This is a genomic window from Corynebacterium hansenii (assembly GCF_030408795.1).
GTDB lineage: Bacteria > Actinomycetota > Actinomycetes > Mycobacteriales > Mycobacteriaceae > Corynebacterium > Corynebacterium hansenii.
This window is the reverse complement of the sequence record NZ_CP047211.1, coordinates 1,434,895-1,491,542: the sequence shown is the minus strand read 5'-3', so window position 1 is coordinate 1,491,542 and position 56,648 is coordinate 1,434,895. Positions and strand designations below refer to the sequence as shown.

General features: G+C 70.2%; 54 protein-coding genes and 1 pseudogene (2 of these 55 only partly in view). 10 read left to right on the top strand and 45 right to left on the bottom strand.

The features are described 5' to 3' along the window. From carB to aspS, 22 genes and pseudogenes are all read right to left on the bottom strand, one after another. On the bottom strand, positions 1-1,298 hold the 5' portion of the coding sequence (carB, locus tag CHAN_RS06620) for a carbamoyl-phosphate synthase large subunit (RefSeq protein ID WP_290293103.1). It extends 2,044 nt beyond the left edge of the window; only the first 1,298 of its 3,342 coding nucleotides appear in the window; it begins with the start codon at positions 1,296-1,298; the stop codon falls past the left edge of the window. Between the two features lie 3 nt (positions 1,299-1,301). Further along, positions 1,302-2,531 (bottom strand): glutamine-hydrolyzing carbamoyl-phosphate synthase small subunit, encoded by a 1,230-nt coding sequence (carA, locus tag CHAN_RS06615; protein ID WP_290293100.1) that lies wholly within the window; start codon positions 2,529-2,531, stop codon positions 1,302-1,304. After that, entirely contained in the window at positions 2,531-3,904 is a 1,374-nt protein-coding gene (locus tag CHAN_RS06610) for a dihydroorotase (RefSeq protein WP_377748509.1), read from the bottom strand. Before CHAN_RS06610 ends, carA begins: the two co-directional genes overlap by 1 nt. Next, a complete protein-coding gene (locus CHAN_RS06605) occupies positions 3,901-4,857 on the bottom strand; it encodes an aspartate carbamoyltransferase catalytic subunit (protein WP_048743723.1) in 957 nt (318 codons plus the stop codon). The genes CHAN_RS06610 and CHAN_RS06605 overlap by 4 nt, the downstream gene beginning before the upstream one ends. Then, positions 4,854-5,453, bottom strand: coding sequence for a bifunctional pyr operon transcriptional regulator/uracil phosphoribosyltransferase PyrR (pyrR, locus tag CHAN_RS06600; protein WP_048743725.1), 600 nt, complete (start codon positions 5,451-5,453; stop codon positions 4,854-4,856). Before pyrR ends, CHAN_RS06605 begins: the two co-directional genes overlap by 4 nt. A 330-nt stretch (positions 5,454-5,783) precedes the next feature. Further along, positions 5,784-6,047: a hypothetical protein gene (locus tag CHAN_RS06595; protein ID WP_290293094.1), complete on the bottom strand. Its 264-nt coding sequence runs from the start codon at positions 6,045-6,047 to the stop codon at positions 5,784-5,786. Positions 6,048-6,055: 8 nt separating this feature from the next. Then, complete coding sequence (locus tag CHAN_RS06590; RefSeq protein WP_290293091.1) at positions 6,056-6,937, bottom strand: PPK2 family polyphosphate kinase; 882 nt, start codon at positions 6,935-6,937, stop codon at positions 6,056-6,058. A 37-nt stretch (positions 6,938-6,974) separates the two neighbouring features. Then, positions 6,975-7,646 (bottom strand): transcription antitermination factor NusB, encoded by a 672-nt coding sequence (nusB, locus tag CHAN_RS06585; RefSeq protein ID WP_290293088.1) that lies wholly within the window; start codon positions 7,644-7,646, stop codon positions 6,975-6,977. 11 nt (positions 7,647-7,657) lie between these two features. Continuing rightward, complete coding sequence (gene efp / locus CHAN_RS06580) at positions 7,658-8,221, bottom strand: elongation factor P (protein WP_048743730.1); 564 nt, start codon at positions 8,219-8,221, stop codon at positions 7,658-7,660. Between the two features lie 114 nt (positions 8,222-8,335). Continuing rightward, positions 8,336-9,460 carry a M24 family metallopeptidase gene (locus CHAN_RS06575; protein WP_290293084.1) on the bottom strand — a complete coding sequence of 375 codons (1,125 nt, stop codon included), beginning with the start codon at positions 9,458-9,460 and terminating at the stop codon, positions 8,336-8,338. Between the two features lie 101 nt (positions 9,461-9,561). After that, positions 9,562-10,011 (bottom strand): annotated as a pseudogene (aroQ, locus tag CHAN_RS06570) (type II 3-dehydroquinate dehydratase); the annotation flags it as partial. Next, a complete protein-coding gene (gene aroB, locus CHAN_RS06565) occupies positions 10,008-11,105 on the bottom strand; it encodes a 3-dehydroquinate synthase (RefSeq protein WP_290293081.1) in 1,098 nt (365 codons plus the stop codon). The gene aroB and the pseudogene aroQ, both read right to left, overlap by 4 nt. A gap of 96 nt (positions 11,106-11,201) precedes the next feature. After that, on the bottom strand, positions 11,202-11,732 hold the full coding sequence (locus CHAN_RS06560) for a shikimate kinase (protein ID WP_290293079.1): 531 nt from the start codon (positions 11,730-11,732) through the stop codon (positions 11,202-11,204). A 12-nt stretch (positions 11,733-11,744) separates the two neighbouring features. Next, on the bottom strand, positions 11,745-12,938 hold the full coding sequence (gene aroC, locus CHAN_RS06555; protein ID WP_290293077.1) for a chorismate synthase: 1,194 nt from the start codon (positions 12,936-12,938) through the stop codon (positions 11,745-11,747). Between the two features lie 30 nt (positions 12,939-12,968). Continuing rightward, on the bottom strand, positions 12,969-13,409 hold the full coding sequence (locus tag CHAN_RS06550; RefSeq protein WP_290293075.1) for a prepilin peptidase: 441 nt from the start codon (positions 13,407-13,409) through the stop codon (positions 12,969-12,971). Positions 13,410-13,418: 9 nt separating this feature from the next. Continuing rightward, positions 13,419-14,246 (bottom strand): shikimate dehydrogenase, encoded by an 828-nt coding sequence (locus CHAN_RS06545; RefSeq protein ID WP_290293073.1) that lies wholly within the window; start codon positions 14,244-14,246, stop codon positions 13,419-13,421. After that, complete coding sequence (gene mltG, locus CHAN_RS06540; RefSeq protein WP_290293388.1) at positions 14,243-15,355, bottom strand: endolytic transglycosylase MltG; 1,113 nt, start codon at positions 15,353-15,355, stop codon at positions 14,243-14,245. Before mltG ends, CHAN_RS06545 begins: the two co-directional genes overlap by 4 nt. Before the next feature lie 210 nt (positions 15,356-15,565). Next, entirely contained in the window at positions 15,566-16,066 is a 501-nt protein-coding gene (gene ruvX, locus CHAN_RS06535; RefSeq protein WP_290293071.1) for a Holliday junction resolvase RuvX, read from the bottom strand. A 23-nt stretch (positions 16,067-16,089) separates the two neighbouring features. After that, positions 16,090-18,759 (bottom strand): alanine--tRNA ligase, encoded by a 2,670-nt coding sequence (gene alaS, locus CHAN_RS06530; RefSeq protein WP_290293068.1) that lies wholly within the window; start codon positions 18,757-18,759, stop codon positions 16,090-16,092. 86 nt (positions 18,760-18,845) lie between these two features. Beyond that, complete coding sequence (locus CHAN_RS06525; protein WP_290293065.1) at positions 18,846-20,234, bottom strand: replication-associated recombination protein A; 1,389 nt, start codon at positions 20,232-20,234, stop codon at positions 18,846-18,848. Positions 20,235-20,247: 13 nt separating this feature from the next. Beyond that, entirely contained in the window at positions 20,248-21,441 is a 1,194-nt protein-coding gene (locus CHAN_RS06520; protein WP_048743745.1) for a phosphotransferase, read from the bottom strand. A 70-nt stretch (positions 21,442-21,511) separates the two neighbouring features. Continuing rightward, entirely contained in the window at positions 21,512-23,362 is a 1,851-nt protein-coding gene (gene aspS / locus CHAN_RS06515) for an aspartate--tRNA ligase (protein WP_290293061.1), read from the bottom strand. A gap of 260 nt (positions 23,363-23,622) precedes the next feature. Between aspS and ypfJ the strand changes: the two genes are divergently transcribed. After that, complete coding sequence (gene ypfJ, locus CHAN_RS06510; RefSeq protein WP_048743749.1) at positions 23,623-24,504, top strand: KPN_02809 family neutral zinc metallopeptidase; 882 nt, start codon at positions 23,623-23,625, stop codon at positions 24,502-24,504. Positions 24,505-24,612: 108 nt separating this feature from the next. On the opposite strand, the gene CHAN_RS06505 is transcribed toward ypfJ, so the two are convergent. Then, on the bottom strand, positions 24,613-25,191 hold the full coding sequence (locus tag CHAN_RS06505; RefSeq protein WP_290293057.1) for a DUF4112 domain-containing protein: 579 nt from the start codon (positions 25,189-25,191) through the stop codon (positions 24,613-24,615). A gap of 34 nt (positions 25,192-25,225) precedes the next feature. On the opposite strand from CHAN_RS06505, the gene CHAN_RS06500 reads away from it, so the two are divergent. The 6 genes from CHAN_RS06500 to CHAN_RS06475 all read left to right on the top strand — a co-directional run bounded on the left by CHAN_RS06500 (position 25,226) and on the right by CHAN_RS06475 (position 31,291). Continuing rightward, a complete protein-coding gene (locus CHAN_RS06500; RefSeq protein WP_290293055.1) occupies positions 25,226-25,990 on the top strand; it encodes a hypothetical protein in 765 nt (254 codons plus the stop codon). A gap of 672 nt (positions 25,991-26,662) precedes the next feature. Beyond that, a complete protein-coding gene (locus CHAN_RS06495) occupies positions 26,663-27,781 on the top strand; it encodes an LLM class flavin-dependent oxidoreductase (protein ID WP_048743754.1) in 1,119 nt (372 codons plus the stop codon). Positions 27,782-27,821: 40 nt separating this feature from the next. Next, complete coding sequence (locus tag CHAN_RS06490; RefSeq protein ID WP_290293053.1) at positions 27,822-28,520, top strand: CE1759 family FMN reductase; 699 nt, start codon at positions 27,822-27,824, stop codon at positions 28,518-28,520. A 73-nt stretch (positions 28,521-28,593) separates the two neighbouring features. After that, positions 28,594-29,175 (top strand): transglutaminase domain-containing protein, encoded by a 582-nt coding sequence (locus tag CHAN_RS06485; protein WP_290293049.1) that lies wholly within the window; start codon positions 28,594-28,596, stop codon positions 29,173-29,175. A gap of 168 nt (positions 29,176-29,343) precedes the next feature. After that, a complete protein-coding gene (locus CHAN_RS06480; protein ID WP_290293047.1) occupies positions 29,344-30,897 on the top strand; it encodes an L-serine ammonia-lyase in 1,554 nt (517 codons plus the stop codon). Positions 30,898-30,901: 4 nt separating this feature from the next. Then, positions 30,902-31,291 carry a hypothetical protein gene (locus tag CHAN_RS06475; protein WP_290293044.1) on the top strand — a complete coding sequence of 130 codons (390 nt, stop codon included), beginning with the start codon at positions 30,902-30,904 and terminating at the stop codon, positions 31,289-31,291. On the opposite strand, the gene hisS is transcribed toward CHAN_RS06475, so the two are convergent. Further along, the gene (gene hisS / locus CHAN_RS06470; RefSeq protein ID WP_290293042.1) at positions 31,285-32,574 is read right to left on the bottom strand and encodes a histidine--tRNA ligase; all 1,290 of its coding nucleotides are present in this window, start codon (positions 32,572-32,574) and stop codon (positions 31,285-31,287) included. The two genes, CHAN_RS06475 and hisS, sit on opposite strands and share 7 nt — an antisense overlap. Positions 32,575-32,584: 10 nt before the next feature. Continuing rightward, positions 32,585-33,268 (bottom strand): MBL fold metallo-hydrolase, encoded by a 684-nt coding sequence (locus tag CHAN_RS06465; RefSeq protein WP_290293040.1) that lies wholly within the window; start codon positions 33,266-33,268, stop codon positions 32,585-32,587. 177 nt (positions 33,269-33,445) lie between these two features. On the opposite strand from CHAN_RS06465, the gene CHAN_RS06460 reads away from it, so the two are divergent. Then, complete coding sequence (locus CHAN_RS06460) at positions 33,446-34,300, top strand: peptidylprolyl isomerase (RefSeq protein ID WP_290293038.1); 855 nt, start codon at positions 33,446-33,448, stop codon at positions 34,298-34,300. 105 nt (positions 34,301-34,405) lie between these two features. On the opposite strand, the gene CHAN_RS06455 is transcribed toward CHAN_RS06460, so the two are convergent. From CHAN_RS06455 to ruvC, 8 genes are all read right to left on the bottom strand, one after another. Next, a complete protein-coding gene (locus tag CHAN_RS06455; protein ID WP_290293036.1) occupies positions 34,406-36,667 on the bottom strand; it encodes a RelA/SpoT family protein in 2,262 nt (753 codons plus the stop codon). Further along, positions 36,660-37,271 (bottom strand): adenine phosphoribosyltransferase, encoded by a 612-nt coding sequence (locus tag CHAN_RS06450; protein WP_290293034.1) that lies wholly within the window; start codon positions 37,269-37,271, stop codon positions 36,660-36,662. Before CHAN_RS06450 ends, CHAN_RS06455 begins: the two co-directional genes overlap by 8 nt. 222 nt (positions 37,272-37,493) lie before the next feature. Continuing rightward, on the bottom strand, positions 37,494-38,756 hold the full coding sequence (gene secF / locus CHAN_RS06445) for a protein translocase subunit SecF (RefSeq protein WP_290293032.1): 1,263 nt from the start codon (positions 38,754-38,756) through the stop codon (positions 37,494-37,496). Between the two features lie 2 nt (positions 38,757-38,758). Continuing rightward, positions 38,759-40,642: a protein translocase subunit SecD gene (gene secD / locus CHAN_RS06440; RefSeq protein WP_290293029.1), complete on the bottom strand. Its 1,884-nt coding sequence runs from the start codon at positions 40,640-40,642 to the stop codon at positions 38,759-38,761. 77 nt (positions 40,643-40,719) lie between these two features. Continuing rightward, positions 40,720-41,064 carry a preprotein translocase subunit YajC gene (yajC, locus tag CHAN_RS06435; RefSeq protein WP_053088156.1) on the bottom strand — a complete coding sequence of 115 codons (345 nt, stop codon included), beginning with the start codon at positions 41,062-41,064 and terminating at the stop codon, positions 40,720-40,722. Between the two features lie 81 nt (positions 41,065-41,145). Next, entirely contained in the window at positions 41,146-42,195 is a 1,050-nt protein-coding gene (ruvB, locus tag CHAN_RS06430) for a Holliday junction branch migration DNA helicase RuvB (protein WP_290293025.1), read from the bottom strand. A gap of 140 nt (positions 42,196-42,335) precedes the next feature. After that, positions 42,336-42,971 (bottom strand): Holliday junction branch migration protein RuvA, encoded by a 636-nt coding sequence (ruvA, locus tag CHAN_RS06425; protein WP_290293022.1) that lies wholly within the window; start codon positions 42,969-42,971, stop codon positions 42,336-42,338. Then, positions 42,968-43,462, bottom strand: coding sequence for a crossover junction endodeoxyribonuclease RuvC (gene ruvC, locus CHAN_RS06420; protein WP_048743777.1), 495 nt, complete (start codon positions 43,460-43,462; stop codon positions 42,968-42,970). Before ruvC ends, ruvA begins: the two co-directional genes overlap by 4 nt. A gap of 227 nt (positions 43,463-43,689) precedes the next feature. On the opposite strand from ruvC, the gene CHAN_RS06415 reads away from it, so the two are divergent. Together CHAN_RS06415 and CHAN_RS06410 are read left to right on the top strand one after the other, a co-directional pair. Next, positions 43,690-44,151: a DUF3817 domain-containing protein gene (locus CHAN_RS06415; RefSeq protein WP_290293019.1), complete on the top strand. Its 462-nt coding sequence runs from the start codon at positions 43,690-43,692 to the stop codon at positions 44,149-44,151. Positions 44,152-44,156: 5 nt separating this feature from the next. Further along, a complete protein-coding gene (locus CHAN_RS06410) occupies positions 44,157-45,098 on the top strand; it encodes an aminoglycoside phosphotransferase family protein (protein WP_290293017.1) in 942 nt (313 codons plus the stop codon). A 5-nt stretch (positions 45,099-45,103) separates the two neighbouring features. Here the strand turns inward: CHAN_RS06410 and CHAN_RS06405 are convergent, their stop codons facing one another. The 12 genes from CHAN_RS06405 to CHAN_RS06350 form a co-directional block, all read right to left on the bottom strand. Further along, positions 45,104-45,865: a YebC/PmpR family DNA-binding transcriptional regulator gene (locus CHAN_RS06405; RefSeq protein ID WP_290293015.1), complete on the bottom strand. Its 762-nt coding sequence runs from the start codon at positions 45,863-45,865 to the stop codon at positions 45,104-45,106. Positions 45,866-46,055: 190 nt separating this feature from the next. Then, positions 46,056-46,688, bottom strand: a complete 633-nt coding sequence (gene pdxT / locus CHAN_RS06400) for a pyridoxal 5'-phosphate synthase glutaminase subunit PdxT (protein WP_290293013.1) — start codon at positions 46,686-46,688, stop codon at positions 46,056-46,058. Next, positions 46,681-47,562 (bottom strand): acyl-CoA thioesterase, encoded by an 882-nt coding sequence (locus tag CHAN_RS06395; protein WP_290293011.1) that lies wholly within the window; start codon positions 47,560-47,562, stop codon positions 46,681-46,683. The genes pdxT and CHAN_RS06395 overlap by 8 nt, the downstream gene beginning before the upstream one ends. 82 nt (positions 47,563-47,644) lie before the next feature. Next, positions 47,645-48,547, bottom strand: coding sequence for a pyridoxal 5'-phosphate synthase lyase subunit PdxS (gene pdxS, locus CHAN_RS06390; protein WP_048743786.1), 903 nt, complete (start codon positions 48,545-48,547; stop codon positions 47,645-47,647). A gap of 115 nt (positions 48,548-48,662) precedes the next feature. After that, positions 48,663-49,166, bottom strand: a complete 504-nt coding sequence (locus CHAN_RS06385) for a LemA family protein (RefSeq protein WP_048743789.1) — start codon at positions 49,164-49,166, stop codon at positions 48,663-48,665. Further along, entirely contained in the window at positions 49,163-50,302 is a 1,140-nt protein-coding gene (locus tag CHAN_RS06380; protein WP_290293005.1) for a glycosyltransferase family 4 protein, read from the bottom strand. Before CHAN_RS06380 ends, CHAN_RS06385 begins: the two co-directional genes overlap by 4 nt. Before the next feature lie 3 nt (positions 50,303-50,305). Then, complete coding sequence (locus CHAN_RS06375; protein ID WP_290293003.1) at positions 50,306-51,253, bottom strand: phosphatidylinositol mannoside acyltransferase; 948 nt, start codon at positions 51,251-51,253, stop codon at positions 50,306-50,308. Next, positions 51,250-51,912 (bottom strand): phosphatidylinositol phosphate synthase, encoded by a 663-nt coding sequence (gene pgsA / locus CHAN_RS06370; RefSeq protein WP_048743793.1) that lies wholly within the window; start codon positions 51,910-51,912, stop codon positions 51,250-51,252. Before pgsA ends, CHAN_RS06375 begins: the two co-directional genes overlap by 4 nt. A 39-nt stretch (positions 51,913-51,951) precedes the next feature. After that, the gene (locus CHAN_RS06365) at positions 51,952-52,509 is read right to left on the bottom strand and encodes an ATP adenylyltransferase (RefSeq protein WP_290293385.1); all 558 of its coding nucleotides are present in this window, start codon (positions 52,507-52,509) and stop codon (positions 51,952-51,954) included. A 19-nt stretch (positions 52,510-52,528) separates the two neighbouring features. Then, entirely contained in the window at positions 52,529-54,628 is a 2,100-nt protein-coding gene (thrS, locus tag CHAN_RS06360; protein WP_377748507.1) for a threonine--tRNA ligase, read from the bottom strand. 47 nt (positions 54,629-54,675) lie between these two features. After that, positions 54,676-55,905, bottom strand: coding sequence for a Dyp-type peroxidase (locus CHAN_RS06355; RefSeq protein WP_290292995.1), 1,230 nt, complete (start codon positions 55,903-55,905; stop codon positions 54,676-54,678). A gap of 255 nt (positions 55,906-56,160) precedes the next feature. Then, positions 56,161-56,648: the 3' portion of a copper chaperone PCu(A)C gene (locus tag CHAN_RS06350; RefSeq protein ID WP_065421561.1), read on the bottom strand. It continues 145 nt past the right edge of the window; only the last 488 of its 633 coding nucleotides appear in the window; its start codon lies beyond the right edge, outside the window; the stop codon is at positions 56,161-56,163.

The window sequence follows — 56,648 nt, the reverse complement described above, 5'->3', positions numbered from 1 at the left end:
AGCACCGCCTCGAGGTCGTTCGCGCGATCGCCCGCGATGTACTCGTCGGACTTGGTCCAGAAGCCGGCCGGCTTCGACTCCAGCGAGCGCATGACCTTGCCCAGCGCGCCGATGTAGTTGCGGCCGATGGCCATGGTCTCGCCCACGGACTTCATGGTCGTGGTGAGGGTGTCGTCGGCGCCCGGGAACTTCTCGAACGCGAAGCGCGGGGCCTTGACGATGACGTAGTCCTGGACCGGCTCGAACGCGGCCGGGGTCTCGCCGGTGATGTCGTTGGTGATCTCGTCGAGCGTGTAGCCGATGGCCAGCTTCGCGGCGATCTTCGCGATCGGGAAACCGGTGGCCTTCGACGCCAGCGCCGAGGAGCGGGACACGCGCGGGTTCATCTCGATGGTGATCAGGCGGCCGTCGCGCGGGTTGATGGCGAACTGGATGTTGCAGCCGCCGGTGGCCACGCCGACCTCGCGCAGGATGGCGATGCCCTGGTCGCGCATGATCTGGTACTCGCGGTCGGTCAGCGTCAGGCCCGGGGCCACGGTGACCGAGTCGCCGGTGTGGACGCCGAGGGCGTCGACGTTCTCGATCGAGCAGATGACCACGACGTTGTCGTCGCCGTCGCGCATGAGCTCGAGCTCGAACTCCTTCCAGCCGAGGATGGACTCCTCGATGAGGACGTTGGCCTCCGGCGAGGCGGCGAGGCCGCCGCCGGCGATGCGCTCCAGGTCCTCCTGGTTGTACGCCAGGCCGGAGCCCAGGCCGCCCATGGTGAACGACGGGCGGACGACGACCGGCAGGCCGAGTTCCGCGACGGTCTCGTGGACCTCGGCCATGTTGTGGCACACGCGGGAGCGGGCGGATTCGCCGCCGATCTTGGCGACGATGTCCTTGAACTTCTGGCGGTCCTCGCCACGCTGGATGGCGGGGATGTCGGCGCCGATGAGCTCGGCGCCGTACTTCTTCAGGATGCCCTCGCGGTCGAGCGCGATGGCGGCGTTGAGGGCGGTCTGGCCGCCGAGCGTAGCGAGCACGGCGTCGATCGGGTGGCCCTCCGCGGCCTCCTTGGCGAAGATCTTCTCGATGTACGAGGTCTGGATCGGCTCGATGTAGGTCGAGTCCGCGAACTCCGGGTCCGTCATGATCGTGGCCGGGTTGGAGTTGATCAGCGTGACGCGCAGGCCCTCCTCGCGGAGGACGCGGCAGGCCTGGGTGCCCGAGTAGTCGAACTCGCAGGCCTGGCCGATGACGATCGGGCCGGAACCGATGACCAGGACGTGATTGATGTCGTTGCGGCGAGGCATGTTCTAGTTCTGGCCTTCCTGGTTGTTCGAACCGGCGCGGTCCATCAGCGCCATGAAGTCGTCGAAGAGGTTGTGGGCGTCATGCGGGCCGGCCGCCGACTCCGGGTGGTACTGCACGGAGAAGGCCATGCCCGACTCGAGCGCCACGCCCTCGACGGTGTCGTCGTTGAGGCAGGTGTGGGTGATCTTCGCCGGACCCCACGGGGTGTCGAAGCTCTTGCCCGGCTCCCCCTCCAGGGCGAAGCCGTGGTTCTGGGCCGTGATGTAGAAGGTGCCCGTGACGTGGTCCTTGACCGGCACGTTGATGCCCCGGTGGCCGAAGCGCATCTTGTAGGTGCTCAGGCCAAGGGCGCGGCCGAGGATCTGGTTGCCGAAGCAGATGCCGAACAGCGGCATGCCGTCGTCCATGGCGTTCTTGGCCACCTGGACCATGGCGTCGGCGGTGGCCGGGTCGCCGGGGCCGTTGGAGATGAACACGCCGTCCGGGGCGTGCTCCTTCTTGATCTCCGGGTACGGGGTGTTCGCCGGGACGACGACGACCCGGGCGCCGCGCTTGGCCAGCTCGCGCGGGGTGTTGGCCTTGATGCCCAGGTCGTATGCCACGACGGTCGCCTTGGCCTCGCCCTCCGGCTCGATCACGTAGGTCTCCCCCGCCGTGACCTCCTCCGACAGGTTCGCGCCGGCCATCGACGGCTGGGCGCGGACGATCTCGACCAGCTCGTCGACCGGGCGCGCGGCGTCCTCGCCGGAGAAGATGCCGGCGGCGACGGCGCCGTGGTCGCGGATGTGGCGGACGATGGCGCGGGTGTCCACCTGGCGGATGCCGATGAGGCCCTGCTCGACCATTTCGTCGACGAGCGTGCGGCGGCTGCGCCAGTTCGACGGGGCGCGGGACAGGTCGCGGATGACGTAGCCCGCGGCCCAGATGCGGCCGTCGTGGGACTCCGAGTCCTCGTCGTTCCATCCGGTGTTGCCGATCTGCGGCGGCGTGGCGACGATGATCTGGCGGTGGTACGACGGGTCGGTCAGGGTTTCCTGGTAGCCGGTCATGGCGGTGGTGAAGACCGCCTCGCCGAGGGTCGTTCCGGTCGCGCCGAATCCTCGGCCGCGGAAGACCTTGCCATCGGCCAGGACCAGGACCGCGGGGGTGTTTTCGTCCGCGGGGGCGTTGCTCACGTGGCTGCCTTTCTCGTTCTCTCCGGCATGGAGGGTGTCCTTGTGGTGCTTGCCCATCAGGCGGTCGCCTTTCCGTCGTGGGCCGTGACGCGGCCGCGCAGCACTGTCGCGGCGACCGAGACGGCCATCTCCATGTCTTCGTAGGGGGTGTTCTCGGCCTTCGACGCCAGATCGGCGCCGTGGACCGTCCAGGCCCGGCCGGGGTCCACGACCGTCAGGTTCGCGGGCTCGCCGACGGCGATCGGGCGGCCGTGGCCGGGCAGGCGGACGATCTCCGCCGGCCGTTCGCTCATGACCTTCGCCAGCCAGCGCCAGTCGCAGGGGCCGTCGAGGACGAACTCCTTCGCGATGATCGGCAGCGAGGTCTCGAGCCCGAGCATGCCGGGCTTGGCGTGCTCGAATTCGCAGCACTTCTCTTCCGAGCCGTGCGGCGCGTGGTCGGTGGCCACGCAGTCGATGACGCCTTCGATGAGCGCCTGCCGCAGCGCCTTCGCGTCGCGGTCCTCGCGCAGCGGCGGGTTGACGCGGTTGACGCCGTCGAAGGTCTCCAGGCGGGCGTCGGTGAGGATCAGGTGGTGGGGGGTGACCTCCGCCGTCAGCGGGATGCCGCGCTCCTTCGCCCACTTGACCAGCTCGACGGTGCCCTCGGTGGAGGCGTGGCAGATGTGCATGCGGCCGCCGTAGTCGCGCGCCATGATGGCGTCGCGGGCGACGATGGACTCCTCGGCCACGCGCGGCCAGCCGCCGAGGCCCAGGCGGGCGGCGGTCGGGCCCTCGTGGGCGACGGCGCCCTTGGTCAGGCGCGGGTCCTCGCAGTGCTGCGCCAGCAGGACGTCCTCGCCGCGGGCGTACTCGATGGCGCGGCGCATGATCAGCGGGTCGTCGACGCACTTGCCGTCGTCGGAGAACATGCGCACCTTGGCCTGCGAGTCGGCCATCATGCCGAATTCGGTCAGGCCCTCGCCCTTGAGCCCCTTGGTGATCGAGCCGACCGGGTGCACGTCGCACAGTCCGATGGCCTGCGCCTTCAGCCACACCGACTCGGCGATGGCCGGGTCGTCGGTGACGGGCGCGGTGTTGGCCATGGTGAACACGGCGGTGAAGCCGCCGCGCGCGGCCGCGGCCGAGCCGGTCGCCAGGGTTTCCGTGTCCTCGCGGCCCGGCTCGCGCAGGTGGACGTGGATGTCCACCAGCCCGGGCAACAGGACCAGCGAATCGAAGTCGAGCACTCGGGCGTCATCGTCCGACGCCTCGACGCCGGCGCCGATCTCGGCGATGACGCCGTCGCGGATGAGCACGTTGACGTCCTCGCCCTCGCCGTACGGGCGCACGCCGGTCAGCAGCAGCTCACCGGAGGCGGCGGCCGCCAGCGGGCCGACGGGCGGGAACGCGGAGTCGTCGTGGTGGGGTCCGTTCTCGGTTCCGGTCACTGTGCCACTCCTTCCGGGGAGAACGACGTTTCCGCCGTCAGCAGCGTGAACAGCACGGCCATTCGGACGTGCACGCCGTTGGACACCTGCTGCAGCACGGCGGTGCGCGGCAGGTCGGCGACGTGGTCGTTGATTTCCATGCCTCGCAGCATCGGGCCGGGGTGCATGACCACGCAGTCGTCGCGAAGCAGCTTCTCCCGGTCCCGGGACAGGCCGTACCTGGTCGCGTACTCGCGGTGCGACGGGAAGAACCCGCCGTCCATGCGCTCGGCCTGGACGCGGAGCATCATCACCGCATCGGCGTCGGGCAGCTCCGGCTCCATGCGGTGCGCCACGCGCACCGGCCAATTCTCCACGCCGAAGGGCAGGAGCGTCGGCGGGGCGACGAAGACGACCTCGGCGCCCAGGGCCGACAGCAGGTCGGCGTTGGAGCGGGCGACGCGGGAGTGCAGGATGTCGCCGACGATGACGATCTTCCGCCCCTCGATCGCGCCCAGCCGCTGGCGCAGCGTCACCGCGTCCAGCAGCGCCTGCGTCGGGTGCTGGTGCTTGCCGTCGCCGGCGTTGATGATCGCCGGCTGCTGCCCGTGCTTCCCCGTCCACTCGGCGATGAGCTTCGCGGCCCCCGACGCCGGGTGGCGCACCACGATGGCGTCGGCGCCGATGGCGTCGAGCGTCAGCGCGGTGTCCTTGAGGCTCTCGCCCTTCTTCACCGACGACGAGGATGCCGAAATGTTGATCACGTCGGCGCTCATCCACTTGCCCGCGGTCTCGAACGACGCGCGGGTGCGGGTGGAGTTCTCGTAGAAGCAGGTGAAGATGGTGCGGCCGCGCAGCGTCGGCAGCTTCTTGATTTCGCGGCCCGCCAGGGCCTCCCTGAAGCGATCCGCCTCGTCCATGAGGCCGACGATCTCGTCCTTCGACAGATCGGCGATGCTCAGCAGGTGCTTCACGACACCTGCGCCCGGCTCAGGATCACCGCGTCGCGGCCATCGATGTCCTCCACCAGGACGCGGACGTCCTCGTGCCGCGCCGTCGGCAGGTTCTTGCCCACGTAATCGGCGCGGATGGGCAGCTGGCGGTGGCCCCGGTCGACGAGGACCGCCAGCTGGATGATGTCCGGGCGGCCGATGTCGTTCAGCGCGTCCAGCGCGGCCCGGATGGTGCGGCCCGAGAACAGCACGTCGTCGACCAGCACCACGATGGTGCCGTCGATGCCGGCGTCCGGGATCCGCGTCGGCTGCAGTGCGCGATGCGGGCGGTTCCGCAGATCGTCGCGGAACAGCGTGATGTCCAGGGAACCGGTTTCCGGCTTCACCCCGGAGTATTCCTCGATGCGCTCGGCCAGTCGCTCGGCCAGGGGCACGCCGCCCGACGGAATGCCCAGCAGCACCACCCTCGGCGCGCTCGATCCGTCCAAAGCGGTCTTCTCGATGATCTGGTGCGCGATGCGCGCGACGGTCCGGCCGACCTCGTCCGCGTTCAGCAGTTCCGTCGTATCTGCGGAAGTGCCGCCCGCCGGGGTCGCCGGGTTCGTGTTGTCGCTCATCGTGACCTCCTTCCCCGCCTCTCCGTGCGGTCCGTTAAAGGATGTCCCGTGATTGCCCACGGTTACGGCAGCGATCTTACCAGCCCGCTCCCGGCGCCCCGATCACCCCCGGTCGCCGGCCGCGGTGAACTGCGACACGCGGCAACGACCCTCTCCCACTCGCCAACTCACCCCGAAAGGCAGCTGCGGCCCCTCTCCCCGCTCGTCAACCCACCCCGAATGCGCACACCCACCCGCTGTAACGGGTGGGTGTGCGCATTCGGGGTGGGTAAGCCCGCCGCCCGTGCGGATAAGCACGCGATCAAGGCGGGAGAACGGACCGACACCGCGTCACGGAGCTCCGAAGAAAAACGCCATGAGCGGGACCATGACCACGATGGGCCACAGAATCGCGATCGCCGCGAGCACAACCAACCAGGTCTTGCGCAGCCACAGTGCGCCGGCCAGACCCGCGATGTTGAACGCCCACGCCCACGGGTTGCCGAACATGTCGGCCATGTTCCCCGCAGTCTGCACCACGATCGACGCGGCGAGCACCACGGCGACGGCGATCGTCGCAAAGCGCCCGGGTTGGCGCATTCCGCGATGGGCCACCACCGCCACTACTTCGTCGCCTCGAGCCTGGCCCGCGCGTCCTCCACGTCGAACTCCGCCCGCGGCCATTCCAGCTCCAGTCCGCGCAGCGTATCCAGCAGCAGGCCCTTGACCACGAGCCTGGAGTACCACTTGTGGTTGGCGGGCACGCAGTACCAGGGGTTGGCCTCGGTCGACGTACGGCGCAGCGCGATGTCGTAGGCGTCCTGGTAGTCGTCCCACAGCGCGCGGTCGTCGATGTCGCCGACGTCGAACTTCCAGTGCTTGTCGTCGCGGTCGAGCCGGTCCATCAGACGCTCGTACTGTTCGTCGCGGTCGATGTGCAGCATCACCTTGATCAGGTGGATGCCCTCGGCGGCGAGGCTCTCCTCGTAGGCGACGATCTGGTCGTACCTCCCCTCGATCTCATCGAGCGGGGTCAGTTCCTTGACCTTCTCCACCAGGACGGCCTCGTAGTGCGACCGGTCCCACACGCCGATGCGCCCGGGCTTCGGCATGCGGATGCGCGCCCGGTACAGGAAGTCGTGCTCGTTCTCCTCCTCGGTCGGCCGCCCGAAGGTGAACACTTCCACGCCCTGCGGGTCGATGCCCTTGAGCACGTGGCGCACCACGCCGCCTTTGCCGGCGGTGTCCATGCCCTGCAGCACGATGACGATCCTCGGCGCGGTCCCGTCCCCGCTGCGCGACGCGGCGTACATCCGCTCCTGCAGGTCGGCGATTTCCTCGTCATGGTCGTCGAAGAGGTCGGCCGCGATCTCCTTGCCATCCCCGTCGTTCGGCAGACCCGGGGTGGCGTCGGCGTCGACAAGCGAAAGCCGCCACCCCTCCCCGACTTTCAGCGCTTCGGCGTCGTCCAGGGTGAAGTGGCGGTGCTTTCTTTTCTTGCCCATGGGGCAAGGCTAGCCGCGTTCGGCCGGCCGGGTATCGCTAGTCGGCCTTCGCCTCGCCCGTTTCCGCGCTTGACGACGGCCCCGCGCCGGCATCGTCCGCCGCGTCCGTGGCATCGGCCGGGCCGGCCTCGACGACCTCGACGCCGGGTTCCGGCATCGTCGGCGTGCCGGGCACGATGGGCGCGGCATCCGCCGGGGCGGAGGACACCCGCACCGCGGCGGCGGCCATGCGGGCCTGGCCGGCGATGTCGGCCTCCGCGTCGAGCACCGCGTTGATGTACGGCGGCGCGACGTCGGTGGAGTACTCGCTGGCCAGTTCCACGCCCTCGACGACGGCCACGCGCGGCGGCACGTCGGGGTTGTGGAACAGCTCCCACGTGCCCACGCGCAGGATCGCGCGGTCGACGGCCGGCAGGCGGCGCATCGGCCACTCCGGTGAGAGGTAGGAGGCGATCGTCGAGTCGATGCCGTCGATCTCCAGCGCCACGCCGCGGACGATCTCCTCGGTGTACTCGGCGATGGGGGCGACGCCCGACTGCTCGTCGCGGGCGAGCACCAGGCGCTCGTCGATCAGCTTCTCCGGGTCGACGCCGCGCTGCTCGGCCTCGAACAGCAGGTCCACCGCGCGGCGGCGGGCACGGTAGCGCGCGCCGCGGCGCTTGTAGTTGATTTCCTTGCCGGAATCCTTGCCGGAATTCTTTTCGCTCATGGAGCGCGCGACTAGTTGTTCACGCGCGACAGGTAGGAGCCGTCGCGGGTGTCGATCTTCAGGACGTCACCGGTCTCGATGAACAGCGGGACCTGCACCTCGGCGCCCGTCTCCAGGGTGGCGGGCTTGGTGCCGCCGGTGGAGCGGTCGCCCTGCAGGCCCGGGTCGGTCTGCTGGACGGTCAGGTCGACGGAGACGGGCAGCTCGGCGAACAGCGGCTCGCCCTCGTGGAAGGACACCTGCACCGAGGTGTTCTCCAGCAGGAAGCGGGCGGCGTCGCCCATCAGGTGCGGGGCCAGGTTGATCTGGTCGTAGGTCTTCTCGTCCATGAGGACGTAGTCCTCGCCGTCGCGGTACAGGTAGGTCATGTCGCGGCGGTCGACGGTCGCGGTCTCGACCTTGACGCCGGCGTTGAACGTCTTGTCGGTGGTCTTGCCGGAGACGACGTCCTTGAGCTTCGTGCGCACGAACGCGGGGCCCTTGCCGGGCTTGACGTGCTGGAACTCGACGATCTGCTGCAGCTTGTTGTCGATCTTCAGCACGAGGCCGTTCTTGAAGTCGGAGGTGGATGCCACGAAAAGCTCCTGTGTGGTTAGGCGACGGGTCTGACCGGTACACGATACCCCCGCCGCCGCCCCAGCGCTAAAGCGGCGCGCCGCTCCCCCGGATCGGGGCCCGGGAAGGGCGGCTCAGACCGTTTTCGGCAGCGGGGTGATGATCTCCGGCTCGCCGTCGGTGACGATCACCGTGTCCTCGATGCGCACGCCACCGAAGCCGGGGACGTAGATGCCCGGTTCGATGGTCAGCGTCATGCCCGTGGCCAGGGTCTCCTGCGATCGGCTGGAGGCGAAGGGAGCCTCGTGGACGTCGAGGCCGATGCCGTGGCCGGTGGAGTGGACGAAGTACTCCCCGTGCCCGGCGGCGACGATGACCTCGCGGCACGCGCGGTCCACGTCGGCCAGCGGCGTGCCGGGCCGCGCGGCCTCGATTCCGGCGAGCTGCGCGCGCAGGACGGTCGAGTAAATCTCGCGGGCGAAGTCGTCCGCGGCCTCGGACCCGCCCACGACGAGCGTGCGCGTCTTGTCGGAGTGGTACCCGTTCTTCGATGCCCCGAAGTCGATGGTGATCAGGTCGCCGTCGCAAAGCACCCGGTCCTCCGCGCCCGCGTGGGGCTTCGCGGAGTTCGGCCCGGACGCGACGATGGTGTCGAACGCGATGCCGTCCGCCCCGCCGAGCCGCATGCGGTGCTCGAGGTCCGCGGCGATGGCGCGCTCGGTCGTACCGGCGGCGATCGCGCCGGACGCGACCAGGTCCTCGAACGCCTTCACGGCGATGGCGGCGACCTCGCGCAGCGCGTCGAGTTCGGCGTCGTCCTTGACGGCACGGAGCTTTTCGACGAGGTCGGCCGTTTCCACCAGCTCCGTGCGCCCGTCGGAATCCAGCGCCGCGCCGATGCGGCGCATGGCGGCGACGGAGACGTGCGCGGCCTCGAAGCCGAGGCGGCCGACGCCCGCCGCACTGGCCCGGCCGGCGAGTTCGACGGCGCAGGTGCGGGAGACGTGCAGCTCCAGTTCCGGCGCCTGCACCCCGATCTGGGTGGTGTAGCGGCCGTCGGTCGAAACCATCGCCGAACCGTCGGCGTTGACCAGCACCGCGCCGTTGGAGCCGGTGAAGCCGGTCAGCCAGCGCACGTGCACCGGGTGGTCGATGACGATGGCGTCGCAGCCGACGGCGTCGAGTTGCTCGGCCAGCCGCGCCCGGCGGCCGACGTAATCGATGGTGTGCGGGCCGGTGGCGTGCTCGGTGGCGCTCATCGGGTGGTCTCCTCGTCGGTGATGGCGGCGCCGGGGGTGGTGGCGTCGGCGGTGGTGGTGGCCCCGAGGTTGGCGGAGCCGTCGGATGCGGTGGCGTTGATGCGGCCCGCGACCCGGCGCAGCGCCAGGCCGTAGCCGTCCGTCCCGCAGCCAACGATGATGCCGGCGGCCAGCGGGGACAGCAGGGACGTGTGGCGGAACTCTTCGCGGGCGTGGACGTTCGAGATGTGGACCTCGTGGAAGCCGGCGCCGTCGGCGACCTCGGCGAGGGCGTCGCGCAGGGCGACGGAAGTGTGGGTCAAGCCGCCGGGGTTGATGATCACGGGCCAACCCTCGTCGGCGGCCTCGTGCACCCAGTCGATGAGCTCGCCCTCGTGATTGGACTGGCGGCAATCGACGGTGACGCCGAGCTCGTCGGCGAGCGATTCCAGTCCGGCGACGACGTCGTCGAGCGTCGTCGCGCCGTAGACGTCGGGCTGGCGCTTGCCCAGCCGGTTGAGGTTGGGGCCGTTGAGCACGAGTACCGTGGTGCCCTTCACCGCGCCGTTCATCGCGCCGACTCCTCGTCCGCGGGGGCGCCGTTCGCGACGAGCGCCGCGTAGGCCTCGCGCAGCTGCTCCTCGGGCGGGCCCTCCAGCCGCGTGGTCTCCCCCGGCGCCGTCAGCGCCACGAAGCGCAGCGTGCCGCGCCGGTTCTTCTTGTCGCGGGTCATGCCGGCGAACAACTCGTCGAAGCGGTCGCCCGCGTACGTGGTGGGCAGGCCGATCGACTCGAGGATCCGGCGGTGGCGCTCCACCAGTCCGGCGTCGATGAGCCCCGCGATGCGCGCCAGCTCGGCGACGTAGACCATGCCCACGGCGACGGCGTGGCCGTGGCGCCAGCGGTAATCCTCGTGACGTTCGACGGCGTGGCCGAAGGTGTGGCCGTAGTTCAGCGTCTCGCGCAGGCCGGCCTCCTTCAGGTCCTCGGAGACCACGTGCGCCTTGACCTTGATCGCGCGCTCGATGAGCTCCGGCAGCGCGCCGTCGACGTCGAGGCAGGCGGCGGGGTCGGACTCGTAGAGGTCCAGGATCGCCGTGTCGGAGATGAATCCGGCCTTGATGATCTCCGCCGAACCCGCGACGACTTCCGCCATCGGCAGCGTGCGCAGGAAATCGAGGTCGACGAACACTCCCGACGGCTCGTGGAACGCGCCGACCAGGTTCTTGCCCGCCGCGGTGTTGATGCCGGTCTTGCCGCCCACGGCGGCGTCGACCATGGCCAGCAGCGTCGTGGGCACCTGGTAGACCTTGATGCCGCGCATCCACGCCGCCGCGACGTACCCGCCCAGGTCGGTCGCGGCGCCGCCGCCCACGGCGACGATCGCGTCGGCTCGGCCCAGGCCCCGCTCGCCCAGCACGTCCCAGCAGCGCCCGGCGGACTCCAGCGTCTTGCCCGCTTCGGCGTCGGCGATCTCCAGGGCGAAGGCCGAGACCCCCTTGGCGGACAGCGCCTCCACGATGCGGTTGGCGGCCGGGGCGACGCTGCCCTGGTGGATCACGCAGACGTTGGCGGCCTCGCCGGCGGCGTCGGCGATCTGCGGCACGAGTCCGGAACCGATCCGCACTTCGTAGGGGGCGGGTCCGTTGACGGGGATGGTGGTCACGGTTCGCGTGGTCCTTTCGGGGGAATGTGGAAACGGCCGCGCTCGAATGCGCGGCCGGGTCGCGGATGGCGCCCGGCTGCCGCCGAGCTTATCCATTCAGTCCCGTTCGTCGTCGCCGTCCGCGGAATCGAGGTAGCCGAGGATCTCGGCGACCACGCGCTGCGGCGAACGGGAATCGGAGCGCGCCTTGAAGCTGGCCACTTCCTCGTAGAACGGGCGGCGGTACTCGTACAGCCTGCGGTAGTGCTCGGCGGGGTCGTCGGCGGAGAGGACGGGACGGCCGGTTTCGCCGGACGTGCGGCGCACGCCCTCGTCGACGCTGACCTCCAGGTAGACGACGTCATGGTCGGCCAGCAGGTTGCGCGTGGCCTCGGAGAGCACCGCGCCGCCGCCGAGCGAGACGATGCCCGGGCGCTGCAGCGCCTCGGCGATCACCTCTTCCTCGATCTCGCGGAAGCGCGGCTCGCCCAGGGACGTGAACACGTTGCCGCAGGTGTCGCCCTCCCGCTCCTCGATGAGGTGGTCGGTGTCGGTCAGCGGCGCATGCAGGGCCCGGGACAGGCGGCGGCCGATCGTCGACTTGCCGGCGCCGGGCGGGCCAACCAGAACTACGCGGGGAGTTGCCATCGTCGCCGAAACCTACTCCCAGTCCAGACGGTCCGCGACCTGGGCGAGGTAGCCGTCGACGTTGCGGCGCAGCTCCGTCAGCGAATCTCCGCCGAACTTCTCGGTCACCGCGCGTGCCAGGGTCAGCGCGACCATCGTTTCGGCGACGACGCCGCCGGCGGGCACCGCGCACACGTCGGAGCGCTGGTGGATGGCGGTGGCGGCCTTGCCGGACTCCATGTCCACGGTCTTCAGGGCGCGGGGAACGGTGGAGATCGGCTTCATCGCCGCGCGGACGACCAGCGGCTGGCCGTTGGTCATGCCGCCCTCGAGGCCGCCGGCGCGGTTGGTCAGCCGGTCGACGCCCGCGCCGCCCTCGACGCGGACCATCTCGTCGTGGGCCTGCGTGCCGCGGCGCCGGGCTTCCTCGAAACCATCGCCGATTTCGACGCCCTTCACGGACTGAATGCCCATCAGCGCCGACGCCAGCTGCGCGTCCAGGCGCTCCTCGCCGGAAATGTGGGAGCCAAGGCCGATCGGCAGGCCGTGGACGACGACCTCGACGATGCCGCCGAGGGTGTCGCCCTGCTTCTTCGCGGCCTCGATCTCGGCGACCATCGACTCCTCGGCCTCCTTGGAGAACGCGCGCACCGGCGACTCGTCGATGGCGTCCTGGTCGGCGAAGGTCGGCAGCTCGCCGACGTACGGCTCGGAGGCGCCGATCGAGATGACGTGGCTGACGATCTCCACGCCCAGCGCCTCGCGGAGGATCGACCGCGCGACGGTGCCGGCGGCGACGCGGGCGGCGGTCTCGCGGGCCGACGAGCGCTCCAGGATGTTGCGGGCGTCGGTGTGGCCGTACTTGAGCATGCCGTTGAAGTCGGCGTGGCCGGGGCGCGGGCGGGTCAGCGTGGCCCCGCGGGCGCCGTCGAGCTCGGACGGGTCGACCGGGTCGGCGCTCATGACGGTGGTCCACTTCGGCCACTCGGTGTTGCCGATCATGATGGCCACGGGCGAGCCCAGGGTGCGGCCGTGGCGCACGCCGCCGAGCAGCGTGACCTCGTCGGCCTCGAACTTCATGCGGGCGCCGCGGCCGTAGCCGAGGCGGCGCCGCGCGAGCTGTCGGGAGATGTCCTCCCGGGTGACGGGGAAATCGGCGGGAACGCCCTCGACCATGGCGACGAGCGCCTGCCCGTGCGATTCTCCTGCGGTGGTCCATCGAAGCATGCGGACATCATCTCATGTTCGTAACGGCGATCACGCCATTGGTCCCCCGAGGGCGACCCCCGCGCAGGCCACGAGCATCGACGGGCCGTGCGGCACGGCCCGTTTCCGGGCGATCGCACCGGCCGCCGCCGTGAGCAGCCCGGCAGCGATCATCGCCGCCAACGTGCCCGGGATCCCCGCCGACCACCCCGCGATGCCGCCGAGCGCCAGGGCGAGTTTCACGTCGCCGCCGCCCATGGCCCCCGGCTTTGCGACGCCCACGGCCGCGTACGCGCCCGACCACAGGGCGGCGCCCGCGAGGAAACCGGCGAACGCGGCGTCGTGAAGCGAAAAAAGCGCGGCCACCGGCACGGCCGACAGAGTCAGGTGGTCCGGAAGCCGCCGCGAACTCAGGTCATGCCACGCGAGCCACGCCGCCCACAGTGCGTATGCGCACCAGAAGACGGCCCCCGACAGATCCCCCGGCCCCATGAGGGGAAGTCAACCCGAAAACGCGGCCTCTCGCATGGCGGCCTCGGGGGCCCGCTTGCCCGTGAACTGCTCGAACTGGCCGAGGGCCTGGTGCAGCAGCATGGTCAGCCCGCCCAACGCGGCGTGGCCGTTGCGCTCGGCGGCGCGGACCAGCGGCGTCGGCCAGGGGTCGTAGATGACGTCGAGGATCTTCGGCGCCCGGGCCAGCTGGCCCGCGTAGCTCTCCAAAGCCTCCGACGGCACAGTGGAGACCAGGACGTCCGCAGAACCTGCGACGTCCGCCAGATTCGGCGCCGTGAACGGCACCCACGTGAAGCTCACGCCGAGCTGCGCCGCCAGGGGCTCCAGCGCGTACACCCGCTCGGAGCGGGCCACCGCCGAAATGCGCTTGACCCCGGCATGCGCCAGCGCCCACAGCGCAGGCCGCGCGGTGCCGCCCGCGCCGACCAGCACCGCCCGGCCGTCCGGCAGCCGGTGCGCGCCAAGTTCCCGCAGCGCGCCGGCCACGCCGTCGCAATCGGTGTTGTCGGCCCGCCACCCGCCGCCGGTGCGCACCAGCGTGTTGGCCGAACCGATGGCGCGGGCGCGGTCGGTGGCCTCGTCCGCGAAATCCAGGGCCGCGAACTTGCCCGGCATGGTCACCGAGAAACCCGCGTAGGAGTCGTCCGCCTCGCCGACGATGCGCGGCAGCTCCTCCGCCGTGCAGCGGAAACGGCCGTACTCCCAATCGTCGAGGCCCAGCGCCGCGTAGCCCGCGTTGTGGATCAGCGGCGACCGGGAATGCTCCACAGGGTCGCCGAGGACGGCGGCGCGGTGCGCGATCGCGGGGCGGCTCATCGGTTCGAATCCAGCACGCCGTTGGCGATGGACTCCTGGATCGCCGCCTGGTGCTCCTCGAACGTCGTGGTGAAGACGGTCCGGCCATTCTTGTCCACGGTGACGAAGTAGAGCCACGTGCCCTCGGCCGGATTCTCCATCGCGGTGATGGCCTCGATGGACGGCGACGAAATCGGAGTCTCCGGCAGGCCGTCCTTGGCATAGGTGTTCCACGCGGTGACCCGGGCGCGGTCCTCGTCGGTGGTCGCGATCTCCTGGTCCGGCAGGTCGTAGTTGACCGTCGAGTCGAACTGCATGCGCATGGGCTCCTGCAGGCGGTTGAGGATGACCCGGGCGACCTTGTCGAAGTCCCCGCGCGGCGCCTCCATCTGGACCAGCGACGCTGCGGTGATCATCTCGTACGGCGACAGCCCGACTCGCTGCGCCGAGGCCTCCAGGCCGGTCTGCTCGTACCGCGCCGCCGACTCCGACACCAGCGAGGACAGAACCTCGGCGGCGGACGACTGCGGGTTGAACTGGTGAACGCCCGGGGTGATCAGGCCCTCGATGCGGCGCGGGTCGTCGCCGCGGGCGGCGACCTCCTTCGCGGCCCACGCGGGCACGCCGAGCGACGCCGGATCCATGGTGCCCGCGGCGTTCTTCAGGGCGTCGACCGAAATGCAGTTGCCCTCGCCCATGCACGACGCCTCGGAGATGAGCGTGAAGATGCCCTTGCGCACGTCATCGGACGCCACGATGTGGGTGTCCATCAAACGCGTGCCCGTCGGGATGTCGACCGTGCCCGCCTGGTTCGACGGATTGAGCAGGGCCTCCACCGCCGAGTCCGCCGACATCCTCTTCTGCAGCCGGTAAAAGCCCGGCTGCAGCTCGCCCGAGCGGGCGTGGTTGTTGGCCGCGGACATGAAGGCGTCCTCCGTGGCCACGACGTCCTGCTTCTTGAGCTCCGTGGACAGGTCCGACAGCGACGCGCCCTGCGCCACCTCCACGACCACGGTCTCGCCGTTGCCGTCGCCCGTGTAGTCGCCGGACACGCCGCCGCGCAACCAGAGGAAACCGACGCCGGCGAGGATGATGACGCTCAGCAGGATCGACACGACGTTGATGGCCATCGACGTCTGGCGGCGGCGGACGCGTCCGCGGCGGGCCTTGCCCGGCTTCGCGGTTCTCTTGGTCCTTGCGGCCGACTTCGGGCCAGTGCTCATCTCGGTCTCCTCGGGGACGGGCACCCGACCGCAGACGGGTGGTCGGGACAATCTTGTTGATTCTCCCCCATGTACCGCCCGATTGTCACATTTCAGTCACGGAGTGTCGCGCTCGGGTCACGGTGCGGCGCGCAGGAAGTCGCGGCGCTGATCCAGCCACGACTGCAGGATCTCCACCGCGGCGGCCTGATCGATGACGCTCCGGCCGCTCTTGACGTCCCGCCCCGCCTGATGGAGCCGTGACTGCGCCATGACCGTCGTCATGCGCTCGTCCGCCATGCGGATGCGCACGCCCCCACCCAACCGGCGCCCGAGCCGGAAGGCCACGTCGCCCGCCTTGCGCGCGGACGTGCCCGGCGTGCCGTCGAGCATGAGGGGCAGGCCGATGACGATCTCGACGACGTCCAGTTCCTCGGCGAGCTCCACCAGCCGGTCGATGTCCGCGCCGTCGGGGCCCCGCCGCCCGGTCTCCCGGGTGATCGTCTCCACCGGCGTGGCCAGCAGGCCGTCGGGATCGGACATGGCGACTCCCACGCGGACGTCGCCGACGTCGATGCCCAGCCGCCGGCCGCGGCCCGGGTCATCGGCGCCGGGCCGGTCGATCTCGAGCTTCGCCATGTTCCGCCTCCGCCTCGCGCGGCCTAGGCCAGCGAGTCCGCGATGGCCGCGAGGCCGGCGTCGATGCCGGCGGGCTCGGAACCGGAGCCCTGGGCCAGCTGCGGCTTGCCGCCGCCGCGGCCGCCGATGCGCTCGCCGAGCAGCTTGACCAGGTCACCGGCCTTGTGGCCGGCCTCGACGCCCGCGTCGGTGACGGCCACCGCGAACGGCGCCTTGCCGTCGGCCTCGGCGGCCAGCGCGATGATCGCCGCGCGGTCGTTGAGCCGGCCGCGCAGATCGTTGGCCAGGGACCGGATGTCCTTGGCCTGCGTGCCGGCGGGCAGCTGGAGACCGAGGTAGGTCACGTCGCCGATGACGCGCGCCTTGTCCAGGTGCGACTGGGCGTCGGCGAGCAGGCGCGCGGCCTTCAGGTCGGCGACCTGCTTCTCCGCGGCCTTCAGCCGCTCGGACAGGGCGGCGATGCGGTCGGGCAGCTGCGCCGACGGGGCCTTGAACTCCGCGGCGAGACGCTCGGCGAGCAGGCGCTCGGTGGACAGGTACCGGAAGGAATCCAGGCCCGAGTAGGCCTCGATGCGGCGCACGCCGGAGCCGACGGAGGACTCGCCGAGCACGGCCACCGGGCCGATCTGCGAGGTGTGGTCGACGTGGGTGCCGCCGCACAGCTCCATCGAGAACGGGCCGCCCATCTCGACCACGCGCACGCGGTCGCCGTAGTTCTCGCTGAACAGCGCCAGGGCGCCCATCGCGCGGGCCTCCTCCAGGGAGGTCTCGATGGTGTTGACCCGGTAGTCGGCGTCGGCGGCCTCGTTGGCGATGGCCTCGATGCGCGACACCTGCTCCGGGGTCAGCTGCTCGCCGTACTTGAAGTCGAAGCGCAGGTAGCCCGGCTTGTTCATCGAACCGGCCTGCGTGGCCGCGGGGCCCAGCACCTCGCGCAGCGCGGCGTGGATCAGGTGCGTGGCCGAGTGGGCCTGCTCCGCCTTGTGGCGCCACGCCGGGTCGACGGCGACCTCGGCCAGCTCGCCCACGGCGAGCTCGCCGCCGACGACGCGGCCCTTGTGCAGCCACAGCTTCTTGCCCACGCGCTGGACGTCGTCGACCACCAGCACCGCGCCGGAGGCGGTGGTGATGCGGCCGTGGTCGGCCAGCTGGCCGCCGCCCTCGGCGTACAGCGGGGAACGGTCGAGGATCAGCTCGACGTCCGCCCCCTCCGACGCGCGCTCCAGACGGGCGCCGTCGCCGACCAGGCCGATGACGGTGGCCTCGTCGACGAGCGTGTCGAAGCCGGTGAACACGGTCGGGTGCTCGTCGATGAACTCGCGGTAGACGCCGAGGTCGCCGTGGGTGCGCTTCTTCGCCGCGTTGTCGGCCTTCGCGCGGGCGCGCTGCTCGGCCATCTCGCGGTCGAACTCGTCGCGGTCGACGACCAGGCCGGCCTCGGCGGCCATCTCCATGGTCAGGTCGATGGGGAAACCGTGCGTGTCGTGCAGCGCGAAGGCGTCGGCGCCGGACAGCGACGTCGACCCCTCGGCCTTCGCCTTCGCGGCGACGTTCTCGAACAGGTGGGTGCCGGCCTCGAGGGTCTTCAGGAAGGCCTTCTCCTCCGTCAGCGTCACGCGCAGGATGCGGTCCCAGTTCTCGGTGATCTCCGGGTAGGACGGCGTCATGGTGTCGCGGACGGACTCCATCAGCGGCTGCAGGGTCTCGCCGGTCGCGCCGAGCAGGCGGGCCGAGCGGATGATGCGGCGCAGCAGGCGGCGCAGGATGTACCCGCGGTCGGAGTTCGACGGGGTGACGCCGTCGAGCATGAGCATCAGGCCGGTGCGGCAGTGGTCGGCGATCACGCGGAAGCGGACGTCGTCGCGCTCGCCTTCGTCGCCGCCGGCGCCGTAGGTGGCGCCGGTCAGCTTCTCGGCGACGTCGATGACGGGGCGCAGCAGGTCGGTCTCGTAGACGTTCTCGACGCCCTGCAGCAGGAACGCGACGCGCTCGATGCCCATGCCGGTGTCGATGTTCTTCTTCGGCAGCGGGCCGAGGATCTCGAAGGAGTCCTTGCCGGTGCCCTCGCCGCGCTCGTTCTGCATGAACACGAGGTTCCAGATCTCGATGTACCGGTCCTCGTCGGCCTCCGGGCCGCCGTCGACGCCGTACTCGGGGCCGCGGTCGTAGAAGATCTCGGAGCACGGGCCGCAGGGGCCGGGCACGCCCATCGACCAGTAGTTGTCGGCCATGCCGCGGCGCTGGATGCGCTCCTCGGGCACGCCGACGCCGTCGCGCCAGATGTCGTGCGCTTCATCGTCGTCGAGGTAGACCGTCACCCACAGCTTCTCGGGGTCGATGCCGTAGCCGCCCTCGTCCACGGGGTTGGTCAGCAGCGCCCAGGCGTGCTTGATCGCGCCTTCCTTGAAGTAGTCGCCGAAGGAGAAGTTGCCGGCCATCTGGAAAAAGGTGTTGTGGCGGGTGGTGATGCCCACCTCCTCGATGTCGAGGGTGCGCACGCACTTCTGGATCGACGTCGCCGTGGCGAACTCCGGGGTCTGGTGGCCCAGGAAGTACGGCTTGAAGGGGACCATGCCGGCGTTGACGAACAGCAGGTTCGGGTCGTCCAGCACCAGCGACGCGCTGGGGACCTCGGTGTGCCCCGCGTTCACGAAATGGTCGATGAAACGCTTCCGGATCTCATGGGTCTGCACGGAGTCGGGTCCCTCTTTCACGACGGTCGGGTGGTTTGCCGCCCGGCGGCGGCGTCAGCCGTGCCAGCATACCCCCTCGGCCCGGGCTACTTCCGCTTCCCCCGGACGATGCCGCGCAGGGTGGCCATGTGGTCGCGCATCGCCCGTTCCCGGCCGTGGGTGCCGGGGCGGTAGTACTCCGCGTCGGCGAGCTGGTCCGGCGGGTACTGCTGCGTGACGACGCCCTTCGGATCGTCGTGGGGGTAGTCGTAGTCCACGGCGTTGCCCAGGGCCTTCGCGCCGGAGTAGTGCCCGTCGCGCAGGTGCGGGGGCACGGCGCCGTAGTTGCCGGCGCGCACGTCCTTCAGGGCGGCGTCGATGGCGGAGATGACCGAGTTGGATTTCGGGGCGGTGGCCAGGTGGATGACGGCCTGGGCCAGCGGCAGGCGCCCCTCGGGCAGGCCGATGAGCTGCACGGCCTCGGCGGCGGCGACGGCGACCTGCAGCGACGTGGGGTCCGCCATGCCGATGTCCTCGCTGGCCAGGATGATGATGCGGCGTGCGATGAACCGGGGGTCTTCCCCGCCCTCGATCATGCGGGCGAGGTAGTGCAGGGCGGCGTCGACGTCGGAGCCGCGCACCGACTTGATGAACGCGCTGGTGACGTCGTAGTGCTGGTCGCCGTCGCGGTCGTAGCGCACCACGGCGCGGTTGACCGACGCCTGCACGGTCGCCTCGTCGAGCGTGCCGCCGTCGGGGACGGCTTCGGCGGCGGCTTCCAGGTACGTCAGCGAGCGGCGGGCGTCTCCCCCGGCCAGCGCCACGAGCTGGTGCAGGGCATCGTCGGCGACGGCGATCCGGCCGTTCAATCCGCGCTCGTCCTCGACGGCGCGGCGGATGACCTCGGCGACGTCGCCGTCGGAAAGCGGTTCCAGCTGCAGCAGCAGCGAACGGCTGAGCAGCGGCGACACCACGGAGAAGCTGGGGTTCTCCGTCGTCGCCGCGACGAGCAGCACGGTGCGGTTCTCCACCGCGCCGAGCAGCGCGTCCTGCTGCGTCTTGGAGAAGCGGTGGACCTCGTCGATGAAGAGGACCGTCTGCACGCCCTCGCGGACCAGGTGCCCGCGCGCCCGCTCGATGACCGCGCGGACCTCCTTGACGCCGGCGTTGAGGGCCGACAGCGCCTCGAAGCGGCGGCCCGTCGACGTCGAAATCAAGCTGGCCAGCGTGGTTTTGCCGGTGCCGGGCGGGCCGAAGAGGATCACCGAGGTGTCTCCCCCGCCGTCGACCAGCCGGCGCAGCGGGGCGCCGTCGCCCAGCAGGTGCTTCTGGCCCACGACCTCGTCGAGCGTGCGCGGGCGCATCTTCACGGCCAACGGCGCGTGGGCGCCCGGGTGGAAGTACGCGCCGGCGTCCGCGCCCCCGTTGGCGGCACCGCCGCCGGACGCCGGACCGCCCGCGCCCGGGTCGTCGAAGAGCCCCGGCTCGCCGGCCATGTCCGCCTCCCGCCTACTCCGCCGCCAGGTCGATGATCGCGCGCGCGAAGTCGCCGACTTCGCCGGACCGCGGGTCCTCGCAACCGCCCGAGAACTCCACCAGGGCGCGCGCGGTCCACAGCAGATCGCGGCGTTCGAGCACCCCGCCGCCCAGCGACGTCGGGTCCTCCCCCTCGCGGTCCTCGGGGGCGTCGGCGCCGGCGGTCAGCGCCTCCTGCGGCGAGCCGTAATGGAGGATGGTCACCGTGATCAGCGTCCAGCCCAGCAGCGCGGTCATCAGGCGCGTGCGCAGGTGCTGATCGCCCACGGCCTCCGGCCACAGCACGCGGACCTCCTCGACCCACGAGCGGATGAACGCCTCGGACTCCTCCGCCGTCGGAGGCTCGGTGAACACGTGCAGCGGGAAGCCCGCGATGACGCTGGCGACGTCGAACGTGGCGTCGCGGAAGCCCGCCCACTCGTAGTCGAGGAAGGCGACGCGGTTGCCCATGAGGATGTTGTCGGGCGCCAGGTCGAACGGCGTGAACGCCCGGTGGTGGCCCGAGGAAATGCGTCGCGCGGCCTCGCCGGCCAGGCGCCGCACGCCGTCCGTCACGGGGACGCCCAGGCGCTCCAGCCGGCTCATCCCGGATTCGATCGCCCGGACGATGCCGCGGTCGCGCTCGCCGGAGACGTCCTCGCCCGCGCGGTGGCGGGCCCACATGCGGGACAGCAGCGTGTTGAAGCCGTCCTCGCGCTCCGCCGTGCCCGCGTGCATCCGGCCCAGTGCCGCGCCGATCGCCCGCAGCGCGCGCAGGCGCTCGGCCGAGTCGTTGGATTCCAGCACGTCGAACAGCGTCGGCGCGTCGCCGGCGTCGGAGATGACGATGATCCGCTGCTCGACGTCATGGGCCAGAAGCTCCGGCCCGGGCCGGACGTCCTCGGGCAGGGAGGTGGCGAACTGGTACGCCACGATCTCGCGCAGCAGCGCCGGGTCGGCGCCGACCGCCGACGACTCCGGCATCCGCTTGACGACGACGGAGCGCACCGGCAGGAACGGATTCGGCGACACTCGGAGCCGCACGACCATCGCCCGGCTCGAACCGCCGAGGTCTTCGGGGTCCGTCAGCTCCGGGCGCCCGCCGAAACGGGAGGCCAGGAGCTCGCCGGCCGTCGCGATGATGTCCGCGACGTCGTGCTCGTTGCTCTTGTGGTCGAGGGATTCCATGATCTCCTTGGGCCCGGGGCCCGTAAGACCGCCGGTGGCGCCCGCCTGATGCGCGGTCGCCGGCCGTCGGCTAGTTGTTGTCGTCCTTGTTCTGGTCCTGCGGGCTCTTCCGGGCCTGCCCGCCCTGCTGCCCCTGCTTCTTGTCCGCCTTCGGCTTGAAGTCGATGCCGGACTCCTTGCGCTGCTGGGCGGTCACCGGCGCGGGCGCGTCGGTCAGGGGGTCGACGCCGCCGCCGGACTTCGGGAAGGCGATGGTCTCGCGGATGGAGTCGACGCCGGCCAGCAGGGACACGATGCGGTCCCAGCCAAAGCCGATGCCGCCGTGCGGCGGGGCGCCGAACGCGAAGGCGTCGAGCAGGAAGCCGAACTTCTCGTGGGCCTCCTCGTCGGAGATGCCCATGACCTCGAACACGCGCTTCTGCACGTCCTGGCGGTGGATTCGGATGGAACCGCCGCCGATCTCGTTGCCGTTGCACACGATGTCGTAGGCGTAGGCCAGCGCCTCGCCCGGTTCCTGGTCGAAGGTGTCCAGGTGCTCCGGCTTGGGCGACGTGAACGCGTGGTGCACGGCGGTCCAGGCGGAGTGGCCGAGGGCGACGTCGCCGGAGGCCTTCGCGTCGGCGGCGGGCTCGAACATCGGGGCGTCGACGACCCAGGTGAAGGCCCAGTCGCCGTCCTTGATCAGGCCCAGCTTCTCGGCGATGGCGCCGCGGGCCGCGCCCAGCAGGGCGCGCGCCGACTTCGCGTCGCCGGCGGCGAAGAAGATGCAGTCGCCCGGCTTCGCGCCGACGTGGGCGGCGATGCCCTCGCGCTCGGCGTCGGTGATGTTCTTGGCCACCGGGCCGGACAGCTCGCCGTCCTCGCCGACCAGGATGTACGCCAGACCCTTGGCTCCGCGCTGCTTGGCCCACTCCTGCCAGGCGTCGAGCTGGCGGCGCGGCTGCGAGGCGCCGCCCTCCATGACCACGGCGCCGACGTAGTCGTTCTTGAAAACGCGGAAGGTGGTGTCGGCGAAGAACTCGGTGCAGTCGGTCAGCTGGATGTCGAAGCGCAGGTCCGGCTTGTCGGAGCCGTACTTCTCCATGGCCTCGCGGTAGGTCATGCGCGGGATCGGGGTGGTGATCTCGTAGCCGCCCTCGCGCCAGATGGCCACCAGGATCTCCTCGGCCAGCGCGATGACGTCGTCCTGCTCGACGAAGCTCATCTCGACGTCCAGCTGGGTGAACTCCGGCTGGCGGTCGGCGCGGAAATCCTCGTCGCGGTAGCAGCGGGCGATCTGGTAGTAGCGCTCCAGGCCGCCGACCATCAGCAGCTGCTTGAACAGCTGCGGCGACTGCGGGAGGGCGTAGAAGGATCCCGGCTTCAGGCGGGCCGGCACCAGGAAGTCGCGGGCGCCCTCGGGGGTGGAGCGCGTCAGCGTCGGGGTTTCGATCTCGGTGAAGTCATGGGAGTCCAGCACCCGGCGGGCGGCGCGGTTGACAGCGGCGCGCAGGCGCATGATCTTGGCCGGGCCCTCGCGGCGCAGGTCCAGGTAGCGGTACTTCAGGCGGGTTTCCTCGCCGACCTCGTTGGCGCTGGACGCATCGTCGAGCTGGAACGGCAGAGCCGCGGACTCGTTGAGGATCTCCAGCTCGGAGACGTTGAGCTCGATCTCGCCGGACGCCAGGTTCGGGTTCTCCGAACCCTCCGGGCGCTTCTCGACGACGCCGGTCACCCGCACGCAAAACTCGCTGCGCAGGTGGTGGGCGCGCTCGGCGACCTCGCTTTCGCGGAACACGACCTGGGCCAGGCCCGAACGGTCGCGCAGGTCGATGAAGATGACGCCGCCGTGGTCGCGGCGGCGGGCCACCCAACCCGTGAGGGTGACGGACTGTCCGGCCTGGTCGGCGCGGAGCTCGCCGGCGAGATGCGTACGCAGCACTATTGGGGTCCTTCCAATGTCTTGCCAGAAATGTTCAACCGAGAATCGACGCCCTCCCGGGCGTGCGTCGATGGCAGTCTACCCGTCGCGGCGGATGGGTTCGGGGGCCGGGCCGTCGTAAAGCACCGCCGGACCAGGCGACGGCGCGGCGGCGAGGCAGCCGCGGTGCCGGGGACGCGAGCCACCGCGGACGGCAGTCGTGCCGGGAGCGGCGCCGTGTCGGGCTGCCGAAACGGCATTCATGCTGGCATACTCGGTTTATGACGTTCCGTTCCGATTTCCAGAAGAGCGGCGACCGCGCGCGCCGCGGTGGCGGCGGCCGCGGCGGCGGCATCGCGGTGGGCGGCGGCCTCACCGGCCTGCTCGTCGTCGGCCTCATCCTCCTCCTCGGCGGCGACCCGTCCGAGGTCCTGCAGTCCCCGCCGCCCCAGCAGGGCGGCGACCAGCAAAACGCCCAGGGCGGCTTCGACCACTGCCAAACCGGCGACGACGGCAACAAGTACGTCGACTGCCGCATCATGTTCACCGGCGAGTCCGTCGACCGGGTGTGGGCCGAGCAGCTGCCCGCGCAGGCCGGCATCCAGTACACGAAGCCGGGGATGGTCATCTTCGAGGGTTCGACGAACTCCGGCTGCGGCCCCGCGTCGGCGTCTACCGGGCCGTTCTACTGCCCCGCCGACGAGACCTCGTACTTCGACACCTCGTTCTTCGGCCAGCTCGAGCGCATGGGCGGCGGCGACGGCCCGCTCGCGCAGCAGTACGTGGTGGCCCACGAGTTCGGCCACCACATCCAGAAGCTGGAGAACACGCTCGGCCGGTCCAACTACAACGAACCGGGCCCCGAATCGGACGCCGTGAAAATCGAGCTGCAGGCCGACTGCTACGCCGGGTTCTGGGCGCACTACGCCGACAAGGGCCCCGACGCGATCCTCGAGCCGCTGACCCAGAAGCAGGTCGCCGACGCCGTGCGCACCGCCCGCGCCATCGGCGACGACACCATCCAGAGCCACTCCGGCGGCGGCATCCGCCCCGACCTGTGGACGCACGGCTCCTCCGAACAACGCGCCGACGCCTTCCTGACCGGCTACAACAGCGGCAAGCTGGCGCAGTGCGACACCCTCGGCCGCGGGGTGTACCGCTAGAACGGGACAGCGCCGGGCCGGGGCGGGGCCGGGGTGGACGCCCGACCGGCCCCGCAAACCCGCCCGGCCCCCGGGTTTCCGGATCTACGCCCCGGTTTCCGGATGTAACTAGTACCCCGCCCGGATGAGCGCGATCACGCCCCAGATCGCGCCGATGGTCAGCGCGACGATGAGCACCGCCAGGACCGCCAGCAGCACGCCCGCGCCGATGAGGTAGCGCTTCGAGGACTTCGCCGATCCGGCGGGGTCCTCGAGCGCCTTCACCATGAGGCGTTCGTTGCGGATGTTCGCGCGGAAGAGGAAGTCGAATGCGTCGCCGACGACGGGGATGGCCCCGAGCGTCATGTCGAGCAGCAGGTTGAACGCCATGCGCAGCAGCACGATGAACGGAACGCGGTAGCGCACGCCGTCGATGAGCAACCCGGCGGTGGCCACGGCCCCGGCGGCGTCGCCGACGCCCGGGATGAGCCCGATGATCGGGTCGAGCCCGATGCGGCGGTTGGTGCCGGGGATGGCGATGAGGTCGTCCATCACGTGCGCGATGACGCGCGAGGTGCGGTTGATCGTCCGGGGCGCGGACGTGTCCGGGCCGCCGGCTGCGGCGACGTCGGTCGCGGCGGAATCGGGCGAGTTGCGGGCGCCGCGGCCCCGGCCATTGCGGCGTGCGTGCGGGTGATTCGCGTTCATGCCCTCCAGCGTAGGCGCCGGTAGCCTGGCCGACATGAGCGATGCACTTCGCGGCGACGTTTCCGGCGGCAACGCCACCGCCTTCCTCGCGTCCTTCAACGACATCGAGGCGCACCTGCGCCGCGAGCTGCGGGCGAAACAGTCGGACGGTTTCAAGTGGATGGTCAACTTGGCGCATCGCAGGCATTTGCTTTCCGACGGCCAGCGTTCCGCCCTCATGGCGTTTTCCGACCTGCGCAACGCGATCAGCCATGGCGAGTACCGAAACGGCCGGCCCATAGCGGACCCGCTGCCCGAAACCGTCGCGGACATCGAGCGGCTGGCCCGCAACCTCATCGATCCGCCGCTGGTGCTCGGGGTGCTGCCGCCGCGCAGGCCGGTGACGGTGACTCCGGAGGATTCCGTGGAGAAGGTGTTCGCGGTGCTCGCCGAGTCCACCTACTCCCAGTTCCCGGTGTACGAGGGCGGCGTCGACGGCGGCACGTGCACCGCGCTGCTGACGACGGATGCCATCGCGATTTGGGTCGCCCACGACTACGGCGACGATGGCCGGCTCGAGGCGAAGACGGTCTCCGACGTGCTCGAATGGGCGGGTTCGCGGGATGAGCCGTACTTCATGCCCCGCGCGGTGACTGTGCAGGATGCCGTGGCCGCCCTGACCATTCCCGGCGAGGACGGACTGGTGCCGCGGGCGTTGATCATCACCGAGCATGGCCGGCCGGACCAGAAACCGCTGCGAGTGGTCGGTGGCGCGGATCTTCCGGCGCTGTGGGCCGAGGTGCAGGTCGGGTCGTATTAGTCGGTGTTGGTTTGATCCGTATTGGCGCGGCTTCCCGTCGTCGGCTCCCGATGCACTCCAGACGCTTGGAATGGGCCTAACGCGCTCCGCTCCGCCGCCGACACCTCTCAATCGGGCCCCGCAGTCACACCAGCCACAACACCTCCCGATCGCGTTGATTTTGAAACACGGTTGGAGCAAAACACCTGGTGTTTTGCCGGCCCTTTGTTTCAAATTGAACGCTCAGGGCCGACGTTGGTGCTGATGTGACGAACGAGACCGAACTTGGACTGCGCGCAAACACTCCAGACGCCCCCGGCACACGCCACGCGCACCTCCGGGCCCGCTAACGGCCTTTTCATACCCCCGAACCCCGGCGACGGCCTTCCTGACGCGCACCTCCGGATCCGGTGACGGTCTTTCCGTACCCTCCGAACCCCGGTAATGGCCTGCTAGGCACACCCCGCAGACCCTCTTGCATAAATCCACTCACAGCGCTATTGTTGACACGTCACCATTAGAAGCGTCAGGCGTCAGGCGTCAGGCGTCAGGCGTCAGGCGTCAGGCGTCAGGCGTCAGGCGTCGGGCGCCGCGCATCGCGCATCAGGCGTCGAAGCGTCAGAGTGTCGGCGCATCGAAACGCCGGCGCGCCACCCACTACCGGACCACACCCCCACCCCACCAGGAGCCACCTTGCAGTTCGGCATTTTCACGATCGGCGACGTCACCACGGACCCGACGGACGGCACCACGCCCACCGAGCACGAGCGCATCAACGCCATGACCCAAATGGCGCTGAAGGCCGAGGAAGTGGGCCTGGACGTCTTCGCCACGGGCGAGCACCACAACCCGCCGTTCGTGCCCTCCTCCCCGACCACCCACCTCGGCTACATCGCGGCCAAGACCGAGAAGCTGCAGCTGTCCACGGCGACGACGCTGATCACCACCAACGACCCCGTCAAAATCGCCGAGGACTACGCCTTCCTGCAGCACCTGTCGGGCGGCCGCGTCGATCTCATGATGGGCCGCGGCAACACCGGCCCGGTGTACCCGTGGTTCGGCAAGGACATCCGCCAGGGCATCCCGCTGGCGGTGGAGAACTACCACCTGCTGCGCCGCCTGTGGCGCGAGCGCCCGGTCAACTGGTCGGGCGAGTTCCGCACGCCGTTGCAGGGGTACGTGTCCACGCCGTGGCCGCTGGACGACACCCCGCCGTTCGTGTGGCACGGCTCCATCCGTTCGGTGCAGATCGCGGAGCAGGCCGCGTTCTACGGCGACGGCTTCTTCCACAACAACATCTTCTGGAACAAGGAGCACACGGCGAAGATGGTGGGCATCTACCGCCGCCGCTTCGAGCAGTACGGCCACGGCCGCGCCGATCAGGCGACCGTCGGCCTCGGCGGGCAGGTGTTCATCGGCGACACGGAGGAGCAGGCGAAGAAGTTCTTCCGCCCCTATTTCGACAACGCCCCGGTGTACGGCCACGGCCCGTCGCTGGAGGAGTTCACGGAGATGACGCCGCTGACCGTCGGCACCGTCGAGCAGGTCATCGAGCGCACCATGCAATTCGCGGACTGGGTGGGCGATTACCAGCGCCAGCTTTTCCTCATGGACCATGCCGGCCTGCCGCTGGAGGTCGTCCTTGAGCAGATCGAGATCCTGGGCAGGGAGGTCGTGCCGGAGGTCCGCCGCCGCATGGAGGCCCGTCGCCCGGAGCACGTCCCCTCGGATCCGCCCACCCACGCCACGCTGAAGCTCGACCGCGACCACCCGCACCACAGGATCCAGCCGGGCCGCGTCGAGGACAAGTAGCGGGCGGCAACCCACGCACGCCCCCGGAAAGGAGCATCCGTTGCGCACCATCGCAGTCATCACGGCCGGACTGTCCACGCCGTCGTCGACGCGCCGGCTGGCGGACATGCTTGCCGACGCCACCGTCGCCGCCATCACCGCACGCGGCGAATCCGCCGAGGTCACGTTCATCGAGGTCCGCGATCTCGCCCGCGACCTGGCGGACGCGTTCACCGTCGGCGGACTGTCGTCGCGGGCCCTCGACGACGCGCGCCGCACCGTCGCTTCCGCAGATGCCGTCATCGCGGTGTCGCCGGTGTTCAAGGCCTCGTATTCGGGACTGTTCAAGATGTTCGTCGATTCGCTTGACGACGGCGCCCTGCGGTCCGTGCCCGCCCTCCTCGGCGCGACCGCCGGAACGGCACGCCATTCGTTGGCGATCGATCACGCCATGCGCCCGCTGTTTTCGTACATGGGCGCGATGGTCGCGCCGACCGGCGTGTTCGCGGCGACGGATGATTTCGGCGCCGCCACCTTCACCGGCGGCGGGAACGGGGCCGGTGGGTCTCACGGCGGACACGCGGAAGGCACCGCTCCCCTGACCGCGCGGGTGTCCCGCGCCGCCGGCGAACTCGCCGATCTGGTCCTGGCGCAGGGCGTCGGAGGTTTGGCGGCGGGCGCCACCCGCCGGTCGGGCGCCGGAATCGAGGAATCCGGCGGCCCCTCCTTCGGCGAGCTGCTCAAGGGCCATCTGGGTTAAGGCCATCTGGGTTAGGTCCTTCCGGATAAGACCGTTCCCGGCTCCCGATCCGCCGTCGCCTAGATTGTTTCCCATGCTCCCCGACGAATCCTTCCTCGCCTCGTCCGCGATCATCGACGCGGACCATCCCCGGGTCGCGGCGCTGGCCGAAGAGCTGCGCGCCGAGACCCCGGACGCCACCATCGCGGCGACGTTCGCCCACGTCCGCGACCGAATCGCGCATGCGTCCGATGTCGACGGCGGCGCCCGGCATCCGGTCGCCACGACGATCGAGGCCAATACTCCCGTCACCGCCTCCGAAACGCTCGAGGCGGGCGCCGGCTACTGCTACGCCCAGGCGCACCTTCTCGCCGCACTGCTGCGGGCCAACGGCATCCCCGCCGGACTGCGGTACCAGGAGGTCGACGACGGAGTGGGCGGCACCGTGCTCCACGGCATCGTCGCCGCGTGGGCCCCGTACCTGTCCGAGACCGGCGGATGGCTGCTGCTCGACCCCCGCCACCCCGCGGGTGACCCCCGCAATTCCGGCCACGAGTGGCAGACCCGCGCGCTGCAGCACCCCTTCGAGCGCAACCTTCCGGAGATCCACGCCGAACCGTCGCCCGCCGTCGTGACGGCCCTGCGCGAGGGAGGCCGCTTTCCCGCGCAACCGTGATCGCGCAACCCTGATCGCGCATAGGTGAGCCAGACGGCCCCTCTCACGCAACAGCCGTGATGTCCGAGACGGCGTTCGCACCGCGCGGCACTTCGGCGAGGACGCCGACGGGATCGTCGTGCAGCAGCCAAAACACCGGCGAGGCCCCAAATTTGTAATGTGGCTCACATGACCATCAGCGTCGTCGATCTGTTCAGCATCGGCATCGGCCCCTCCTCCTCGCACACCGTCGGCCCCATGTGGGCCGCCGCAGGGTTCATGCGGGGGCTGCCCCAGAAGCTTCGCGACGCCGCTTCCCCGGCGAGCGTTCCTGCTTCGGCCACCGAGCTGCCGCAGAAGCTTCGCGACGCTACTGCTCCGGTCGACGACTCATCCCGGGGCGACGCTGCTGCTCCGGTCGGTGACCCATCCCGGGCCAATGCATGTTCTCGGACGGATTCGTTGACCGTCGACGTCGAATTGCGCGGATCGCTTGCGGCAACCGGTCGGGGCCACGGCACCGATCGCGCGGTGCTCCTAGGCTTGGCGGGCCACGCGCCGGAGACCGTGCCGCCGGACGCCGAACCACTGCCGGGCACCGACATCCCCGCCACCGGAACGGTTCACGCTGAATCCGGCGCCTTCTCCTACCGCATCACCTTCGATCCGCGGGAAATCGACGGCCACCCCAACGGCATGATCTTCACCGCACGAGCCGGGGACGAAGAGTTCACCCAGGAGTGGTTCTCCGTCGGCGGCGGGTTCGTCCTGTCCGGTGAGGACATGGCCGCGAAAAACGCCGCGGAATCCGGCCTGGGCGCCGGCGCATCGACCGCCGGACGCCGCGGCGCGGTGCCCCACCCATTCACGACGGGCGACGAGTTGCTGGCCCGCTGCCGGGATTCCGGCCTCGACGTCGCCGAAGTCATGGCCGCCAACGAAGCGGCTCTGCACGGCGGTCCCGAAACCGTCGACGGGCATTTGGACGCCGTGTGGCGGACGATGCGCGAGTGCATCGACGCGGGCATGGCCGCCGAGGGCATCCTCCCCGGCGGCCTCGGCGTCCGGCGCCGCGCCTTCGAACTGCACCGCAGGTTGTTATCGGCACGCGCCGACGAGAAAGCCGACGCCCTGGCCGCCATGGAATGGGTGAACCTGTGGGCGCTGGCCGTCAACGAGGAAAACGCCGCCGGCGGCCGCGTGGTCACCGCGCCGACCAATGGCGCCGCGGGAATCGTGCCCGCCGTGATGCGCTACGCACGGGTCTACGTCGCCGGTTTCACGCCCGAGGCGGCGCGCCGGTTCCTGCTCGCGGCCGGGGCGATCGGCATCGTGGTGAAGGAAAACGCCTCGATCTCCGGCGCCGAAGTCGGCTGCCAGGGCGAGGTCGGATCGGCGGCGGCGATGGCGGCGGCTGGCCTGTGCGAAGTGATGGGCGGCGACCCGCGCCAGGTGGAGAACGCCGCGGAGATCGCCCTCGAGCACAACCTGGGGCTGACCTGCGATCCCGTCGGCGGGCTCGTCCAGATTCCCTGCATCGAGCGCAACGCCGTCGCCGCGGTGCAGGCGATCAACGCCGCTCGGCTGGCGCGGCTCGGCGACGGCGACCATGCGGTGACCCTCGACGAGGCAGTCGCGACGATGGCCGCCACCGGACGCGACATGATGACCAAGTACAAGGAGACCTCGACCGGCGGCCTCGCGGTCGCCCTGCGCATGCCCGTGAACAGGACGGAGTGCTGACCTCATGCCGGTGCCCATCACCAAAATCGCCGCCACCGGAATCGCGGCCACGAGAATCGCCGCCACGTCGGGTTTGGCCGCCCTCGGACTCTTCCAGGCCGGTCTCGCCGCCGGGATGCCCTGGGGCTCGGCGGCCTATGGAGGCGGGCACCCCGGCCGGCTCCCGGCCCGGCTCCGGACCATCAGCGCGGTCGCGGCACCGGCTTATCTGGCGTCCGCCGCGATGATCGGCGCGGGGGCCGCGCCGCGCGGGATGCTCCGCGTCGTCGCCGGAGTCATGGCCGTGGCCGTGATCCCGAATGCCGCGTCGCCGTCCCCGAAGGAACGGTTCTGGGCGCCGGTGTGCGCCGCGATCGCCATCGCCTCGGCAATGGAACTGCGGCGCCCCTACTGATCCAGGCGCGCCTTGAGCTGGGCGACGGCGTCGTCAAGCGAGATCGCGTGCTGCTCGTGCGACGTCAAGTCCTTGAGCTGGACCTCGCCCGCCTCGAGCTCGGACTCGCCGAGCACCAGGGCGAAACGCGCGCCGGCGCGGTCGGCGCCCTTCATCGCGCCCTTCAGGCCGCGGCCGCCGTAGGACATGTCGGAGCTGATCCCCGCGTCGCGGAGCTTGCCGACGAGAACCGCCATCGCGCGGGAGGCGTCCTCGCCGAGGGCCACGCCGTAGACGTCCACGCGGCGCTCGCCGCCGAAGGTCTTGCCCTCGGTCTCCAGGGCCAGCAGCGCGCGGTCGACGCCCAGGCCGAAGCCGATGCCCGACAGTTCCTGGCCGCCGAGCTGGGCCATCAGGCCGTCGTAGCGGCCGCCGCCGCCGATGCCCGACTGCGCGCCCAGACCATCGTGGACGAACTCGAAGCAGGTCTTGGTGTAGTAATCCAGGCCGCGGACCATGCGCGGGTTGATCACGTACTCCACGCCCATGTCGTCGAGGAGGCCGGTGACGGTCTCGAAGTGGGCGCGGCACTCCGGCGACAGGTGGTCGAGCATCACCGGGGCGTCGGCGGTCATCTCCTTGACCTCGGGGCGCTTGTCGTCGAGCACGCGCAGCGGGTTGAGCTCGGCGCGGCGGCGGGTCTCCTCGTCCAGCGGCAGGGCGAAGAGGAAGTCCTGCAGCTTGCGGCGGTACTCCGGGCGGCAGGAATCGTCGCCCAGCGACGTCAGCTCCAGTCGGTGGCCGGTCAGCCCGATGCCGCGGAAGGAGGCGTCCGCCAGCGCGACGACCTCGGCGTCCAGGGCCGGATCATCGACGCCGATGGCCTCCACGCCGACCTGCTGCAGCTGGCGGTAACGGCCGGCCTGCGGGCGCTCGTAACGGAAGAACGGGCCCGCGTAGGACAGCTTCACCGGCAGCTGGCCGCGGTCGAGGTTGTGCTCGATCACCGCGCGCATGACGCCCGCGGTGCCCTCCGGGCGCAACGTCACGGACCGGTCGCCGCGGTCGGCGAAGGTGTACATCTCCTTCGACACCACGTCGGTGGACTCGCCCACGCCGCGGGCGAACAGGCCGGTGTCCTCGAAGACGGGCAGCTCGATGTGCTCGTACCCCGCCAGGCGGGCGCGATGCTGCAGGTAACCCCGCACGGCCTCGAAGGCGCGCGACGTCGGCGGCACGTAGTCCGGCACGCCCTTCGGCGCGGTGAAGGGACGGATCTTCTGCTTCTTCTGCTGCTCGGTCACCCGGGCAACCTTACTTCACCTGCGCGAGGAACGGATTATGGGCCTTCTCCCGGCCGATCGTGGACGTCGGGCCGTGGCCCGGCAGGATGGTCAGGTCGTCGTCGAGCGGCAGGACGCGGTTCTTCAGCGAATCCATCATGTCCTGCGGGTCGGCACCCGGAAGATCGGTGCGGCCGATCGAACCGGCGAACAGCACGTCCCCGGAGAAGACGATCTCGTCGCCGCCGTCGAAGGCGCGCAGCATGATGCAGCCCGGCGAATGCCCCGGGGCGTGGATGACCTCGAAGGCCAGGCCGGCGAACTTGACCTCGTCGCCGTCGTCGAGGTCGTGGATGTCGGTCGGCGGCACCATCTCCGCGACGTTGAACATCTTGCCCAGGCTGAGCCCCGCGCCGATGAGCGGATTCTCCAGCATGAAACGGTCATGCGGGCTGATGTACACCGGGATCCCCCACTCGCGGGACACGTCGCCGACGTCGCGGGTGTGGTCGATGTGCCCGTGGGTCAGCAGCACCGCCTCCGGTTTGAGGTTGCGCTCCTCGCACTCCCGCTTCAGGCGGCCCAGCGCGTCCATGCCCGGGTCGATGATGACCACGGGGACCGGTCCGTCGGCGGCGTCGCCGTCCATCGTGTGGCCGGTGGCGACGTAGCAGTTGGTCTCGAGCGGACCGGAGGGGAAACCGATGATCTCCATGGGACTCCAATCGGGGTGGGAAGCGGGTGACGACGGCGTCGCCGGGCAGTGTTTCGTCGAACATACTACTTCGCCGCCCCCGCCCCGCCGCGACGCCCCCCGGCCCGGTTCCCCGGTGCGGGGCCGCGGCAGGGCATAATGTCACGGCAGACCGGTCAACGATCGAAAGAGGTAACCGTGCAGGGCAATGAACAGCGACGCCGCGAGGCGATGAAGAACCTCGAGCGCGAGCTCGGCCGCCGCGACCGGGCGGAGAAGGTCAAGCCGTTGGGCGTCGTCGTGGCCACGCTTGCCATCCTGGTCGTGCTGGTCGGCGGCATCTGGTTCCTGACCACCATGGGCGGCGAAAAGGACGACGCGAAGGACGGCGAGGACGTCACCGCCAGCCAGACCCCGACGTCCGCCCCGCAGCTGACCCCGCTGGCCATGGCCCGCGCCGAGAAGCTCCCCGACACCGTCACCTGCAAGTACCCGGCCGGGGGCGGCGCGGCCGCCAAGGAAGTCTCCGCCCCGTCCGCCGACAACGTCCCCGCCACGGGCAAGGTCACGGTGACGCTGAAGACCAACCAGGGCGACATCCCCATGGAGCTCGACCGTTCCCTGTCCCCCTGCGGCGTCAACGCCATCGAGCACCTGGCCAAGGAGGGCTACTACAACGACACGGTCTGCCACCGCATGACCGCCGGCAGCCTCCAGGTCCTGCAGTGCGGCGATCCCACGGGCACCGGCGCCGGCGGCCCCGGCTTCACCTTCGCCGACGAGTACCCGAAGGACCAGCCGAACGTCCCGCAGGAGACCATCTACCCCGAGGGCTCCATCGCCATGGCCAACTCCGGCCCGGACACCAACGGCTCGCAGTTCTTCCTCAACTACGGCCCCAGCCAGCTTCAGCCGAATTACTCGGTGCTGGGCACCATGACGCCGGAGGGCCTCAAGGTGGCCAAGGGCATCGCCGGCAAGGGCATCGACGGCGGCCAGACCGACGGCAAGCCCAAGGAAGAGGTCCGCATCGAGACGGCCACCGTCTCCTAGTCCGGCCTCCCGGCACCGGCTCCCGGCCCCGTCCCCGGCGATCCGCTTCACGACGGCCACCGGCCCCGCACATCGCGTGCGGGGCCGGTTTTCGTCGTCAAGCGACTACCCGCCGCTGGTGACGCGGAAGACGTCGTAGACGCCCTCGACGCCGCGCAGGACGGAGATGATGTAGCCCAGCTGCTTGATGTCCGAGACCTCGAACGTGAAGCGCATGACGGCCACGCGATCTTCCGCGGTGTGCGAGGACGTCGCGATGATGGAGACCTTCTGCTCGCTGATGGTGCGGGTGATCTCCGACAGCAGGCCGTGGCGGTCGAGCGCCTCGATCTGCACGGTCACGGTGAAGACCGCGCCCGAGGAGTCGCTGGCCCACTCGACCTCGATGAGTCGCTCGGGCTCCTCCTTCAGCTTCGCGGCGTTCGTGCAGTCGGTGCGGTGGACGCTGACGCCGCCGCCGCGGGTGACGAAGCCGAAGATCTTGTCGCCGGGCACCGGGGTGCAGCACTTGGCCAGCTTCGCCATCATGTCCGCCGACCCCGCGACGAGCACGCCGACGCCATCGGCGCGGCGGCGCTTCTCCGGCGCCTGCAGCTTCGACAGCGGCGTCCGCGCGGCGAGCTGATCCTCCGCGTCGTCCTTGCTGGAGAACTGCGCCATGAGGCGGTTGGTGACGTGCTTCGCGCTCACCGCGCCCTCGCCGATGGCCGTGTACAGCGCATCGACGTCGGCGAAGTTCAGCTCCGAGGCGATCTGCTTCATCGTCTGCGGCGTGAACAGGCGGTGCATGGGCAGCCCGCCGCGCTGGACCTCCGCCGCCAGCGCGTCGCGGCCGGCGTCGAGGGCCTCCTCGCGGCGCTCCTTGGCGAACCACTGGCGGATCTTCGCCTTGGCGCGCGGCGACTTCACGAACGTCGCCCAGTCCTTCGACGGGCCCGAATGCTGGTCCTTGGAGGTGAACACCTCGACCCGGTCACCGGTCTTCAGGGCCGACTCGAGCGCGACGAGCTTGCCGTTGACCTTCGCGCCGATGCAGCGGTGGCCGATCTCGGTGTGCACGGCGTAGGCGAAGTCCACCGGGGTGGCGTCGACGGGCAGCGTCATGACGTCGCCCTTCGGCGTGAACACGAAGATCTCGTTGGACGCGAGGTCGTAACGCAGCGAGTCGAGGAACTCGTTGGGGTCGGCGGCCTCGCGCTGCCAGTCGAGCATCTGGCGCATCCACGCCATCTGGTCGACCTCGGCGGCGTCGCCCTTGTGCGAGCCCTTGGTCTCCTTGTACCGCCAATGGGCGGCGATGCCGTATTCGGCGTTGTAGTGCATCTCGTGGGTGCGGATCTGCACCTCCAGCGCATTGCCGCCCGGGCCGATCACCGTCGTGTGCAGCGACTGGTAGACGCCGAAGCGCGGGGCCGAGATGTAGTCCTTGAAGCGGCCCGGCATCGGCTGGTACAGCGAATGCACGGCGCCCATCGCCGCGTAGCAGTCCTTGGTGGTGTCCACGAGAACGCGGATGCCCACCAGGTCGAAGATCTCGTCGAAGTCGTGCCCCCGCACGATCATCTTCTGGTAAATCGACCAATAGTGCTTCGGCCGCCCCATCACCTTCGCCTCGATGTGCGCGGCGCGCAGGTCGGCGGTGACCTCGTCGGAAACCTGCTTCAGGTACCGGTCGCGCTGCGGGGCGCGGTCGGCGACCAGGCGCACGATCTCGTCGTACTTCTTCGGGTAGAGGATGGCGAAGGACAGGTCCTCCAGCTCCCACTTGACGCTGGCCATGCCCAGGCGGTGCGCCAGCGGGGCGATGACCTCGAGGGTTTCGCGGGCCTTCTTCGCCTGCTTCTCCGGCGGCAGGAAACGCATGGTGCGCATGTTGTGCAGGCGGTCGCAGACCTTGATCACCAGCACGCGCGGATCCTGGCTCATGGCCACGACCATCTTGCGCACCGTCTCGCCTTCGGCGGCCGAGCCGAACGCGACCTTGTCCAGCTTGGTCACGCCGTCGACCAGACGCGCGACCTCGGGCCCGAAATCGCGGGTGAGGTCGTCCAGCGAATAGTCGGTGTCCTCCACCGTGTCGTGGAGCAGCGCCGCGACCAGCGTGGTCGTGTCCATGCCGATCTCCGCCGCGATGGTCGCCACCGCCAGCGGGTGGGTGATGTACGGCTCCCCCGACTTCCGCTTGACCCCCTCGTGGAGCTTCTCCGCGACGTCGTAGGCGCGCTGCAGCTGCGACAGATCGGAGCGGGGATGGACCTCGCGGTGGATGGCCACCAGCGGATCGAGGACCGGGTTGACCTTCGTGCGCGCGCCGGTCAGGCTCCGCGCAAGGCGTGCGCCATAGCGGCGCGGCGAACGATCAGCCATTCTCCGCCCCAACGGCAGGTGCGCCGGCGGTCTCGCCGGCCGGTTCACCGCCGGACCCGTTGACACCGCCGGACCCGTTCACCACGTACAGCGGCAGCTCCGACAGCTTGTCGCGGCCGCCGAGTCCTGGCACCTCCAGCACCGCGCACAGGCCGGTCACCGTCGCGCCGCACTTCTCCAGCAGCGAACGCGCCGCGGCCATGGTGCCGCCGGTGGCCAGCACGTCATCGACGAGGACCACGCGCTTGCCGGTCAGGTCGAGGCCGGAAGCGGGGATTTCCAGCGCCGCCGAGCCGTACTCGAGGTCGTAGGACTCCGTGTGCACCGGCGGGGGCAGCTTGCCCTTCTTGCGCACCGCCAGCACGCCGAGCCCCATGCGGTACGCGACCGCCGAGCCGATCAGGAAACCGCGGGCATCCAGGCCTCCGATGACGTCGGCCCCGAATCCCGTGCACGCCTCCGCCACCTCATCGACGATGAGGCGGAATCCCTCGGGATCCGCGAGCACCGGGGTCAGGTCCTCGAAGAGGACGCCTTCGGTCGGAAAATCGGGCACCAGACGAATCAGATCGTCCAATGCGGCCCGCGCGTTCTCATATGCCACGGGGATCCTCGCTTTCGGGGAAACGGGAACATGACGTCACCAAATTGCGTTGTCGCGACAACGTTACCCCCATCTTTCCACGCTCCGCGGAACTCGAACGCATCGGCCCGCGCGCTGCCCTCCCTCGTTCCGGCCACCGGGCAGCGAAAAGACCCGCCCGGAAAGCATGGTGCTTTCCGGGCGGGTCCCCCGCTCATGCCGCGGGTGCCGCGGCGGGTCGCGTCAGCGCCCCGGCCGCCACGTCGACGGTCGCGGGTCGTCGCCACCGTCTTCGCCACCGTGGTCGGCGAAGTAGCTGGCCGGCCTCGGGCGATTCGGCGCGGTGGGGGTCACGATCGGGCGGCGCGGCCGGTCGAGTCGCGCGGCGTCGTCGTCAAGCGCACCGTCGGCGCCCTCCGCCGAGCCGGGGAACTCCGGAGCGGTGCCAGACTCGCGGGCCTCGGCGACCTTGCGGTCGTGCGCGGCGTATGCCTTCTGTCGGCGCTTCAGCGACACCAGGATCGACGCGGCCAGGAAGATCGACGAGAACGTGCCCTGGATGATGCCGATGAACTGCACCAGCGCCAGGTCCTTCAGCGTGCCCACGCCCAGCAGGCCGACGGCGATGACCATCAGCGCCAGGATCGGCAGCAGCGACGACACCGTGGTGTTGATCGAACGCATGATGGTCTGGTTCACCGCCAGGTTGACCTGCTCCGCGTAGGTGCGGCGCGTGGACTGGCGGAAGCCGGCGGTGTTCTCGCGGACCTTGTCGAAGACGACGACGGTGTCGTACAGCGAGAAGGACAGCACCGTCAGCAGGCCGATGACCGTCGCCGGCGTCACCTCGAAGCCCACCAGCGAGTAGATGCCGGCGATGACGATGCCGTCGACGATCAGCGCCGCGATCGCCGCGATGGCCATGTCCCGTTCGAAGCGGATGGCGATGTACGCGAACACCAGCGCCAGGAACGCCGCCATGGCCAGGATCATCCGTTCGGTGACCGAACCGCCCCACGACTCGGAGACCGTCGAATCGCCGATCGCGTCCGGTGAAGGGGTACCCGAGGCGTCGACCGGCTGGAAGGCGTCGAACAGGGCCCGGCGGGCGTCGGCGATCTTCTCCTCGCCGAGGCGCTCGGAGGTGATCTCCAGGACGCGGGCGTCGCCGGCGCCGATGATCTGCACCAGCTTCGGCTCGACGCCGGTGGACTTCTCGAAGACGTCCTGCGCCTGCTCCTCGGTCACGTTCGCCGGCGGCATGGTCATGCGGGTGCCGCCTTCGAATTCGATGCCCAGCGCGAAGCCGCGGAAGGCCATCGCGCCGATGCACAACAGCAGCAGCGCCGCGGTGATCCGGTACCACTTGCGCCGCTTGCCGATGACGTCGATGCCGCCCGAACCCGTGTACAGCCGGGTGAAGAATCCCCGGTCGGCGACGGCCTTGTCGCGCTCGTCGACTGCGATGGCGGAATTGGTGCGTGCGCTGTCGCGGATGTCCGACATGGCTACTTCACCTCCTGGTACTCGGTGCGGGCCGACCGGCCCGCTTTACGACGGTTGGCGCCACGGTCCGAAGCGAGCTCCATCACGGCGCCGAACCCGTTGAGCGACGGCTTCGCCAGCGACGGGAACTTGCGCGTCGCCAGGATCACCAGCGGCGCGGTGACCAGGAAGGCGGTGATGATGTCGAAGACCGTGGACAGGCCGAGGGTGAACGCGAAACCGCGGACGTCGCCGACGGCCAGCGTGTACAGCACGACGGCGGCGATGACGGACACGAAGTTGCCCGCCAGGATCGTCTGGCGCGCGCTGCGCCACGCATGCGGCACCGCGGAGCGGAACGTCCGGCCGGTGCGCAGCTCGTCCTTGATGCGCTCGAAGAACACGATGAACGAGTCCGCGGTGGTGCCGATGGAGATGATGATGCCCGCGATGCCGGCCAGGTCCAGCGAGTAGCCGATCCATCGGCCCAGGAGGACCAGAACGCCGTAGACCATGGCGCCGGACGCGGCCAGCGAGAGGATCGAAATGGCGCCGAGGCCGCGGTACAGCGCAAGGGCGTAAAGCACGATCAAACCGATGCCGACCAGGCCGGCGAGCACGCCCGCCGACAGCGACGCGGCACCCATGGTCGCGGGGATGGTCGTCGCGGTGCCCCCCGGCTCACCGTCCTCGCCGGCGAAGCTCAGCGGCAGCGCGCCGTAGCGCAGGTTGTTCGCCAGCGCCTGGGCCTCCCCGATGGAGAAGTTGCCCGTGATGCTGGTGGCCCGGCCAACCGGCGTCGCCTCGTTGATTCTCGGAGCGGAGAGCACCTGCGAATCGAGCACGATGGCCACCTGGCGCTGCAGGTAGTCGGTGGTCAGTTTCGTCCAGGTGGCGGCGCCGGCGTCACCCTGGCCGGACTTGAACTTGAAGGACACCTCGACTCCGCCGGCCTGCTGGTTGTAGCCGCCGTTGATCGGGGCATCGGTATCGATGTCGTCGCCGGACAGGCGCTTGCCGTGGATCTGGTCTGTCTCGCCGACGAGCAGCGGGGCCGGGTCGAGCAGCATCGCCCCGCCCGGGTTGTTCGGGTCGCAGGTGACCAGCGGCTTGGCGGGGTCGTCGGAACCGGCGAGCGGGTCTGGCGCCTTCGGGTCCTCGCAACGCATCAGCGTCGTCGCAGCGAACAGCTTCGTCGGATCATCCGACTGGCGGGAGTCCAGGAGGACGTCGCGCACCTTTTCGCGGCGCTCGGCGGCCTCGACGGAGTTCGCGGGCTCGGGCGCGGCCTTCACGCCGACCGTCGGGACCTCGCCCAGATCGCGCTGCAGGTCGGCGGGCACCGGCTGGCCCGGGTTCTGCTTTTCGAAGGCCTCGCGGCGCTGCTTGGTGTTGTTGCCCCACTGCTCGTGAAGCTCCTTGAGGTTCGCGTTGGCTTCCTCGGGCGTCAGCAGGCCGACGGAAACCCAGTCCTCCGCCATCTTCTTGGCCACGTCGGCCAGGGCAGCCTCGTCCGGGTTGCCCGGAGAGGCGACGGGGCGGAAGAACAACTGGGACGTCTGGCCGAGGGCGCGGGCCTCCTGCGAATCCTCGCCCGGAACCGTGATGACGAGCGTGTCGCCGTCGGCGACGACCTTCGCGCCGGTGACGCCCATGCCGTTGACGCGGTTTTCGAGGATGCGGCGCGCCTGGTCGAGCTGGTCCTGCGTGGGCTTCTCGCCCTGCGGGACCAGGGTGACGCGGGTGCCGCCCTGCAGATCGATGCCGAGCTTCGGCGTGGCCTCACGGTTGCCGGTGAAGAACACCAGGGCGTAGGTCAGCACGAGCAAGGCCACGAACAGCAGCAGCGACCACTGCGGCCACTTCGCGCGGAAACCGCGGTTGACGCCGCGGGATGAGCTTGCCAAGGGTAACTCCTGGGGGTGTGCGGGGTCGGTGGACTCCGGGTCGGGCCCGCGCCATGCGACGGGCCGGTGCGCCTGGTTTAGGCGGCGTCGTCTCCGGTGGCGTTGCGGTTGGTGGCCTCCGGCTCGGTCGCCGGCTGGTTGGCCTGCGGGGCGGCCTTGGCCTCTTCCTCGTTCACGTTGCGGACGATGGCGGCCCGTTCCCAACGAGTGACGATGCCCTCCGCGATCTCCAGATCAACGGTCTTCTCGTCCACGGCGACCACGATGCCGTGCTGGCCGGAGCCGGTGAGCACCTCGGCGCCCGGGGCGAGACGCGACTGCATCTCGCGGATCTGGCGGAGCTGCTTGTTCTGGCGGAAGGTCGTCCAGATGGGCAGCGCCAGCAGAACGACCATGAGGATCAGGAGAAGAATCGGGTCCATGAGCGGAGAGTCTAACGGTTGACCCCCGCGCCACGGCGATCCCACCGCCCGTTGAGACGTGCGTCACTCCGCCGGCCGGCTTCAGCGCAGGCCGATGGCGCCTTCCGGCGGTTCGAGGCCGAGGTGCCGCCACGCCGTGGTGGTGGCCACGCGGCCCCGGGAGGTGCGGGCGATCATTCCGGCGCGCACCAGGTACGGTTCGCAGACTTCCTCCACGGTGCCGGGTTCCTCGCCCACCGCCAGCGCCAGGGAGTTGACGCCGACGGGCCCGCCGCCGTGGCCCCGGACCAGGGCGTCGAGCACGGCGCGGTCCAGCCGGTCGAGGCCGAGCTCGTCGACGTCGAAGACCAGCAGCGCCGCCTTCGCGGCGCCGAGGTCGATGACTCCCCCGGCGTGGACGTCGGCGAAGTCCCGGACGCGGCGCAGCAGGCGGTTGGCGATGCGCGGGGTGCCGCGCGAGCGCGATGCGATCTCCACGGCCGCGTCGGCGCTTACCTCCACGCCGAGGATGCCTGCGGCGCGGGTGACCACCTTCGTCAGATCGGGGACGTCGTAGAACTCCATCTGGGCCGTGAAGCCGAAGCGGTCGCGCAGCGGGCCGGTGAGCATGCCCGAACGGGTGGTCGCCGCCACCAGCGTGAACGGGGGGATTTCCAACGGGATGGAGGTCGCGCCCGGTCCCTTGCCCACGATGACGTCGATGCGGAAGTCCTCCATGGCCATGTAGAGCATCTCTTCGGCCGGGCGCGCGATGCGGTGGATTTCGTCGATGAAGAGGACGTCGCCCTCCATGAGGTTCGACAGCATCGCAGCGAGATCGCCGGCCCGCTCCAGTGCGGGGCCCGACGTCATGCGCAGCGAGGTCCCGAGTTCCTGGGCGATGATCATGGCCATCGTCGTCTTGCCCAGGCCGGGCGGACCGGACAGCAGGATGTGGTCGGGCGTCACTCCCCGGCCGCGCGCGCCGCCGAGGACGAGCTCGAGCTGGCTGCGCACCTTCGGCTGCCCGATGAACTCGTCGAGCGACTTCGGGCGCAGGCTGACCTCGGCATCGACCTCGGCCGACTGGGCGCGCGCATCGACGTCGCGCGGGCCGGTGAGGTTGAACTCGGTGCGCTCCACATCAGACATGATCAGTCATCCTATTCCCCTTCACGCTTCGCCATCCCGTCCGCCGTCGTCGCCACCGGCCGCAGCTGCCCGGTCACCCGCGTCGGCCGCGGCTGCCCGGTCACTCGCGTCGGCCCCGGCTCAGGCACCCAGCGCCTGGCTCAGGCACCCAGCGCCTTGAGCGACGCGCGGAGCGCCGCCGAGGTATCGAGTGCGGGGTCCGCCGCCAGAACTTCTTCGACGGCGGCCGAGGCCTCCTGCTCGCTGAAACCGAGGCCCGTGAGGGCACCGACCACCTGATCGGCGTCGGCCGCCGGGCCCTTCGCGTTGGCGCCGGGACGGCCGTCCGCGGCGCCCGCTCCCGAACCCGCCGCATCCGCCGATGTCGGTGCGGCGAAGGACGCGACCTTGTCCTTGAGCTCCACGAGCATGCGCTCGGCCATCCGCTTGCCCACGCCGTTGGCCGCCTGCAGCCGCTTCGCGTCGCCGCCGGCCACCGCGGCGGCCACGTCGGCCGGGTCGAGGACCTGCAGCACGGCCATCGCCAGCCGCGGCCCGAGCCCGGACACCGTCTGCAGCAACTCGAACATCTCGCGCTCCGGCGCCGCGGCGAAGCCGTACAGCGTCATCGCGTCCTCGCGGACCACCAGCGTGGTCAGCAGAAAACCCTCCTCGCCGCGGGTCAGCGTCGCCGCCGTCCGCGCCGTGACGGTGACCAGATGGCCCACGCCGCCGCATTCGACGACGACGTGGGACGCGCCCATGTCGATGACGGTGCCGCGCACGGATGCGATCATCGCAATGCCTCCTTCGCGCGGGCCAGCAGCGGCGCGCGCCAACAATGGCAGATGGCCAACGCCAGGGCGTCGGCGGCATCCGCCGGCTTAGGGGGTTCGGACAGCCCCAGGATCCTGGTGACCATGGTGGTCATCTGCGCCTTGTCCGCGCGGCCGTTGCCCGTCAGCGCCTTCTTGACTTCCGACGGCGTGTACATGTGCACCGGCAGCCCACGCCGGGCCGCGGCGAGCATGAGCACGCCGACCCCGTGCGCCGTCTGCATGACGGTGGACACGTTGCCGCGCTCGAAGATCCGCTCGATGGCCACCACGTCCGGCTCGTACCGGTCCATCCATTCCTCGGCGGCATTGGACAACCGCAGCAGCCGCTCGGGCAGCTCGACGTCGGCCGGCGTGCGGGCCACGCCGACGGCCACCGGGGTCACGGCCCGGCCCCGGCCGCCATCCGCGACCGACAGACCGCACCGCGTCAAACCCGGATCGATCCCCATGACCCGAATGGCCACCGCTGCCCCGCTTCCCGCTTTCGCGCCGCTATCCGCCCGGCGGGCATCCGCGCCCGCTCTCGTCCGCCCCATTCATACCACATCATCCGAACACGTGTGCGCCCGCGTCGCAAAGCACGCGCGGGAACCGCACCCGGCGCAGGGGCAATCGAAAGTATGAGGCCACCTCCCGTCTTGGTCGAGGCCGCCGCCACCACGTAGTTTCTTGGGTCATGGACACGCCCAAAACCCTGTACCGGAAGCTCGCCCAGGCCGAGATGGTCACCTGGACCATCCTCATCATCGGCATCATCCTGAAGTATGCCGCCGACATGCCGCTGGCCACCACCATCGGCGGCTCGATCCACGGGTTCGTGTTCCTGTCCTACGGCGCCGTGACCATCCTCGTGTGGATCAACCAGGGCTGGTCCACCGGCCGCGGCATCCTGGGCCTCGCCTCGACGATCATCCCCTACATGACGGTGCCCTTCGAGCGCTCCACCGAGCGCGCCGGCAAGCTCGACGGCCCGTGGCGCTTCCGCGACACCGACGAGACCCCGCGCACGCTCCCGGAGAAGATCCTCGCCCCCGTGGTGCGCAACCCGCTGGCCGCCGCGGTGGCCATCGTCGCCGGCGTCGCCGTCGTCTTCGCGCTGCTGCTCAACGCCGGCCCGCCGACCGAGTGGTTCGCCTGACCGCCGTGAATTCCCCGACCCCCGGCCGCGACGTCCTCGACGCGGTCCGCACCGCCTTCCCCGAATTGGCGTGGGAGCGCGCCGATTTCCCCGAGCAGGGCCTCGACCACCACGTCGCGGTCCTGTCCGGGGTTTCCGGCGTTCCTGGCGCGTCCGACCCCACCGTCGTCGCCCGCCTGGCCATCGCCCCCGGCGTCGTCGGGCGCGCCGACCTGGAGGCCGGGGTGCTAGCCGCGATCGCGGAGCGGGCGCCCGCCCGGGTGCCGCGCGCATTGGCCACCGACGGCGGCAGCCTGACGCTGGCCACGCACGTCGCCGGGTACCCGTTGACGGAGGAGGTCTGGGACTCGCTTGACGACGGCCCACGGGAAGCCCTCGCGGCGGATCTCGCGGGGACGCTCGACGTCGTGCACCATCTGGGCGACGACGCACCCTCCATGCCCGACGTAGGGGCTTCATGGTTCCCGGTCAAGCACCAAAAGTTGACCCGCACGGTCGACGAGCACGTCCTGCCGATCCTCGGCGCCCGCGATGCGGACGCGGCCCGCGCGATCATGGCGGAGGCCGGGGCCACGTTCATCGATGAGCCGGTGCCGCCGCGGCTGATCCACGGCGACCTGCACGAAACGCACCTGAGGTGGGACGGTGACCGCCGCCGGGGCCGGCTCGGCCTCATCGACTTCTCCGACATGACCCTGGCCGACCCCGCCATCGACGTCGCCCATCTGGCGGGCATCTCCCCCGAGTTGCACGCACGCGTGATTTCCGACCTCGCCGCCGCCGACCCCGACCTGGAGCGCCGCGCCGCGATCTACTCGCGGTGGGACGCGGTGTTCCTCATGGCCGACCACCTGACCACCGGAAGAACCCCGGAAACGACTGCGCGCGCCCTGTTCGGGCGCGCGCTGGAGTCGGCGCGGGGGCGTCGGGCGCCCTGGGTGCGCTGAACCGCCTAGGCGTCCAGCTCCGCGAGGACCTCGTCGGAAATGTCGGCGTTGGAGTACACGTTCTGCACGTCGTCGGAATCCTCCAGGGCGTCGACCAGGCGCAGGAACTTCTTCGCGCCGTCGGCGTCCAGGGCGACCTCCGTGGCCGCGCGGTAATCCTGCTCCGCGGAGTCGTATTCGATGCCCGCGTCGACCAGAGCCGTGCGCACGGCCATCAGGTCGGTGAATGCGCTGACGACCTCGAAGTTCTCGCCCAGGTCGTTGACCTCCTCCGCGCCGGCGTCGAGGACGGCCATGAGCAGGTCATCCTCGGTCAGCCCGGCGTCGCCGCCCTTGGGGACGATCACGACGCCCTTGCGCTCGAACATGTACGCCACCGAACCCGAGTCGCCCATGTTGCCGTTCTGCTTGTTGAACGCCGAACGCACGTCGGACGCCGCGCGGTTGCGGTTGTCCGTCAGGCACTCCACGATGACGGCCACGCCGCCCGGGGCGTAGCCCTCGTAGACGATGGTCTCCCAGTCCGCGCCGCCGGCTTCCTCGCCGGAGCCGCGCTTGCGGGCGCGCTCGATGTTGTCGTTGGGGACCGAGGCCTTCTTGGCCTTGCGGATCATGTCGTCCAGCGTCGGGTTCGCCGAGGGGTCACCACCGCCGGTGCGCGCCGCGACCTCGATGTTCTTGATCAGCTTGGCAAATTCCTTGCCGCGCTTGGCATCGTTGGCCGCCTTCTTGTGCTTGGTGGTCGCCCACTTGGAATGGCCCGCCATCTGCTGGTCCAAACTCCCTTTTGTCTCGAGGATGCCGGTCTCCCCTCGACCGGGGCGACCGGTCCGCCGGACCCTTTCCGGCGGTCGTGCCGATTATACAGGCCCGACCCGGCGAAACCCGCACATCGGATGACGCGGCGCGATCGCACCGCAGCAGGGCGCCGCCCCGACCCGCATCGGGCCAGCCCCCTCATCCCACCTCGAGGCCGGCGCACTCCCGCAGGAACAGGCGGTGGGCGCGGACGTCGCCGTCGACCTCCGGGTGGAAGCTGGTGGCCATCACCGAGCCATCGCGCACGGCGACGATCGCGCCGGCCGCCGGGCCCTCCGGCACCGTGGCCAGCACCTCGACGCCGTCGCCGACGGACTCGACCCACGGCGCGCGGATGAACGTCGCGGGCACGGGGCCGTCGATGCCCGCGAAGGCCAGGTCCGTCTCGAAGGAATCCACCTGTCGGCCGAAGGCGTTGCGCCGCACCGTCGCGTCGAGCGCGCCGAGCTGCACCGCGTCTTCCCGGGTATCCAGCACCGTCGACGCCAGAAGGATCATCCCGGCGCACGTGCCGAATGCGGGGAGCCCGTCCCGGAGGGCGTCGGAAAGCGGCCCGAGCAGGCCGTTGAACCGCATGAGCTTGGACATGGTCGTCGACTCCCCGCCCGGCAGAATCACCGCGGACAGGCCGTCGAGATGCTCCGGCAGGCGGACCTTGCGGTGCGCCACGCCGAGTTCGTCGAGGACGCGCTCGTGCTCGACGACGCCGCCCTGCAGCGCCAGCACGCCGACGACCGGACCCGCCCCCGCGACATTCGCGGCGTCAGTCAATGTTCTCCCCCAGCCTCGACCGCGACGCGGGGGTGAACGGCACCGGCTGCATGCCGGGCGGCAGGTGGCGGGTCAGGCCCTCCTGCGTGACGACGGCGACGAGATCGCCGGCTCTGTTGAAGATCCGCCCATGGGTCAGCGCGCGACCGGCGTGGGCCGAGGGAGACACCTGGTCGTAGAGCAGCCACTCGTCGGCGCGGAACGGCCGCAGGAACCACATCGCGTGGTCGAGGCTCGCCTCCTGGACCTTCACGCCCGGGTGCGGGACCTTCGCCGACGACAGCAACGTCATGTCCGACATGTACGCCAGCGTGGACACGTGGAACGTGTCGTCGTCGGGCAGCTCCTCCTTGGCCCGGAACCAGACGACCTGCTGCGACGGCGTGTACGGGTTCTGCGAGTACAGCTCCGGCGGGACCACGCGGATGTCCCAGTCCGACCACTCCTGGAAAAGGAGGCGGCGCCCGCGGGACATCTTGGACACGTCGACCGGCACGTCCTCGGGATCGGGGACGTCGCGCATCCTGTCCGAATGCTCGATGCCGGAATCGCCCCGGCGGTGGAAACTGGCCTGCATCATGAAGATGGTCCGGCCGTCCTGCACGGCGCGCACGTGGCGGTGGACGAAGGACCGCCCATCGCGGATGCGGTCGACCAGATACGTCGTGGGGATGTGCGGGCGCCCGGGGCCGACGAAGTAGGCGTGCAGCGAATGGACGGTGAACTCGGAATCGACCGTCCGCGTCGCCGCCGCCAGGGCCTGCCCGGCGACTTGGCCGCCGAACGTGCGCTGCAGAACCGATTCGATGACGGGGCCGCGGTAGATGTCGCGGTCGATGCGCTCGAGGTCGAGCACTTCGCGGATGTCAGGCATGTTCCCCAGTATCGCCCATGCGCCCGCGCGCCGCGCAGCCGGGCGGCGTGCGGGCGCTTGGGCGGGCGGCGGGCGGGCGGTTCTACCAGCCGCGCTCGGCCAGGCGGTGCGGCTGCGGGATCTCGTCGACGTTGATGCCGACCATCGCCTCGCCCAGGCCGCGGGACACGTCCGCGATGACCTTCGGGTCGTCGTAATGCTGGGTGGCCTGCACGATCGCCTTCGCGCGCTCCGACGGGTTGCCGGACTTGAAGATGCCCGAACCGACGAAGACGCCCTCGGCGCCGAGCTGCATCATCATCGCGGCGTCGGCGGGGGTGGCGATGCCGCCGGCGGTGAACAGCACCACCGGGAGCTTGCCCTTCTCGGCGACCTCGCGGACGAGCTCGTAGGGAGCCTGCAGCTCCTTGGCCGCGACGTACAGCTCGTCGGGGGCCATCGACTTCAGGCGGTTGATCTCCCCGCGGATGGTGCGCATGTGGGTGACGGCGTTGGACACGTCGCCGGTGCCGGCCTCGCCCTTCGAGCGAATCATGGCGGCGCCCTCGTTGATGCGGCGCAGCGCCTCGCCCAGGTTCGTGGCGCCGCAGACGAACGGCACGGTGAAATCGAACTTGTCGATGTGGTTGGCGTAATCGGCGGGGGTGAGGACCTCCGACTCGTCGATGAAGTCGACGCCCAGGGACTCGAGGACCTGCGCCTCGACGAAGTGGCCGATGCGCGCCTTGGCCATCACGGGGATGGACACGGCGTCGATGATGCCCTCGATCATGTCCGGGTCCGACATGCGGGACACGCCGCCCTCGGCGCGGATGTCCGCCGGCACGCGCTCGAGGGCCATGACGGCGGTGGCGCCGGCGTCCTCGGCGATCTTCGCCTGCTCCGGGGTGACGACGTCCATGATGACGCCGCCCTTCAGCATCTCGGCCAGGCCTCGCTTGACGCGGGCGGTGCCGTGGCTGGTGTTGTTGTCGGAGGTGGTCAACGAAACCTGCTTTCTGGAGGTTCAATCCGGTGTTCGTCCCGGGCGCCGAAAGCCCGGTGCCCACCAACTATAGACCCGCCGATAGACCGGCCCGTCTATCGGCCCCGAACTGCGTTCAACGGTTGTGGGGCGCCTCGAGGGAGACGTCGAAGTACTCCGGGATCGGAGCGGTGCCCGCCAGACGGAGGCCGCGGACCAGCGGCCGCATGCGCAGCATCCGCGTGTCGGTGACGGCTTCGTTGTAGAAGCGGCGGGCCAGCTCGACGCGGGTGGTCGCGTCGTGGAGCTCGATGGCCAGGGCCGGCTCCGGCGGGCGCGCCGCGAGGGCCTCGGCGAGCTTGGCGCCGAGGGTGTTTTCCGCGTCCGCGCGGTCATGCGGGTCGGCGGCGGTCAACCGGCGGGCCTCGGCCCGGGCGACGTCGGCGCCCAACTCGGGGTAGGCGGCGCGGGCGACGGCCCCGCGGCGGCCGAGGGCGGCCTCCAGCGACGCGCGCGCGAGGTCCGTGCGCACGTGCATCCGGTTCAGCCGCGTCGCGGTCGCCGACGCGAGCAGTGCGGCGACGAGCAGGAAGACGGCCAGGACGGCGAGCAGGACCGCCCACCACGGCACGAGAATCACGAGACCACCACCTTCTCCCCGTCCATGCGGACGGTGTCGTAGACCTGCAGGACCTTATCGGCGATCGCCGACCAGTCGAACTCCCATGCCCGATCATGCCCCGCCGCCACCAGGGAGGCGCGGCGGTCGTCGTCGGAAAGCAGGGCGATGGCCGTGCGCGCGAGGTCGGCGGAATCTCCGTTGCGGAAATGGTCGCCGAAGCGGCCGTCGTCCAGCACGAGCCGGAAGGCGTCCAGGTCGGACGCGATGACGGCGGCGCCGGCGGCCATGGCCTCCACGAGGACGATGCCGAAGCTCTCGCCGCCGCGCTGCGGGGCGACGTAGGCGTCCGCGGATTTCAGCGCCGCGGCCTTAGCTTCCTCGGAGACGCGGCCCGTGAAGCGCAGGACGTCGGCGTGCTCGCCGGCCCTGCGCACGGGCTGGGCCCGGTCGCCGTCGCCGATGACCAGGATCTCCAGGTCCGGGAACACCCGCCGGATGGCGGGCACGGCGTCGAGGAGCACCGGCAGGCCCTTGCGGGGTTCGTCGAAGCGTCCCAGGAACACCAGCCGCTTCGCGCCGGGCGCCGGCGCGCCGATCTCCGGCACGTCGGCGGCATCGGGCGCGGCCGCGTATTCGGCGACGCGCACGCCGTTGGGCACCAGCACCGGGTCTCCCCCGAGCTGCTCCACCTGCCAGCGCCGCGCGACCTCGGACACCGCGATGCCGCCGCGGATGCGCTCGAGCATGGGCCGCAGGAACGGGGTGGCCACCTTCAGCGCCAGGGACTGGGTCGCCGCGGAGTGGTACGTGGCCACGATCGGCCCGACCGCCGCGCGCACGGCCAACATGGAGTAGCTCGGCGAGTTCGGCTCGTGGATGTGCAGGACGTCGAAATCGCCCTCCGCGATCCACCGGCGCACCTTCCGCGCCGTCACCGGGCCGAACGCCAGCCGCGCCACCGATCCGTTGTACGGGATGGGGATGGCCCGGCCCCCTCGCACCACGAAGTCGGGCACGTCGGCCGCGGGGCCGGCGGGCCCGATCAGGCTGACTTCGTGCCCCCGCGCGCGGAATTCCTCGCACAGGTCCACGGCGTGCGCCTGCACGCCGCCGGGCACGTCGAAGGAGTAGGGGCAGACCATTCCGATGCGCATGGCTCAGTCCCCCGCCCGGCCGGTCGCCCCGCGGCGCTCCCGCGCCTCTGCTTTACGACGCCGCCGCGCTTCCCGGTCCGCCCGCCACAGGGGCTGCAGCATGTGCCAATCGGCGGGGTGCGCGGCGATGTCGGATTCCATCAGCGTCGCGCATTCCTGCACGATGTCGCCGATCTCGCGGCCCTCGGCGGCGACGGCGGGATGCACCTTCAGGCCCCACTCGTCGCCGTCGAACCACAGGCCAGCCACGTGGAGGGCGGCGCCGGTGTCGCGGGCCAGCTGCGCGGCGCCGATGGGCATGACGGTCTTTTCGCCGAAGAAGTCGACTTCCGCCCCGCGGCCGCCGAAGTCGCGTTCGCCGACCAGCGCGATGATCCCGCCGTCGTCCAACCTCGCCCGCAATCCCGCCATCGGCGGCTCCCCGCCGGTCAGGGGCAGGATCTCGAACCCGAGGCTCTCCCGGTACTCCACGAAGGCGTCGTAAAGCTCCTCCGGCCGCAGGCGCTCGGCGACCGTGGTGAAACCGCCGAAGCGGTGCGCGACCCACATGCCCGCCATGTCCCAATTCCCGGAATGGGTGACCAGCAGGATGACGCCGCGGCCGGCGGCGGCGGATTCCTCGAGCAGGTGGCGGCCGCGGATCATCTCTCCGACGCGGTCGGCGAGTTCCGGGCCGGCGATGGTCGGCAGGCGGAAGGCCTCCACCCAATAGCGCATGTAGCTGCGCATCGACTCCCGCACCAGCGCGTCCGGCACCTCGGCGGCGGGCAGCCCGGTCACCCGCGCGAGGTTCGCGCGCAGCTGCGCGGGGCCCTCGCCATCGCCGGAAAAGCGGTCGGCCGCCTTCCTCGCCGCCCAGAGCACCGGCCGTTCGGGCAGCTTGCCCGCGATCTTCCAACCGGCGAGGTAGCCGAGCGCGGCCAGATCCTCCCGGGTGCGGGGGAACCTCATGCGCGCTCCCCCGCCGGCTGGTCGTCGACGCCGGCCGGCGGGGCGATGGTGTCTCCGGCGCCGGGGCCGCGGCCGACCATGACCAGGCGCTGGACCACCGTGAACACCGACCCGGCGGCCAGCGCCCACATGGCGATCTCGATGGCCCACGGCACGCCGAGGCCCTCCAGCCCGATGCCCACGAGCGCGAGGATCAGACGCTCCGGCCGTTCCACCAGGCCGCCGACGACCTTGAAGCCCGACGCCTCCGCGCGGGCCTTGACGTACGACGTGACCTGCCCGGCGACCAGCGAGACGACCACCGCGACGAAGAGGTGGCCAGGTGCCCCGTGCGAGTGCATGACCCACCACAGGATCGCGCCGAACAGCGCGCCGTCGGTGATGCGGTCGCAGCTGGCGTCGAGCACCGCGCCGAACCGCGTGCCCCCGCCGCGCAGCCGCGCCATGGTGCCGTCCAGCAGATCGAACGCGGCGAAGAGGCCCGTCAGCACGGCCGCGGCGAACAGGTGCCCCGTGGGGATCAGCGTCACCGAAATCGCGATCGCCGCGACCGTCCCGAACACCGTCATCACGTTGGGAGACACGCCCATCGAGTTCAGCGCGCGCGCGATCGGCTCGACGACTGGAGCGATGGGCCTGCGGCCGTGGACGCTGAGCATCGGGGTCCTCTCGGTTGGTCCTCGGGGGTGTTCGGGGTCTTACCAGGCTTCCGCCAGGATGGCGCGGGTGTCGCGGAGCATCTGCGGAAGCACCTTCACGCCGTCGATGACGGTCATGAAGTTGGAGTCGCCGGACCACCGGGGCACGACGTGCATGTGCAGATGTTCCCCCACCGACCCGCCGGACGCACGCCCGAGGTTGAAGCCGACGTTGAGCGCGTGCGGCCGCGACACCTTCTTCAGGGTGCGGATCGCCCGCTGGCCGAAGGCCATCAGCTCCGCCATCTCCTCGTCGGTGAGGTCCTCCAGGTTCGCGACCTGGCGGTACGGCACGACCATGAGATGCCCGGCATTGTACGGGTAGAGATTGAGCACGCAGTAGACCAATTCGCCGCGCGCCACGATCAGCGCTTCCTCGTCCGAGCGGTCGGGCAGGTCGACGAACGGATTGCGGGAACGGGACCCGCTTGACGACGGCCCCGCCTCCCCGTCACCGCCCTCGTCCTTCGCGGCTCCGTTGTCCGTGATGTAGTGCATCCGGTACGGGGCCCACAGGCGCTCCAGGCGGTCGGGTTCGCCGGCGCCCCGGTCGACCATGGCGTCGCCGGGGTTCCCGTCAGCGTCGCGAAGCAATGTTCTCACCGTCGGGCTGATCGTTGATCCGCTCCGCGACCCAGCCGGCGACGAGGTCGGCGGCCTCGGCCACCGGCACGCCGTTGATCTGGGAGCCGTCGAGGAAACGGAACGACACCGCGTCGGCCTCCACGTCGCGCGCGCCCGCGAGGACCATGAACGGCACCTTCGCCTGCGTGTGGTTGCGGATCTTCTTCTGCATGCGGTCGTCGGAGACGTCGACGTTGGCGCGCAGGCCGCGGGACTTCAGCTCCTTGGCGAAGGCCTCCAGGTGCGGGATGCAGTCGTCGGCGACCGGGATGCCCACGACCTGCACCGGGGCCAACCACGCCGGGAACGCGCCCGCGTAGTGCTCCAGCAGCACGCCGAAGAAGCGCTCGATCGAGCCGAAGAGCGCGCGGTGGATCATGATCGGGCGCTTCTTCGAGCCGTCCGACGCCGTGTACTCGAGGTTCATGCGCTCGGGCATGTTGAAGTCGAGCTGGACGGTGGACATCTGCCAGGTGCGGCCGATGGCGTCGCGGGCTTGGACGGAGATCTTCGGGCCGTAGAACGCGGCGCCGCCCGGGTCGGGCACCAGGTCGAGGCCGGAGGCGTCGGCGACGCGCTGCAGGATCGCCGTGGATCGCTCCCAGATCTCGTCGGAGCCGACGAACTTCTTCTCGTCCTTCGTCGACAGCTCCAGGTAGAAGTCGTCGAGGCCGTAGTCCTTCAGCAGCGAGATGATGAAGTCCAGGACGTCGGTGAGCTCGGACTCGAGCTGCTCGTCGGTGCAGTAGATGTGCGCGTCGTCCTGCGTGAAGCCGCGGGCGCGGGTCAGGCCGTGGACGACGCCCGACTTCTCGTAGCGGTACACCGTGCCGAACTCGAACATGCGGATGGGCAGCTCGCGGTAGGAGCGGCCGCGCGACCCGAACACGAGGTTGTGCATCGGGCAGTTCATCGGCTTGACGTAGTAGTCCTGCGGCTGCTTCGTGCAGTTTCCGTCGGCGTCATACTCGCCGTCGAGCTGCATCGGGGGGAACATGCCCTCCTTGTAGAAGCCCAGGTGGCCGGACTGCTCGAACAGGTCGCCCTTGGTCACGTGCGGGGTGTTGACGAAGTCGTACCCGGCCTCCAGGTGGCGGCGGCGCGAGTGCTGCTCCATCTCGTTGCGGATGATGCCGCCCTTGATGTGGAACACCGGCAGGCCCGAGCCGATCTCGTCGGGGAAGCTGAACAGGTCCAGCTCCGCGCCGAGGCGGCGGTGGTCGCGCTTCTCGGCCTCCAGCAGCATGTCCAGGTACTCGTCCATGGCTTCCCGGGATTCCCAGGCGGTGCCGTAGATGCGCTGCAGGCCGGCATTGGACTGGTCGCCGCGCCAGTAGGCCGCCGACGACCGGGTCAGGGTGAACGCCGGGATGTAGCGGGTGGTGGGCACGTGCGGGCCGCGGCACAGGTCGAACCACTCGGTTTCGCCCGTGCGGGGGTTGACGTTGCGGTACCCGGTCAGCTCGTTGCCGCCGACGTCGACGGTCGCGTCCTCGTTGGCGTCGATGTCGCCGGAGGACTTGTCGGCGATCAGCTCGAGCTTGTACGGCTCGGCCGCCAGGTCCTCGGACGCGCGCTCGGGCGATTCGAAGACGAAGCGCTCGAACTTCTGGCCCGACTTGATGATCTTCTTCATGCGCTTCTCGATGCGCTTGAGATCCTCGGGCGTGAACGGCTCCGCGACGTCGAAGTCGTAGTAGAAGCCGCCCTCGATGGCCGGACCGATGCCCAGCTTGGTGCCGGGGAACTCCGCCTGCACGGCCTGCGCCAGGACGTGGGTGGTCGAGTGGCGGATGACCCCGCGGCCGTCCTCGGTGTTCGCGGCGACGGGCTCGACGGTTTCGTCGGTCTCCGGAACGTAGGACAGGTCTCGAAGGTCACCCTGCGGGTCGCGGACGCAGACGATGGCGTCGGGACCCTTGTTCGGGTAACCCAGATCCCGCATGGCGGCGCCGGCGGCGACACCTGCGGGGACGGTGAACGGGGCGGGGACGGTGATGGGTTCGGACACGGCTGGCGTGGCTCCTTTTCCGGAATCGGGCGGGCATCGCATACCTGGCGACTCCCGCGGACCCCACAACCTTAGCGTCCCCGGCCGGGTCAGTCCTCCAGGAGGTCCTGCGCCCAGTACTCGTCGCCGGAGGTGCCGCGCGGGATGGCGAAGACGGCGGAACCGACGTGGAAAATCCACTCGTTGAGGCGGTCCGCCTCGGCGAGCCGCTTCTGGATCGGATCGAACTGCTCCAGCGGGTTCTTCTGGAAGCAGATGAAGACCAGCCCGGTGTTCGAGGTGAAGCGGCCGTCGGGCTCCGGCGGGAGGTCGAAGTTGTAGACCCGGCGCAGGAGCTTCTGGTTCGGGAACTCCTTGGGCGGCATGGAGCGCGCGACGTGGCTGTTGCGGTCGATCATGGGCAGCCCGTACTCGTCGGTCGCGTCGAGGTCGACGGGGTCGAACTCGTTTTCCTTGCCCAGCGGGGCGCCGGTGTCGAGCTTGCGGCCGACGACTTCCTCGCGGCTGGGGCGGTCGAGGATGTCCCAGCCGTCGATGTCCATGTCGATGCGGCGCACGACCATCGCCGAGCCCCCGCGCAGCCAGTCCGGGCCGGAGTCGATCCACACCTGGCGGTCGAAGTCCTGCTCCTCCCGGGGATTGACCGTGCCGTCGAGCTGGCCGAAGCGGTTGCGCGGCGTGGCGGTGGGCTTCTTCGCCCCCTTGGCGTTGAGGAAGCCCACCTGCACCCACTTCACGTCGAGGTAGGGCGCGCCGTTCTTGATCATGAACCGCGCCGCGTGCGACAGCATCAGCGGGTCATCGCAGCAGACCTGCAGGCACAGGTCGCCGTCGTTCCATTCGTCGCGGAGCTGGTCGGTCGGGTACTTCGGTAGCGGGGCGAGCCAATCGGGGCGCTCGCTCTCCTTGTCGATGGCCTTGAAGAACCCGGGGCCCATGCCGAAGGTGATGGTCAGATTCGCGGGCGCCGAGTACATCTCCGGCTCCAGATCGGAGCGCGGGGCCTTGCCCTGCGCCATGCGCCGGGCGTCCTGTGTCCAGACCCGCATGAGGCCGCGGAGCCGATCGCGCTTGACGTCCTTCTTGACGTCGAAGGCGATCAGCCACAGATTCGCCTGCGCCGGAGTGGCGATGCCCGCCTGGTGCTCGCCGTCGAACTCGACGGTCTGCGTCTGCAGCGGCGGACGCTCCGGCTCGTCGGACTTGCGCTCGAGACCGATCGCGCCGGCGTTGCCGGCGGCTGCGACGCCCAGCGCGCCGGCTCCGGCGCCCGCTCCGAGTCCGGTGAGGAATCGACGGCGGGACAGGTTGCTGCTCATTCGGGTGGTACTCCTGGTTCTGGATCTGGCGGAGATGCGCGGAAGGGGCTTTTCGGGGGGACGGGAAAGCCCCGGGAAGAATGAAGAATTCGGCGGCCGACGATCGGCGGCCGGGAAGTCGGTGCGAAGCCGGGAAACCGTCGCGAAACGGCGAAGCCGGCGGGAAAGGAAGAAAGCGGTAGGCGGCGGACGCCGGGCAAAGGAAAAGGGGCGGCCGCCCGGCCAAGGGGCCGGACGCCCGCCCCGCAAGCCGGTTTAGTGGCCGGCGTGCTCCTTGTCGTCTTCCTTGTTCATGTTCTTCATGGCGCCGTCGTCGCTCATGCCCGGGTTGGACAGGGAGCCGTCGCCGGCGTAGTCCTCTTCGCCCGCGGGCTGAACGCGGACCTCGACGTCCTGCTTCAGGGTGGAGCCGTCGGACAGCTCCAGCACGACGGTGAACTGCTGGCCGGACTCCAGGGCCTCATCGTTCTTCATGATCATGAAGTGGTCATCGCCCGGGGCAAGGACGTGCTCGCCCTTGGCCGGGATCTTGTGGCCGCCCTCGATCTTGAACATCTTGCCGTCCTTCGTGGCGTGCTGCTCGAAGACGGTGCCTTCCTTGAGACCTTCGACGCGGAAGTCGACGACCTCGATCTCCTTGTCGGTGCTGTTCTTGAGCACGCCGAAGACGCCGGTCATGCCCTTGTCGGCTGGCTTCTCCTTGATGTAGGCGTCCTCGAAGGTGATGGGGGCCGCGGCCTCGG

What these genes read in the sequence shown, in the direction of transcription:
- carA (WP_290293100.1), bottom strand. Translation starts at nt 2,531, where the DNA reads ATGGGCAAGCACCACAAGGACACCCTCCATGCCGGAGAGAACGAGAAA.
- pyrR (WP_048743725.1), bottom strand. Translation starts at nt 5,453, where the DNA reads ATGAGCGACAACACGAACCCGGCGACCCCGGCGGGCGGCACTTCCGCA.
- CHAN_RS06590 (WP_290293091.1), bottom strand. Translation starts at nt 6,937, where the DNA reads ATGGGCAAGAAAAGAAAGCACCGCCACTTCACCCTGGACGACGCCGAA.
- nusB (WP_290293088.1), bottom strand. Translation starts at nt 7,646, where the DNA reads ATGAGCGAAAAGAATTCCGGCAAGGATTCCGGCAAGGAAATCAACTAC.
- CHAN_RS06575 (WP_290293084.1), bottom strand. Translation starts at nt 9,460, where the DNA reads ATGAGCGCCACCGAGCACGCCACCGGCCCGCACACCATCGATTACGTC.
- CHAN_RS06560 (WP_290293079.1), bottom strand. Translation starts at nt 11,732, where the DNA reads ATGGCAACTCCCCGCGTAGTTCTGGTTGGCCCGCCCGGCGCCGGCAAG.
- aroC (WP_290293077.1), bottom strand. Translation starts at nt 12,938, where the DNA reads ATGCTTCGATGGACCACCGCAGGAGAATCGCACGGGCAGGCGCTCGTC.
- CHAN_RS06550 (WP_290293075.1), bottom strand. Translation starts at nt 13,409, where the DNA reads ATGGGGCCGGGGGATCTGTCGGGGGCCGTCTTCTGGTGCGCATACGCA.
- CHAN_RS06545 (WP_290293073.1), bottom strand. Translation starts at nt 14,246, where the DNA reads ATGAGCCGCCCCGCGATCGCGCACCGCGCCGCCGTCCTCGGCGACCCT.
- mltG (WP_290293388.1), bottom strand. Translation starts at nt 15,355, where the DNA reads ATGGCCATCAACGTCGTGTCGATCCTGCTGAGCGTCATCATCCTCGCC.
- ruvX (WP_290293071.1), bottom strand. Translation starts at nt 16,066, where the DNA reads ATGGCGAAGCTCGAGATCGACCGGCCCGGCGCCGATGACCCGGGCCGC.
- CHAN_RS06525 (WP_290293065.1), bottom strand. Translation starts at nt 20,234, where the DNA reads ATGGCCGGCGAGCCGGGGCTCTTCGACGACCCGGGCGCGGGCGGTCCG.
- CHAN_RS06520 (WP_048743745.1), bottom strand. Translation starts at nt 21,441, where the DNA reads ATGGAATCCCTCGACCACAAGAGCAACGAGCACGACGTCGCGGACATC.
- ypfJ (WP_048743749.1), top strand. Translation starts at nt 23,623, where the DNA reads ATGACGTTCCGTTCCGATTTCCAGAAGAGCGGCGACCGCGCGCGCCGC.
- CHAN_RS06505 (WP_290293057.1), bottom strand. Translation starts at nt 25,191, where the DNA reads ATGAACGCGAATCACCCGCACGCACGCCGCAATGGCCGGGGCCGCGGC.
- CHAN_RS06500 (WP_290293055.1), top strand. Translation starts at nt 25,226, where the DNA reads ATGAGCGATGCACTTCGCGGCGACGTTTCCGGCGGCAACGCCACCGCC.
- CHAN_RS06485 (WP_290293049.1), top strand. Translation starts at nt 28,594, where the DNA reads ATGCTCCCCGACGAATCCTTCCTCGCCTCGTCCGCGATCATCGACGCG.
- CHAN_RS06480 (WP_290293047.1), top strand. Translation starts at nt 29,344, where the DNA reads ATGACCATCAGCGTCGTCGATCTGTTCAGCATCGGCATCGGCCCCTCC.
- CHAN_RS06475 (WP_290293044.1), top strand. Translation starts at nt 30,902, where the DNA reads ATGCCGGTGCCCATCACCAAAATCGCCGCCACCGGAATCGCGGCCACG.
- CHAN_RS06465 (WP_290293040.1), bottom strand. Translation starts at nt 33,268, where the DNA reads ATGGAGATCATCGGTTTCCCCTCCGGTCCGCTCGAGACCAACTGCTAC.
- CHAN_RS06455 (WP_290293036.1), bottom strand. Translation starts at nt 36,667, where the DNA reads ATGGCTGATCGTTCGCCGCGCCGCTATGGCGCACGCCTTGCGCGGAGC.
- secF (WP_290293032.1), bottom strand. Translation starts at nt 38,756, where the DNA reads ATGTCGGACATCCGCGACAGCGCACGCACCAATTCCGCCATCGCAGTC.
- yajC (WP_053088156.1), bottom strand. Translation starts at nt 41,064, where the DNA reads ATGGACCCGATTCTTCTCCTGATCCTCATGGTCGTTCTGCTGGCGCTG.
- ruvB (WP_290293025.1), bottom strand. Translation starts at nt 42,195, where the DNA reads ATGTCTGATGTGGAGCGCACCGAGTTCAACCTCACCGGCCCGCGCGAC.
- ruvA (WP_290293022.1), bottom strand. Translation starts at nt 42,971, where the DNA reads ATGATCGCATCCGTGCGCGGCACCGTCATCGACATGGGCGCGTCCCAC.
- ruvC (WP_048743777.1), bottom strand. Translation starts at nt 43,462, where the DNA reads ATGGGGATCGATCCGGGTTTGACGCGGTGCGGTCTGTCGGTCGCGGAT.
- CHAN_RS06415 (WP_290293019.1), top strand. Translation starts at nt 43,690, where the DNA reads ATGGACACGCCCAAAACCCTGTACCGGAAGCTCGCCCAGGCCGAGATG.
- CHAN_RS06405 (WP_290293015.1), bottom strand. Translation starts at nt 45,865, where the DNA reads ATGGCGGGCCATTCCAAGTGGGCGACCACCAAGCACAAGAAGGCGGCC.
- CHAN_RS06395 (WP_290293011.1), bottom strand. Translation starts at nt 47,562, where the DNA reads ATGCCTGACATCCGCGAAGTGCTCGACCTCGAGCGCATCGACCGCGAC.
- CHAN_RS06380 (WP_290293005.1), bottom strand. Translation starts at nt 50,302, where the DNA reads ATGCGCATCGGAATGGTCTGCCCCTACTCCTTCGACGTGCCCGGCGGC.
- CHAN_RS06375 (WP_290293003.1), bottom strand. Translation starts at nt 51,253, where the DNA reads ATGAGGTTCCCCCGCACCCGGGAGGATCTGGCCGCGCTCGGCTACCTC.
- pgsA (WP_048743793.1), bottom strand. Translation starts at nt 51,912, where the DNA reads ATGCTCAGCGTCCACGGCCGCAGGCCCATCGCTCCAGTCGTCGAGCCG.
- CHAN_RS06365 (WP_290293385.1), bottom strand. Translation starts at nt 52,509, where the DNA reads ATGGTCGACCGGGGCGCCGGCGAACCCGACCGCCTGGAGCGCCTGTGG.
- thrS (WP_377748507.1), bottom strand. Translation starts at nt 54,628, where the DNA reads ATGCGATGCCCGCCCGATTCCGGAAAAGGAGCCACGCCAGCCGTGTCC.
- CHAN_RS06355 (WP_290292995.1), bottom strand. Translation starts at nt 55,905, where the DNA reads ATGAGCAGCAACCTGTCCCGCCGTCGATTCCTCACCGGACTCGGAGCG.